The sequence below is a fragment of the Streptomyces sp. NPDC127068 genome (assembly GCF_042724695.1).
Classification (GTDB): domain Bacteria; phylum Actinomycetota; class Actinomycetes; order Streptomycetales; family Streptomycetaceae; genus Streptomyces.
The window spans coordinates 1-57,671 of record NZ_JBHXEN010000016.1 but is presented as its reverse complement, the minus strand read 5'-3'; the positions used below and the strand labels follow the sequence as shown (position 1 = coordinate 57,671).

The 57,671-nt window shown below is 69.3% G+C and carries 40 protein-coding genes and 3 pseudogenes; 16 read left to right on the top strand and 27 right to left on the bottom strand.

Annotation, left to right across the window (positions count from 1 at the left end):
* Positions 1–792 precede the first annotated feature (792 nt).
* The 8 genes from ACFWIA_RS12615 to ACFWIA_RS12580 form a co-directional block, all read right to left on the bottom strand.
* On the bottom strand, positions 793–1,314 hold the full coding sequence (locus tag ACFWIA_RS12615) for a type II toxin-antitoxin system RatA family toxin (RefSeq protein ID WP_387003131.1): 522 nt from the start codon (positions 1,312–1,314) through the stop codon (positions 793–795).
* Complete coding sequence (locus tag ACFWIA_RS12610) at positions 1,301–2,608, bottom strand: aspartate aminotransferase family protein (RefSeq protein WP_387003129.1); 1,308 nt, start codon at positions 2,606–2,608, stop codon at positions 1,301–1,303. The genes ACFWIA_RS12615 and ACFWIA_RS12610 overlap by 14 nt, the downstream gene beginning before the upstream one ends.
* Before the next feature lie 5 nt (positions 2,609–2,613).
* A complete protein-coding gene (locus tag ACFWIA_RS12605) occupies positions 2,614–3,750 on the bottom strand; it encodes an acyl-CoA dehydrogenase (RefSeq protein WP_387003128.1) in 1,137 nt (378 codons plus the stop codon).
* Positions 3,734–5,395, bottom strand: coding sequence for an aldehyde dehydrogenase family protein (locus tag ACFWIA_RS12600; RefSeq protein WP_387003127.1), 1,662 nt, complete (start codon positions 5,393–5,395; stop codon positions 3,734–3,736). Before ACFWIA_RS12600 ends, ACFWIA_RS12605 begins: the two co-directional genes overlap by 17 nt.
* A 127-nt stretch (positions 5,396–5,522) precedes the next feature.
* Positions 5,523–6,431, bottom strand: coding sequence for a diiron oxygenase (locus tag ACFWIA_RS12595; RefSeq protein WP_387003126.1), 909 nt, complete (start codon positions 6,429–6,431; stop codon positions 5,523–5,525).
* Between the two features lie 558 nt (positions 6,432–6,989).
* Entirely contained in the window at positions 6,990–7,946 is a 957-nt protein-coding gene (locus ACFWIA_RS12590; protein ID WP_387003125.1) for an alpha/beta fold hydrolase, read from the bottom strand.
* A 1,006-nt stretch (positions 7,947–8,952) separates the two neighbouring features.
* Positions 8,953–9,819, bottom strand: a complete 867-nt coding sequence (locus ACFWIA_RS12585; RefSeq protein ID WP_387003123.1) for a hypothetical protein — start codon at positions 9,817–9,819, stop codon at positions 8,953–8,955.
* Positions 9,820–11,359: 1,540 nt separating this feature from the next.
* The gene (locus ACFWIA_RS12580; RefSeq protein ID WP_387003122.1) at positions 11,360–12,367 is read right to left on the bottom strand and encodes a 3-oxoacyl-ACP synthase III family protein; all 1,008 of its coding nucleotides are present in this window, start codon (positions 12,365–12,367) and stop codon (positions 11,360–11,362) included.
* A 399-nt stretch (positions 12,368–12,766) separates the two neighbouring features.
* Between ACFWIA_RS12580 and ACFWIA_RS12575 the strand changes: the two genes are divergently transcribed.
* Entirely contained in the window at positions 12,767–13,942 is a 1,176-nt protein-coding gene (locus tag ACFWIA_RS12575; protein ID WP_387003120.1) for an acyl-CoA dehydrogenase family protein, read from the top strand.
* Between the two features lie 1,343 nt (positions 13,943–15,285).
* The gene (locus tag ACFWIA_RS12570) at positions 15,286–16,086 is read left to right on the top strand and encodes a 3-oxoacyl-[acyl-carrier-protein] synthase III C-terminal domain-containing protein (protein WP_387003118.1); all 801 of its coding nucleotides are present in this window, start codon (positions 15,286–15,288) and stop codon (positions 16,084–16,086) included.
* A gap of 192 nt (positions 16,087–16,278) precedes the next feature.
* Here ACFWIA_RS12570 and ACFWIA_RS12565 read toward each other — a convergent pair whose 3' ends face one another.
* The 4 genes and pseudogenes from ACFWIA_RS12565 to ACFWIA_RS12550 all read right to left on the bottom strand — a co-directional run bounded on the left by ACFWIA_RS12565 (position 16,279) and on the right by ACFWIA_RS12550 (position 21,244).
* A complete protein-coding gene (locus ACFWIA_RS12565; protein ID WP_387003116.1) occupies positions 16,279–16,695 on the bottom strand; it encodes a hypothetical protein in 417 nt (138 codons plus the stop codon).
* A 664-nt stretch (positions 16,696–17,359) separates the two neighbouring features.
* A pseudogene (locus ACFWIA_RS12560) lies at positions 17,360–18,538 on the bottom strand (SufS family cysteine desulfurase).
* 220 nt (positions 18,539–18,758) lie between these two features.
* Positions 18,759–20,040: pseudogene (locus ACFWIA_RS12555) on the bottom strand (family 2B encapsulin nanocompartment shell protein).
* A 187-nt stretch (positions 20,041–20,227) separates the two neighbouring features.
* Positions 20,228–21,244 (bottom strand): amidase family protein, encoded by a 1,017-nt coding sequence (locus ACFWIA_RS12550; protein ID WP_387003114.1) that lies wholly within the window; start codon positions 21,242–21,244, stop codon positions 20,228–20,230.
* Positions 21,245–21,676: 432 nt separating this feature from the next.
* Between ACFWIA_RS12550 and ACFWIA_RS12545 the strand changes: the two genes are divergently transcribed.
* Positions 21,677–23,380: a hypothetical protein gene (locus ACFWIA_RS12545; RefSeq protein WP_387003112.1), complete on the top strand. Its 1,704-nt coding sequence runs from the start codon at positions 21,677–21,679 to the stop codon at positions 23,378–23,380.
* Between the two features lie 189 nt (positions 23,381–23,569).
* Here the strand turns inward: ACFWIA_RS12545 and ACFWIA_RS12540 are convergent, their stop codons facing one another.
* Positions 23,570–24,574: a terpene synthase family protein gene (locus ACFWIA_RS12540; protein WP_387003110.1), complete on the bottom strand. Its 1,005-nt coding sequence runs from the start codon at positions 24,572–24,574 to the stop codon at positions 23,570–23,572.
* A gap of 431 nt (positions 24,575–25,005) precedes the next feature.
* On the bottom strand, positions 25,006–25,878 hold the full coding sequence (locus ACFWIA_RS12535) for an IclR family transcriptional regulator (RefSeq protein WP_387003108.1): 873 nt from the start codon (positions 25,876–25,878) through the stop codon (positions 25,006–25,008).
* Between the two features lie 1,253 nt (positions 25,879–27,131).
* Between ACFWIA_RS12535 and ispG the strand changes: the two genes are divergently transcribed.
* The 8 genes and pseudogenes from ispG to ACFWIA_RS12495 all read left to right on the top strand — a co-directional run.
* Entirely contained in the window at positions 27,132–28,316 is a 1,185-nt protein-coding gene (gene ispG / locus ACFWIA_RS12530) for a flavodoxin-dependent (E)-4-hydroxy-3-methylbut-2-enyl-diphosphate synthase (RefSeq protein WP_387003107.1), read from the top strand.
* 102 nt (positions 28,317–28,418) lie between these two features.
* A complete protein-coding gene (locus ACFWIA_RS12525; RefSeq protein ID WP_387003105.1) occupies positions 28,419–29,489 on the top strand; it encodes a polyprenyl synthetase family protein in 1,071 nt (356 codons plus the stop codon).
* A 105-nt stretch (positions 29,490–29,594) separates the two neighbouring features.
* Positions 29,595–30,722: a hypothetical protein gene (locus ACFWIA_RS12520; RefSeq protein ID WP_387003104.1), complete on the top strand. Its 1,128-nt coding sequence runs from the start codon at positions 29,595–29,597 to the stop codon at positions 30,720–30,722.
* Positions 30,723–30,866: 144 nt separating this feature from the next.
* A complete protein-coding gene (locus tag ACFWIA_RS12515) occupies positions 30,867–32,222 on the top strand; it encodes a cytochrome P450 (protein ID WP_387003102.1) in 1,356 nt (451 codons plus the stop codon).
* A gap of 168 nt (positions 32,223–32,390) precedes the next feature.
* On the top strand, positions 32,391–33,731 hold the full coding sequence (locus ACFWIA_RS12510; protein ID WP_387003101.1) for a cytochrome P450: 1,341 nt from the start codon (positions 32,391–32,393) through the stop codon (positions 33,729–33,731).
* Positions 33,728–34,753, top strand: coding sequence for a hypothetical protein (locus tag ACFWIA_RS12505; RefSeq protein ID WP_387003099.1), 1,026 nt, complete (start codon positions 33,728–33,730; stop codon positions 34,751–34,753). Before ACFWIA_RS12510 ends, ACFWIA_RS12505 begins: the two co-directional genes overlap by 4 nt.
* 517 nt (positions 34,754–35,270) lie before the next feature.
* Positions 35,271–36,464 carry a hypothetical protein gene (locus tag ACFWIA_RS12500; protein ID WP_387003097.1) on the top strand — a complete coding sequence of 398 codons (1,194 nt, stop codon included), beginning with the start codon at positions 35,271–35,273 and terminating at the stop codon, positions 36,462–36,464.
* A 457-nt stretch (positions 36,465–36,921) separates the two neighbouring features.
* Positions 36,922–37,103, top strand: a pseudogene (locus ACFWIA_RS12495) (IS5/IS1182 family transposase); the annotation flags it as partial.
* Positions 37,104–37,386: 283 nt separating this feature from the next.
* Here ACFWIA_RS12495 and ACFWIA_RS12490 read toward each other — a convergent pair.
* The 6 genes from ACFWIA_RS12490 to ACFWIA_RS12465 are packed head-to-tail and all read right to left on the bottom strand — an operon-like array spanning position 37,387 to position 44,352.
* Entirely contained in the window at positions 37,387–38,415 is a 1,029-nt protein-coding gene (locus ACFWIA_RS12490) for an amidohydrolase family protein (protein WP_387003095.1), read from the bottom strand.
* 59 nt (positions 38,416–38,474) lie between these two features.
* A complete protein-coding gene (locus ACFWIA_RS12485; RefSeq protein ID WP_387003093.1) occupies positions 38,475–39,404 on the bottom strand; it encodes an o-succinylbenzoate synthase in 930 nt (309 codons plus the stop codon).
* A 31-nt stretch (positions 39,405–39,435) separates the two neighbouring features.
* Positions 39,436–40,323, bottom strand: coding sequence for a 1,4-dihydroxy-2-naphthoyl-CoA synthase (locus tag ACFWIA_RS12480; protein WP_387003091.1), 888 nt, complete (start codon positions 40,321–40,323; stop codon positions 39,436–39,438).
* A complete protein-coding gene (locus ACFWIA_RS12475) occupies positions 40,320–41,504 on the bottom strand; it encodes an AMP-binding protein (protein WP_387003089.1) in 1,185 nt (394 codons plus the stop codon). The genes ACFWIA_RS12480 and ACFWIA_RS12475 overlap by 4 nt, the downstream gene beginning before the upstream one ends.
* Positions 41,501–43,288, bottom strand: coding sequence for a 2-succinyl-5-enolpyruvyl-6-hydroxy-3-cyclohexene-1-carboxylic-acid synthase (menD, locus tag ACFWIA_RS12470; RefSeq protein ID WP_387003087.1), 1,788 nt, complete (start codon positions 43,286–43,288; stop codon positions 41,501–41,503). Before menD ends, ACFWIA_RS12475 begins: the two co-directional genes overlap by 4 nt.
* Positions 43,285–44,352, bottom strand: coding sequence for an isochorismate synthase MenF (locus ACFWIA_RS12465; protein WP_387003085.1), 1,068 nt, complete (start codon positions 44,350–44,352; stop codon positions 43,285–43,287). Before ACFWIA_RS12465 ends, menD begins: the two co-directional genes overlap by 4 nt.
* 971 nt (positions 44,353–45,323) lie before the next feature.
* On the opposite strand from ACFWIA_RS12465, the gene ACFWIA_RS12460 reads away from it, so the two are divergent.
* The 5 genes from ACFWIA_RS12460 to ACFWIA_RS12440 all read left to right on the top strand — a co-directional run bounded on the left by ACFWIA_RS12460 (position 45,324) and on the right by ACFWIA_RS12440 (position 50,396).
* Positions 45,324–45,572 (top strand): acyl carrier protein, encoded by a 249-nt coding sequence (locus tag ACFWIA_RS12460; protein WP_387003083.1) that lies wholly within the window; start codon positions 45,324–45,326, stop codon positions 45,570–45,572.
* Complete coding sequence (locus ACFWIA_RS12455; RefSeq protein WP_387003081.1) at positions 45,569–46,792, top strand: beta-ketoacyl-[acyl-carrier-protein] synthase family protein; 1,224 nt, start codon at positions 45,569–45,571, stop codon at positions 46,790–46,792. Before ACFWIA_RS12460 ends, ACFWIA_RS12455 begins: the two co-directional genes overlap by 4 nt.
* Positions 46,793–46,826: 34 nt before the next feature.
* Positions 46,827–48,125 carry an aminotransferase class I/II-fold pyridoxal phosphate-dependent enzyme gene (locus ACFWIA_RS12450; RefSeq protein WP_387003079.1) on the top strand — a complete coding sequence of 433 codons (1,299 nt, stop codon included), beginning with the start codon at positions 46,827–46,829 and terminating at the stop codon, positions 48,123–48,125.
* A 6-nt stretch (positions 48,126–48,131) separates the two neighbouring features.
* Positions 48,132–48,833, top strand: coding sequence for a hypothetical protein (locus ACFWIA_RS12445; RefSeq protein WP_387003077.1), 702 nt, complete (start codon positions 48,132–48,134; stop codon positions 48,831–48,833).
* A 261-nt stretch (positions 48,834–49,094) separates the two neighbouring features.
* Entirely contained in the window at positions 49,095–50,396 is a 1,302-nt protein-coding gene (locus tag ACFWIA_RS12440) for a cytochrome P450 (RefSeq protein ID WP_387003075.1), read from the top strand.
* A gap of 401 nt (positions 50,397–50,797) precedes the next feature.
* Here ACFWIA_RS12440 and ACFWIA_RS12435 read toward each other — a convergent pair whose 3' ends face one another.
* From ACFWIA_RS12435 to ACFWIA_RS12405, 7 genes are all read right to left on the bottom strand, one after another.
* The gene (locus ACFWIA_RS12435; protein WP_387003073.1) at positions 50,798–52,024 is read right to left on the bottom strand and encodes a beta-ketoacyl-[acyl-carrier-protein] synthase family protein; all 1,227 of its coding nucleotides are present in this window, start codon (positions 52,022–52,024) and stop codon (positions 50,798–50,800) included.
* On the bottom strand, positions 52,021–52,260 hold the full coding sequence (locus ACFWIA_RS12430; RefSeq protein WP_387003071.1) for an acyl carrier protein: 240 nt from the start codon (positions 52,258–52,260) through the stop codon (positions 52,021–52,023). Before ACFWIA_RS12430 ends, ACFWIA_RS12435 begins: the two co-directional genes overlap by 4 nt.
* 62 nt (positions 52,261–52,322) lie before the next feature.
* A complete protein-coding gene (locus tag ACFWIA_RS12425; RefSeq protein WP_387003070.1) occupies positions 52,323–53,369 on the bottom strand; it encodes a type III polyketide synthase in 1,047 nt (348 codons plus the stop codon).
* 70 nt (positions 53,370–53,439) lie between these two features.
* Positions 53,440–54,438: a methyltransferase gene (locus ACFWIA_RS12420; protein WP_387003068.1), complete on the bottom strand. Its 999-nt coding sequence runs from the start codon at positions 54,436–54,438 to the stop codon at positions 53,440–53,442.
* A 605-nt stretch (positions 54,439–55,043) separates the two neighbouring features.
* A complete protein-coding gene (locus ACFWIA_RS12415; protein WP_387003066.1) occupies positions 55,044–56,639 on the bottom strand; it encodes an AMP-binding protein in 1,596 nt (531 codons plus the stop codon).
* An 86-nt stretch (positions 56,640–56,725) separates the two neighbouring features.
* The gene (locus tag ACFWIA_RS12410; RefSeq protein ID WP_387003065.1) at positions 56,726–56,932 is read right to left on the bottom strand and encodes an O-methyltransferase; all 207 of its coding nucleotides are present in this window, start codon (positions 56,930–56,932) and stop codon (positions 56,726–56,728) included.
* On the bottom strand, positions 56,929–57,114 hold the full coding sequence (locus tag ACFWIA_RS12405) for a hypothetical protein (protein ID WP_387003242.1): 186 nt from the start codon (positions 57,112–57,114) through the stop codon (positions 56,929–56,931). The genes ACFWIA_RS12410 and ACFWIA_RS12405 overlap by 4 nt, the downstream gene beginning before the upstream one ends.
* Positions 57,115–57,671 lie beyond the last annotated feature (557 nt).

Sequence of the window (57,671 nt, the reverse complement as noted above, 5' to 3'; positions counted from 1 at the left end):
TGGCGAGTGCCGCGTCGTCAAGCAGCGCTGCGACGGCATGTTTGTCGAGAACTTCACGCTTGATACCCCTTTTGAATCTATCGCCCTGCTTGATGCCCAGGTGTGAGCTCTTCTACCCGGCGTTCGGTCAGCTGGGGCGCACTGTCGCGTATGGCGCGCCGATATGCCGTACGAGCCTTCATCGCCGCAGAGGCCCACGGCGACAGGCTCACGGCCGCACCGCGCTCGCTGCGTACATCGCCGACGAAGCGCTCCCCAGGATGGGCCTCACCGATGAGCCCGCTTCCCGCTCCGCCGTCCTGGCCTGATGTGCCCAACTCGCCCACGCACTGGCCGGACGACCAGGAACGCCGAACATCACGCTCCGGTCAACGCCCGGGGAGACGGCTCCAGCCGCCGTGCGGTCCTGTCCGCTGGCCCTACGCGCCCTCACCCACTCCGTGCTCGACGACGAATGCCTTGCGCGGACCAGCGCCTTGTCGCTGTCAACGAAGGCCATGACCAGAGCTCCGGCAGTAATCGACTGTTCACCAACGATCTGCGGGCCGCCGGGCGGACCCCCTACCGGCAAGCCCGGGTCCTGAGGGCCCCGGGCCGACACCGGGACGCCGCCATCGGCTACGCACACCCGGTCGAGACACACACCGGGTTCGTCGGACGGACGCCGCCGGCGCGCGCGGCATCGCCTGCCACCCCATCCTGTGGCATGTCTCCGGCGACCGTCTCGGCCCCTGTCCCACCGGTACTCCGCGCCGGCACCGCGACACCCTGCTGGTCAACCCGCAGACCCGGTCAACCAGCGGGCGTCGACTGCGAGGGAGCAGTGTCCGCGCACCGCGTGTGGACGACGGCACCGGTGGCCGGATCGTCCAGGACCGTCGCGTCGCCGAGCAGACGGACGACGATGACGCCGACAGCCTCCGTGAGGACCCGTGCCGCGAGCGGCTCCAGGATTCCGGCGAGGCTGGGTATCCCGAAGTCGAACGCCGCCTCGAACGCCACCTCACAGCCGTTGTCACCGGCGGGGTCGACCCGCCACGAACCGTGGAACACCTCGAAGTCCCCTTCCGTCTGTTCGAAGACGATCTGTCGCCGTCCAGCGTCCAGCCTGTCGATCTCGGTCCAGCGCAACGGCCCGTTGCGAAAGTGGATCTCCCATTCGCTGGTGGACTCCGCTTCGTGGTCGCCCGGACGGACACGGACGGAACGGATCTCCTCGACGAGGTCCGGGTAGCGCCCGAAGTCGGTGATCCGCCGGTAGGCGGTGCCGGGGTCAGTACGGTGGGAACGCAGGGCCAGTTCAACGCTTCGCATGGCTGCCTTCCTGGTACGAGGGATGGTGTGCGGCGACTTGCCGGGACGCCTTGTCGAAGCGTTCCAGGAGGAAGTCGACGTCCTGTTCGCTCATCGTGGCGGGTGGGCTGAGCCGTACTACGGAGTCGGAGCCGAGACAGAGGTTCGTCACCACGTCGTTGCCGACGAGCGCGATGAACAGGTCCGCCGCCAAGGCGGGGTCGGTGAACTCGACACCGATGAGCAGTCCTGCCCCGCGGACTTCGTGAGCGTGGTGCGCGAGACGCTCGCGGGCGATCCCGGTGAGCCCGGCGGTAACGAGGGCGCCCAGGTGCGCCGCCCGTGCGACCAGGCCCTCGTCCCGGATGGTCGTGATGGAGCCGCACACGGCGGCCATGGTGATGGGCGCGGCGGAGAAGGTCGACGTGTGCAGGAAGGGGTCACGGTCGAGGGGGGCGTACACCTCGTGGGTGGCGACGGCCGCCGAGACGGGGATCACCGCTCCCCCCAAGGACTTGCCGGTCAACAGGATGTCGGGGCACACCCCCTCGGGGTCGACACCCCACCAGGTGCCGAGACGGCCGAGTCCGGTCTGGATCTCGTCGACGACGAGGAGCGCGCCGTGGTGGGAGCACGTCCGCCGCACGGCGCCGAGGTAGCCGGGCGGGGGTATGACCACACCGGCCTCTCCCTGCACCGGCTCCACGATGACGCACGCCTCGCCCGGCCGCCGGGCCAGGGCGGCGGAGAGGGCGGGCACATCACCATACGGGACGTGGGTGACGTCCGGTAGCAGGGGACGGAACGGGGCCCGGAGGGTCTCCCGTTCCGTGATCGACAGGGCACCCAGGGTCTTGCCGTGGTATCCGCCGGTCATGGCCACCAGATGCCGTCGGCCGTTGAGGCGCGCGAGTTTGATGGCGGTCTCCACGGCCTCGGCGCCCGAACCGCAGAAGTGCACGCGATCGAGCGCGGGCGGCGTCACGGAGGCCAGCAGTGCGGCAGCGCGCGCGGCCACGGGATCGAGGAACACCCTGGAGCCGACGGGGTGACGGTGCAGTTGCCGTTCAACCTCGCGCACGACACCGGGGTGGCGCGCTCCAGTGATGAACACGCCGTAGCCGCCCGCGTTGAGGTACCGGTGACCGTCGCTCGTGGTGATCCACGCTCCCGAGGACTCCACTTCCACCTGGCCTCCGACCATTTCGGCGAGGAGCGCGCGTCCCGAACTCATGGTGCGCCGGTAGGCGGCGGCCACCCACGCGCCGTCGGGCACGGGGGACCCGGCCGTCCGGCTGTTCTCGTCGCCGGCCATGGCGATCAGGCCAGACGCAGTGCGTCGCCGCGGAAGGCGGACACGAGCGCGGCACTGGTGGCCGCCCGGGAAGGGGGGTGGAAGTTGACGCAATGGCAGGCGGAGGCGAGGTAGGCGACCTCCGGGGACCTGATGTAAGCCATCCCGCCTAGTGCCTCCACCGCGTGGCGGGCCGCGTCGCCGATTGCCTCCTGAGCGCCGTAGCGGGCGACCATGGCCCGGGTCAGGGCCGCGTTGTCGTACGTGTCGGTCATGATCAGATGAGCGATGCCATCGACGAGTTGGGCGGCGGTCTCGATCTTGATGCCCAGGTCCGCCACGAGGGAGTGGCCCGCTCGCGGGCTGGCGAACACCTTCTCCACGAGGGCGCTGGCCATGCCCAGGTAGCAGGCGGTGATCAGCATCTCGAACCAGATGAAGCCGATGGTCTGCAAGGCGTCGGTTTCCCCGTCGCGTGGGGGCGATACCGGTACCAGAAGGTGTTCCTCCACGAAGACGTCGGTGAGGCGGACCTCGTCGCTCTGCGCACCGGCGAGGACGGAGCTGTTCCAGAACGGGTGCACGGACAGACCGGGGGTTCCGGCAGGGAGCAGCATCAGCACGTTCTCCTGACGGCCGTCCTCGCCCTCGACCGCGATGCTCGCGGACAGCAGGTCCATGGAGCGGGACATGCTGCAGGGGCGCTTGGAGCCGTTGACGAGGACGCCTCCGTCCACCGGGGTGCCGCTGGCGGTGGGGGCCAGGACGCTCTGGCCCGGGTTGCCTTCGGCGAATCCTGACGCGACCAGCAGGTTCTGCTCGGCGATCCCTTCCAGCAGAGCCCACTCCAGGCCACTGGAGCGCAGGCTCTCGGCGAGGGCGAAGACGGTGGCGACGGAGAAGTGGTGCATGGTGGACGCCACCGCCAGCGACGGAGCCGCGGCTCCGATCGCCCTGGCCGTCCGCACGGCCTCCAGAGCGCTCGCGCCGCGGCCCCCGTGGTGGGCCGGAATAACCAGTCCCGGGCCTCCGGCCGCGCGGAACAGGTCGAGACCGGGGCTCTCGGGCTTCTCCAGTTCGGCCAAGGGCACCTCGGACAGCCGTGACAGCAGGCCGGGCAGATGGGTCTCGCAGACCGCGCGAGCGTCATCGAGGGAGTGCACGGACGTTCTCCTTCTCTTCTGCCATGACGGTGGACGGACGGGTGGCGAGCGGTGTGCCGTGGCCTCCCGCGATAGAGACGCCTTGAAGATGGGTGGTCCGCAGGACGGGGTAGTTGGCTTCGCCGAAGACCCCGCCGGTCAACCCGGTGCCGCCGTGTGTCGGGAGCGGTGCAGCGAAGGCGATATGGGAGTCGTTGACCTTGAGCAGCCCACCGGCGGAGGTATGGGCGAGGAAGCGTGTCGTGACCCCCTCGTCGCGTGTCCACAGGGAGTTGCGCAGCCCGTAGTCGTTGGAGTTCACGAAGGCGAGGCAGGCGTCGAGGAGGGCCGAATCATCGTCCGGCTCGGGAACGACGACCGGCAGCAGCGGGAAGAAGGTCTCCTCCCTAACCGCGCGTACCGTGTGGGCCCGTGCCAGTCCGTCAACGCGCACCACCGTGGGCTGGAGGAACATGCCGTTGTCGTCCCGTGCGCCGTCGAGACCCATGGCGTGACCGCCGGTCACCACGACCGCACCTTTGGCCAGGGCATCGTTGAGGACGTCGTGGAACGCGTCCGGCCGCAGGACCGGGGAGAGCAGGACACCCTCCTGGTGCGGATACCCGGGGAGCAGCCGCTGGGCGCGGTCGGCGATGCGCTCGATCAGGGCGTCTGCCACGTGTGGATGGACGACCGCCTGGTTGGGCACCATGCACAACTGGCCGGATGCGTGGAAGCTCTCCGACAGCGCGTCGGCCGCCGCGTCCAGGTCGGCGTCCTTCCAGACCAGTACCACGTCGTTTCCGGCCAGTTCGAGGATAGGCTTCTTCCCCGCCTCCACACAGCGGCGTTCGACCCGGAGCCCCTGGGGCACGCCTCCGAAGAACATGATGTCGTCGACGAGCGGACTGTCGATCCACGCGTCCAGTACCGGCGAGGGCTGGGCGCACACGACGTTGAGCACCCCGGGGGGCGCGCCCACGTCTGCGAGGACGGGCGCGATGATGTGCCGGAGCGTGTAGGTGACGCAGTAGGGCGCGGTACGGGGCGCGCGGACGACGACCGCGTTGCCCCCGGCAACGCACAGCACGCCCAGGAGCGCGCTGGCCAGCGGGGCGTTGGCGGGCGGCGCGACGCAGACGACGCCGTCGGGCTGCCTGCGCACGATGTTGCGGCGGCCGTCGATGGTGAACTCGCGGTACATCTGATCGCGTAGGAACGCCACCGACTCCGGTCGCAGGGTCTCGCGGATCCCCCCTACCTCCCAACGGGCTAGCTCGCACGGGTGCCCTTCGGAGACCAGAAGCCCCACCAACTCGTCCGCGTGCTCGTCCACGGCCTCGCGCAGCCGCCGCAGGCAAACGTCGAACCGTACACTCAGCGGTGCGGCGCGCCAGCTCTGCGCGGCTGCCGCCGCCGCCCGTGTCGCCTCCTCGATGACGGCCCCGTCCGCGAGTGCTACCCGTCCCACCAGTGTTCCTTCGGGAACGTCGACCGGGGAGAGACGGCCCGACTCCAGGCGTCTCTTGAGGGTGAGACTCGCGAACGCGTCGTCCAACAGGGCTTGGGGATGGAGGGCGTAGATCCACCGGTCGCCCCGGATCTCCTTCCCACCCACGAAGTTGCCCAGCGAGGTGAAGGGATGAACCCGCATCTGTGCTGACAAGGTGACTCCTCGGGACTCGGTGGCCGTGACGCGGAGCGCGGCCCTTGATCGCCCCGTCTTCCGGACGGGGCCGCCGATCGCGAAGCAAGTGGAGCAGTATGGCTTTCCGCGGGGGTGTTCCTGGCGGCTAGGGCACCAGGCGAGCGCGCCGCCAGATCCGGGCGGAATCAGGGTGAATCAGATCGAGCTCCTGGAAGACGGCTATCGCCTTGTGGGACCAGTGGACACGGGCGCGGTGCCACGCCGGGTTGGTCCGCGTCGCGGACCGGGCCGACCGGGCCGGCAGACCGGTGAGCGTGTACACCCGGGGGTGCACGAGTTCGCGGGTGTAGAGGACCGCGCTGATGGCCAATGACCGCCCCAGCAGCCGGCGTGCGGCCCGGGACATCCTGGCGCAGCGGCGTTCCAGCTCTTCGCGGGCGAAACTGATGTGGCGGGCTTCCTCGATGACGTGGATGCGGGCCACCTGGCGGGCCAGTGGCTCGATCGTCTCGTCGTGGAGCATCTCCCGCTGCATGGTGTCGACGAACTCCTCGACGAAGAGAGTCGACGCGAAGAGCGCCGTGGACCCGAGGAAGGGCAGCACCCGTCCGAGGTGGCGTGGCAGGGCCCGGACCCCGGAGTCGGTGTAGCCGAGCTTGCGCATGTGCCGGGCGAACATGATGGAGTGGCGGCACTCGTCGGCCACCTCGGTGAGGGCGAATTGGGCGTGGCTGGACTGCGAACCCTCGTCGTACACCCCGCGCACTAGACCCTGTATGAGGATCAGTTCGGCCCACGTCCCCGCGGCCAGGGTGCTGCACCACTGGTAGGACGCGAATCTGGCGCGTTGGCGCTGGTCCATGCGCTCCCACAAGGGTGTGCCGTACAGGCAGACGCGGTGTTCGGGGAGGGCGAGTCGCTCTGGATCGACGGGTGCGTCCCAGTCGATCTCGACGAGCGGATCGTGCATGTGCTTGGACGCGAGAGTGAGCAGACGCTCCGCCAGTTCCTCGCGTCCGAGCGAGGGCGGATTCCGGGGTGCGGTGTCATCCAACGGTGGTCCTCTCATACCCCGATGCCGCGCGGGGGGCGGAGAGCGGTGCGCGGCGGGGCCGTCTGCGTTGCCACGACACGGTCCATCCGATCGCCAGCCGATCGGACGGGATGCGGCTGGGGCCATACCGGCCGGGACGCAGAGGCCATCACCTCTGGCCGCTGGGCCGGAGCGACCACAGCGTGATCAGTATTCACGGCAATCCGCTTGAGGGCATCCCGGGGCGAACGGAGGGCAAGCGGACCCTGCCACCGCCTGACGCGTCCGTGAACGCGCGCCATCCACGACGGGGACGGGCAGTGCCCGGACCGGGGCGGGCGGCCCCGGAGAACCAGTGGCCCCGTGCCGCGCGTGCGGGCCCGGAACGGTGCCGACGGACTTGGTAGGGAAGGGCCGTGCCATCGTTCGACGTCCGGCCGGTACGCCACCTGAACGGCGCACGATCGAGGCGATCGAGGGGGAGACGAGCTCGGAGTTCCGTCGCCGAAGGAGTCCGTGTTGCCTAGACCCTGGACGCGGCTGCGAGGACTGGCGGCCACCGTCAACACGGCGTGTTCGTCATCGCCGGTCGCCTTGCGGTGGTGTGGCCAGGCGGACCAGCCATGCGTCGATGACGTGTGCCGTGGTCCCCGCGTACTCGTTCATCAGGGAGAAATGATCCCCCTCGGTCCGTCCCCGGTCACAGGCGAGAGGCCACATCGCTCGTACGCCCGCGGAAGGCTCGGCGGCGGCGACGAAGAAGGTCGGAACCGCCAGTGGCCGAGGGGACCAGTCGTTGAAGAGGTCGAGGTGGCGGGACATGGCGGTGAGGGTCGACAGACCGGCGGAGCCGGCCTCCGCGCCGCGATGGGCGAGGCGCAGCAGAACGGCCAGCGCCTGAGGTGTCACCTGGTCGGGCACACCGCTGTCGATCAGTACCACTCCGGTGGGACGCTCTGGGGAAGCGACGAGGCGCCGGGCGGTCTCGTAGGCGAGCCAGCCGCCCCCCGAGTGCCCCAGCAGGACGTAGGGGCGACCTTGCGCGGATCGCCGCACGGCACGGGCCAGGACTGCGACGAGAGCGTCCCGGGAGGCAGGCAGTGACTCACCGGCCCGGTACCCGGGCAAGCGGCAGGCCATCACGTCACGCGGCGCGAGACACGCGCTGAGGCTGGCGTACTGGCTGGGACTTCCCGCGATGACGGGAGAGGGGAGACAGAAGAGGAAGGGCGCTGAGGGGCCTTCCGCCAAGGTGACGCAGTCGACGCCGGCCGACCACGCCCGGCCCGTGTCGTAGGAAGGACGGCGGGCGGCCGCCGTCCGCAGCAGATTCATGGCGTCCGCTACGCGACCATCCGCGCACAGCCGCTGGAACAGGTCGGCGAGTGCGGCGTCGGCGTCCTTCGCGGTCCCCCCGGTCGGCGTGGCAGGTGCCTTCGCATCGGGGGAGTGGGCCCCGACGTCGGGGATCCCGTAGCCGCGGGCCGCCCGCCGCTGCTCTTCCCGGCCGGTACGTCCGCCGGGTCCGGCGGTCATCTGGACCCGCCTGCCGGGCCGTCCTGGGGAGTCGTCTTCCCGGGTCGCCTGCCCACCGCTCTTCCGATGACGAGGGTTTCACACTCGCCACCATGGGCGGGAAAGGCTGTGTCGTCACTCATGAGGGTCTCGCAGAGGTGATGCCTTTGACACGTCAGGTCGAGGGAAGCGTGCGCATGCGCGATGGGGGAATATTGCATGATTCGCGGCAGACCGGGCGACAATGGCCCACACCGGGTATCATCCCTCACCCGGTCCACAACCGTGAACCGCCGAACCCTCGCTCGTTCCACGGTCACCTGGTGGGGCGTGACTGTCAACCGGTCCGCGTCGACGGCGACGTCCGAACACGTGCGAGCTCTGGACCGGACGAGTGCCCAAAGCTGACCAAGACGATGCTCGGTCCGGATGCGCGAGCGGTTCACGAGGGCCCCCGCGAGTGGCCCAGGACAGCGGGAGGGCGACGGCGCATAGCCGCGCCCTGGTCGGGACCGGTCCCGAAGAGCCGCGTTCCGGGGCGGGCCCCATCCGGTGGAGGCCAGCCGATGACCACCCCGGCCACCGTCCCGCCAACTGTTGGACGCCGCCGGACTTGGGAAAACCGCCCGAGCGACGGACGCGGATGGTCGAGGGGTACCCACCGCACGCTGGTTCCAGCAGCGCTCCCGCGACCGACTGGTCTCGGTCCCGGCCACCGGCGCGTGGAACACCTCGCACTCACCACCGGGCAGACCTTCGGCACGGCCCCCGCTTTCGAGCGGAGGCTCGACGACTGCGAGCCCTACACGACCCGGAGGTGGTGCCAGGTCGTGCGCACCGCCTGGCAGTTGACGAGCCGGGCAGGTGAGACATGATCGGTCACCTGTGCAGCCGGTTCGCGGTGTACTGGAGGCCACCTTCGTCCCGCGCTGAGGACCCCGCGCCAGGTGGCACCGCTCCACCGCGGTCCCCGGGAGCTCTCTGGCCAGGGCGGCGCGTGACGCCGAGGGCTCCGCCGCGACGATGCTCACCCGTCGTTCCTTCCTTCCCCGCGAGGAACGACAGCGGTCTCCGCGCCCCGGCCCGTCGTCCACGCGGGCGCGGTTCCAGGATGGGGAGCGACCGCGCGGGCAACCCAGGACGCGGGACCGACGGGTGCCTTGAGGAGCCAGGCAAGCGCCCCGAGCGCGAGGAGCCCTCCGATGGCCCAGCCCGTCAGATGGATCAGGACGCTGGCGCCCATCGCCCATGCCGCGGAGCCCCCGATCGCGGCGCCGACGAGCGCGCCGACGCACTTCCATCCGGCCCGTCCGCCGCCGGGCGCGTGCCAGTGGGCGCAGACGAGGAGGAGCGCCGAGAGGACGACCACACCCATGCCGATCAAGGTCCACGCGACGTCCGAACCCAACCATGCCTTGAGGATGTGCCAGGAGCTCCGGTTCTCCCAGGCGGCCAGTTCGTCCGGGGTGGCGGAGAGGAAGCGGCGGTATCCGGTGCCGTCCCAGCCGTGGATCAGCAGGAAGAAGAGCCCCGCGTAGGAACCCAGAAGGTGGCCGGTCGCCACCCGCTCGCGCCCCTGTTCCAGTGACCACCGCGTCATCCGGAACCCGACCAGCCCCAGGACGGGGGCGACGATCCCGAACGCTGCCACTGCCCAGCCCGGGAGCGCGTCGGTGGCGTGCATGGTCTCCCAGGAGGGGAAGGCCCAGAGCAGCCACAGTCCGGCCGGGACGAGGCAGAGGGAGAAGTACCCCAACACCGCCGCGGCCTCACTACCGGATACCAGGGCCGTGGACCGGGGGCTGTTCCCCACCCGGGTCCGTGAGGCCGCGGCCGAGGCTAGAGCGAACCCCGAGCCGATGCCGTAGGCCCAGAAGCTGTCGACCTGAACCATTGGAGTCCTCCTGGAGGAAAGAGGAAAGGGGCAGCCCGCGGGTCGGATCATCCGGCCCGCTCCGGGGTACCGGCAAGGCGTCATGGTGCGCCGGCCGGGAAGGCCCCGGGTGTCACGCGGTCAGGGGCTTCCCTATGGGTTTCGACACCTGTGGGGGTGGGTTGGGGGTCGTGGAAGGCGTTGCCGTGGAGCGTTGTGAACAGCACGTTGGCTCGGTGTCCGGCGAGGCAGAGGAGGGCCGGGGCGTGGTGCGCTCCCTGGGCGATCTTCTTGTCTCAGTAGGTCCTGGACGTCGGGTCGACCAGGGCGGCGAACGCGGACAGGAAGAGCACCGTGGGCAGAAGCAGCCGGGTGTGAATCGGCAAGCCTCATACGTCTCGCGTCAGGGCATGGCGCCACACTGCCGTCTACCGTCCGGACGACGACACGAGTGCGATGACGGGTCCGAGAACGACTCGTCACGAGGAAGAGGATAGCCAGCGGTGGATGTCACTACGGATCGCTCGGGAGAGTGAAACGCGCTCCATCAGATGTCTTCGCGCCGTCCACCCGATCGCCATACCGCAGCACCATGAGACTGTCCAACAGCCCTCCCCGCCCGGTGACCGGTGCATGCCCGCAGTGGCCGAACACGGCGGCTGCGGAGTGGCCTCCCTCTGGAACTGGCCAAGGCGAAGGAAGACGGCTGGATCGAATCTGGTGGCATCGTCGCCGCGGCCGGCTTGACCAGCGACCCGGGCCTCGGCCTCGCCCTCCTCCGGCGGTGAGCCCGGGAACAGGCCCGGCCGCACCCTCACATAGACCACCGGAGGTTCAGCGGCGCCGCCACATTAGCGACAGCCCGACGGCGGACACCCCTCCGATCGGCACCAGCGACAGCCGCCCCTCGGCAGATCGGTAGAGTGGCAGCGAAACTCCCCGAAGGCTCCACTGCCGTGGGTGATCCGGTGGATGGCGTCAGCGCCGTCGAGGTGGCAGCGACGGTTGCAGGCGGTCACTTTGCCGACGGCGGAGGCCCAGGGCGGGCCGACTTCTAGCGCCACAGAGACGTTGCGCTGTGGGGTGTAGACGATGACCTCCCGGGCTTGGATGCGACAGGTCAGATCCCGCCAGACCGAGTTCACATGAGGAGACGTGTGTCGATCATCCGGTCTCTCGGCGGAGTCTTCATCCGGGTGTTGCCGTTCGGCGATGTGGGCCCTGTACACGACCTCGGGGATCCACTGGTGCCCGGACCTGTCCGGGCCGCCCGAGCCACGGGGCCTCACCCGTCGCCGACGCACTCACTGCGTAGCGAGCACTCCGCGCGAGTGAGTCTCGTGCAGCGGCACGACGGACCGCCGCTCTGCCCCGGTGCGCACCCACACTGGGGAAACCCGGACCACGACGATCAGCTCGGATGATGAGTCGGGCGATCCCCGGCGGAGGAGCGCGACGGCGTGACAGCACCGCGCACTGATGGCTACCGTTCCCCTGGAGGCCGTCGACCATCGGGTGGCTGGAGGGTGTTGGTGGGCCCCCGCGGCTCAGGGGCGGGGGCTCAGATCCACCGTTGGATCGCCCCCGCCCAGTTGATGCCCGCGCCGACCGCGACGGTCAGGACGTTGGCACCGGAGGCGACGCGGCCGTCGTCACGGGCGACCGCCAGCGCCAGGGGGATCGACGCGGCACCGGTGTTGCCGTGCCGGTCCGCCGTGACGACCACGCGTTCACGGGCCACCCCCATCTCGGGAATGATCTCCTGCAGCATCTGGACGTTGGCCTGGTGCGGGACGACGAGGTCGACGCGGTCGAAGGTGATCCCGCTGCCGCGCACGAGGTCGTGGACGACCGCAGGAAAGATCCGGTGGGCGTGTTCCCGTATCTCGCGGCCGTCCAGGTGGGCGTAGAAGTTCTTTCCCGCCTCCACCAGGTCGGCCGGGGTGGCGGGCCTGCCCATGGCGTCGAGGCTGATGTTCGCGAGATCGGCCAGGGAGCCGTCGGACCCCTGCGTGGTGTGTAGCAGACCCCGGCCGGCGGGCGCGGGGCCCAGGACGGCCGCTCCAGCGCCGTCACCGAAGAGGACGCCGGTCGAGCGGACGCCGGGCTTGAGGTAGGGCGAGAAGGAATCGGCCCCCACCACCAAGGCAAGCCCCTGGCCACCGGAACCAGTCAGGACGTCGCGGGCCATCCTCAGCGCGAACAGGAATCCGGCGCAGGCGCCCCCCACGTCGACGGCCCACGCCCGACGCGCTCCCACTTGATGCTGCACGCGGCAGGCCGTTCCGCTCGACATCTCGCCCGAGGTGCTGGTCGACACGGCCAGGAACTCGATGTCCGCCGCGTCCACCTCTGCGTCCCGCAACGCCCGTTCGGCGGCGCGCGCGGCCAAGTGGTGCGTGCTTTCGTCCGGGTCGGCGTAGTGCCGCAGCACTATCCCGGTCCGGTCCTCGATCCACTGTGCCGTCACGCCGTACTGGTCGGCGATCTCCTCATTGGCGACAACGCGTTCCGGCAGATAGACACCGAGCCCGATGATCCCACAGCCCGCTGACGACGTGACTCTCATGATCGCCCCTTTCGCCCGGTGTCCTCGCGGACGTGTGTGGCTCGTCTGGCGCGCATCAGGGGTGGGGCCCGTGCCGGTGCGCTGTTGCCCGTCAGACGGTTGCCCCTCCGCCCCGCGCGGTCGTCGGACGGTGGAGCGACCGGCCCCGGGCCGACGTGGTCCAGTGACGGATCGGGGGCGGAAGCCTTGCCGGGTCGGCCTCGCTGGGCGTGGTCGCCAGTCCGTTCGTGCACGACGTATCCATTTTGATGAGGCGGGACCCGTTCCGCATCTCAGGAGCCCCGGTCGCCGGAAGGAGTGACGGCGCGCCGGGTGTGGCCGGGATCGTCGGAGAGTCCGACGTGGGAAGGTGAGCCCGTCAGGCGAGGCACGGTCATCCACCGGAGGGAAAGCGAGCACATGCACGAGCCACCGACGCCGGGGGACGCCTGCGGCCGGTACACCCTCCCGGACACGCACATCCGGCTGAGGGAGCGCGTCCGGACCCTGGCCGCCACCCGGATCGCGCCGTTCGCTGCCTCCGTCGACGCCGGGGGGCGCTTCCCCCACGAGGCCCTCGATGCCCTCGTCTCGGCGGACCTCCACGCCGTCCATGTGCCCCGGACCTTCGGCGGCCCGGGGGCGGACTCGCTCTCCGTCATCCTGGTAGTCGAGGAGATCGCCCGTGTCTGTGCCGCCTCTGCCCTTCTTCCGGGGGTCAACCGGGTGGGTTCCCTGCCCCTCTTGCTTGCCGGCTCCGAGCGGCTCAAACGACGCTACCTGCCGCAAATCGCCTCGGGAGAGGCGATGATCTCCTTCTGTCTCTCCGAGACGAACGCGGGCTCGGACGCGCTCGCCATGGAGACCACCGCGGTGCGCGCGGGCGACTCGTACGTCCTCGATGGTGTCAAGCGCTGGGTCATCAACGGCGGTGTGTCCGAGTACTACGTGGTGATGGCCGTCACCGCCCCGAGGGAGAGGGGCAGGGGGATCTCGGCCTTCCTGGTGGATCGGAGCGATCCCGGTGTCTCCTTCCGGGAGTTGGCCCCGAAGATGGGGGTGCGGGGAACACCGACCCCCGAGCTCCGCCTGGACGGGGTACGGGTCCCCGCCGACCGGATGATCGGGGCCGAAGGTACCGGTTTCGCGACGGCTATGGCCACCATGGACCACAACCGCGTCACTGCCGCTGCCCAGGCCCTCGGTATCGCGCAGGGCGCCCTCGACCACGTCAAGGACACCCTGCGTGAGCGCCGGCGGTCCGGTGGCCCGGGCGCGGGCCAGGTGGTCCGAATCTGGCTCGCGGACCTGGCCATGAGGATCGAGGCGGCCCGTCAGCTGACCTACGCGGCTGCCGCCAGATCCGCGCGTGCCGCCGCCGATCTCACCTTCTTCGGCGCCGCGGCCAAGTGCCTCGCCTCCGACACGGCCATGAAGGTCACCACCGACGCTGTCCAACTCCTCGGTGACGAGGGCTACAGCGGGACCCATCCCCTGGAGCGCATGATGCGTGACGCGAAGGTGATCCAGATCTACGACGGCACCAATCAGATCCAGCGGATCGTCATGGCGCGGCACGTCCTCGGCCGACGCTGACCGGCTGCCGGGAGCCGGCAGTGGGTTAGCCGGGTAGCCGGGGCCGCCTCCGTCCGGATGGAGGCGGCCCGTCGGCGCGCGCTGACGTCGAAGACTCTGTGGTCGCCCGCCGGACGGAACCGGGCCCGGAGGAAACGCAGCCGCGCCGGTTCGTAGGTGAACTCCATTCCCCGGATGATCCGTTCCCCGCCGGCGTAGCAGCTGACCAGCCGCATGCCGACGCGGAGCACCTCCAGAGCGTACGGCCGAGCCGCGCTCATGGCCGCCACCGGGCGCCCAGCACCCTGCGCGATTCGGTATCGCTCGTGGATGACGGGCGGCGGAACCGTCGCCGCGGGGCGGCCATGCCGACGACGACCAAGGCGCATGGCGCGCGGTGGCACCCGAAGACCAGCGGCAGGCCGTCTCCAGTGTGAAGCGGCCGATGGGCCTGCGGGGCCCGGGCTCCTCGTGGGATCTCCGCCCGGGCCTCCTCGGCGACCGGGCGCGTCGACGATCCACGAGCGGAGAGCACCTCGGCACCCTGGAAGTGTTGAGGCGCGGTCTCACCGAGCGGACTCCGTCGATCGCCCGCTGGAGGGCCTGACCGAGGAACAGCCCCTCCCCGATCACGGCCAGCGCTCCCTCCGGGACGCGCGCCGGCCCGAGTCACCCGCGCACAGTACTCGCGAAAGCGTGGGGAGCGGCGGCGGCCAGGCGCAGGGAATCCGGTGACGTGATATCGCGTCGGACCTCACTCGATCACGTGAATCGCGGCAGACCCAAGACTAGGGGGCTACTCCCTCGGGTACCGGTTTCCCATCGATACCGCGACGACCTCGATCGATGGCGAACAGGGCGGCATCGGCGCGATGCTCGACGGCCTCGGCCCGGGCGGCCGGTCCCGGTCGAAAGCTGGAAAACCCTCATCGGGGAGTTTCACGCCTCGGACAACCGTGAGACATCAGAAAATCGAATCAGGACCGAAAGACCCCACTGCAAGGGAACCGACGTGGGAGGGTCTCGTTCGCGGGACGCGGTCGACCCCGGCACCACCCACGCGCGGCAGGGACTCCGGCCCGAGGAGGACGACCCCGGTCCGCGTCCGCCGAGGAGATCCCCGTATCGCCCCGTCACCCCAGTGGACTTCCGCCCGTGCTCTCCGGTGCCCTGAGGCCCGGGACAGACGGTGAGGTGAGGCCATGACCGGCACCCGCGTACACACCACGGTCCGTTCCGTGGCGGCCTACCACCCCCCACGGCACCGCTGGGCGCGTACCGCCGGGACCGCTGACCAGGGGACCGGTCCCCGCACCGATAGCCGGCTTCGGCACCGCGTACGGGGAAGGGAATCCCTGGAGTCCATGGGGGCGCGGGCCGCGGAACTGGCTGCCGTGAGGGCCGGGCTGGGGACGCGTGGCATCGACTGCGTGGTGGCCGTCACCACGAGCCGCCTCGCTGGCGACGGCCCGCTCGCCGGGCTCATCGCCGAGCGGTTGCCTGGCGGGTGCCGGGGCTCGTTGGACGTCGACGTCGAGTCCGCGGGGTTCTGCGCGGCCCTCGAACTGGCCCGCTATCTCATCATCGGGGGATCCTTTCGAAGGGTCGCCGTCGTTGGGGTGGAACGCGCGCGCGGCGTCGTCGACGGCCGGAGCAGTCGGGTTCCCTTCACCGGGGGCGCCGGAGCCGCCGTGGTGACCGACGCGCCCGAGCCCGGCATCGGCACCGTGGCCTGGGGCGGTGACAGGTCTCGACCACGTCCCTTCGCCCCAGCGCCCGCGACCGGTTCGGCCAGCCCCCTCGTGGACTCCGGTACGCCGCGCGCGCAGGACCCCGAGGCGTACCGCTGGTTGCTGGAGGCCCTGCTAGGCGTGGCCCGTACCGCTCTGAGGCGTGCTGGTGTCACCCCCGCCGACCTCGCCGCCTTCATCCCCCATCAGTCCAACGACCGTGTCCTCTCCGCCCTGGTGACCGCGCTGGGGTTGCCCGCGCACGTCGTCGTCGCTCCGGGTGCCGCGCGTATCGGCAACACCTCGGCCGTGTCCATCCCCATGGCCATGGACACCCTGCTGAAGGAAACTCCCCGCGTGTCAGGAGGACTCGCTCTGCTGCTCGGCTACGGCGCCGGTGTGGAGTACGCCGCACAAGTCATCCGGCTGCCCTGAGCGTGTCGGTCCGAAGACCTGATGGCCCACGAGCAACGGACAGCCGACTGCCGCTGACAGCGCGGCGCGGTCGTGGGTGCCAACCGCGTGGCTCCTCGCCTGGCCACGCGTCACGGCGGCGGGGACGGGACGTTCCCGGTCGGACCGTTCGGAGGGCGGGGCGGAGGGAGGGAAGCGCGCCGCATGCGCTCGTCACGGTTGTTCACCCGGGCCGTTCGGGCTGGCCGCGACGTGATCGGTGGACGGCCCGGACGGGTGCGGGAAGACGGTTTCGGTGCCCTGGGCGGACCGTACGGCGCTCAGACACCGCGGTACTCCGGCGTTGGCGGCGGCGCGCCGCAGTATGCGGACGATGTGGGAGAACGAGATCCCGGCGCCCCCCACCACCACGTCGCGCGGCCCGCCCCCGGCACCGGGTCGGCCGGGCGGCACCGGTGCGATCCGCTCGCCTCCGCCGGGTACCGGCTGGTGACACCGATCGCCGTGGTCGACGGTCCGCGCCCCGGTCGGTGCCGGGTCGCTGGAGAACGAGGCGACGAACGCCTCCACGCTCCCCTTGCCGCCCAGTTCGTACATCGTCTTGAGGCCGCGTTCAGCACCTCGGTCCACGACACCTCCTCAAGGGCCGGCCCGTCGGTCATGAACCGATGGTCGTCAATGTCGGAATGCGTGCACAGGCGCGAGAGCTGGTGGTCTGGGGCACTGCCCCGTGAGCGAGTGCGCTGCCCCGCGCGTGTGCCGCCGTACACGCCGACCGTACGGGCGCGCGGAGTGCAGGGGGCTCAGGAAGAGGGCCGGGGCGGTTCGCCGTGAGGAGCGTGGCCCCGGTCCCTGGGACCGGTCCGTGGTCCGCAGTGCCGGATCCGGTGGAGATCCGCATGGATCTGCCGGTCTTCGCGCGTCGCGGCCTCCGAACGTCGACACCGCGCCGCGGCGGTTGGAGAGGACTGCGGGGTGCCCGGCCGTTTCGCGCCGGCCGTGTCAGATGGCAGGTCTCCGACGGATTCCGCTCGGTGCGTCGTCGTCCGCCGCTGATGGGTTCGAGGCGGATGGGCGTCATCCGCTCCGCCCGATCGCCTTGAAGCGCGCCGATGCCGCTTGTGGTGATCAGGACGGGGCGCCGGGAGCTGGGCGGCCCCGCGCGGGTGAGCGAAGTCGACTTCGGAACGGAGCCGGTCAGGGTTGCCGCCCAGGCACGTCAGCGGTTGGCCGGCTGTCTCGGGGCCGACGCTGGGCAGGGCGACGAGGCTCGGGCCGCCGGGGTTGCGGGCCCTCACCGGCGTGCCTTCGGCCCGAGCTCGCGGTGGGGAGCCGGGTTGGACCGAACGAGAGCGGTGACGGCGCCGATGAGGGCGTCGACGTCGGACCGGGTGCTGTAGAGCGCGAGGGAGGGCCGTACCACGTTGTCGAGACCGAAGTGGCGTAGGGCCGGTTGGGCGCAGTGGTGGCCGGAGCGGACGGCGATGCCCCGCTGGCCGAGCGCGGTGGCGACGGCATCGGGCGTGACGCCGTCCACCAGGAAGGGGACGGCGCCCACCCGGTGCCTCGGGTTCCCCACCAGCCTGACCCCGTCGACGGAGGCGAGCCGTTCGGCGAGAAGGTCGGTGAGGCGCTCCTCGTGGGCCGCCGCCGCCTCGCGGTCCAGCGACCGCAGGTAGTCGACGGCTGCCCGCAGTCCGACGGCACCGGCGATGTGGCCGGTACCCGCCTCGAAGCGCTGCGGCACGGGTGCGTACGAGGTGTGCTCGAAGGAGACGGACTCGATCATGCCACCGCCGGTCTGCCACGGTGCCATGGTGTTGAGCAGTTCCGCGCGGGCGTACAGCGCGCCGATGCCGGTGGGGGCGAACATCTTGTGGCCGGACAGGACGTAGAAGTCCGCGCCGAGCCGCCGTACGTCAACGGGGAACCGGCCCACCGCCTGCGTACCGTCGACCAGCACCAGCGCACCGTGCCTGTGGGCCGCCTCGGCCATGTCCGCCACCGGCAGCACCGTCCCGAAGACGTTGGAGACCTGGGTGAGGGCGACGAGCCGGGTGCGGGGACCCAGGAGGCGCCGATAGGCGTCCTGGTCGAGCTGTCCCAGGGAATCCAGCGGCGCAACGCGCAGGACCGCGCCGCGCTCCCTGGCGAGCACCTACCAGGGGACGATGTTGGAGTGGTGCTCCAGGGCCGTCAGCACGATCTCGTCGCCGGCGCTCAGGGCCGTGCGCCCCCAGCTGTGGGCGACCAGATTGATGCCCTCGGTGGCCCCTCGTACGAAGATGATCTCGCCCGCTTCGGCCGCGCCGAGGAAGCCGGCGACGGAAGCCCGGGCCGACTCGTACTCCTCCGTGGCGGCGACGGCCAGGGGGTGTGCGCCGCGGTGCACATTGGAGTTGCAGGTGGTGTAGAAGCGGCTCACCGAATCGATGACCTGTCGGGGCTTCTGCGTGGTGGCCGCGTTGTCCATCCAGATGAGCCGCTGTCCTGCGGCGCTCCGGCCCAGGATGGGGAAGTCGGTGCGCGCTGCCTCGGGGGAGAACCCCGGGAGCCTCAGCCCCCCGCCCCGGGCTCCGGGGCGGTCCTGCGGTGACCGTGGGAACGATGCAGACGCGAACGGAGCCCAGCGTGAGACGGCGTGTGCGGCGCGAAGCCAGTAGCGTCCGCTGCCGAACGCGGCACCGGGGCCGTCAGTCGCCATGGTAGTGGTCCACCTCGACGTCATTGAGGACCGCGAGGGCGTCATCGACCAGGACCGCGGTGGAGAAGTAGGAGGTGACCAAGTGGGAGGCCACGCCCTGGTGATCGGTGCCCATGGGTGAGACGGTGACGCCGGGTTCCCGCTGGTGGGGAAGGTTCGCCGGTCGCAGACCGATCACCCCCTGCTCCTCCTCCCCGACGCGCATCAGCAGGATGCGGGTCCTCTCGCCGTGCGCGCCCTCCAGCGGGATCTTGTCGGTGGGGAAGAGGGGCACGCCGCGCCAAGTGACGAATGAGCTGCCGAACGCCTCCAGGACCGCGGGCGGCACCCCCCGGCGGGTGCACTCGCGGCCGAAGGCGGCGATGGCCCGGGGATGCGCGAGGAAGAACGCGGGCTTCTTCCAGACCCGGGTGAGCAACTCGTCCAGATCGTCCGGGCCGGGGGGCCCGTTGCGTCGGAGGCACATGGTGCAGCAGTCCGAAGTCCGGGTTGTTGAGCATCTCATGTTCTTGCTGCTCCCGGACGGACTCCACGGTCAGTCGGAGTTGCTGTTCGAGTTGGTCCATGGGGAAGTTGAAGACGTCGCTGACCCGGGAGTGGACCCTCAAGACTGTCTGGGCGACTTGGAGTTCGTACTCGCGGGGGTTCTCCTCGTAGTCGACGAAGGTCGGCGGCAGAGGTGTCTCTCCCTGATGGCCGGCGGCGATGTCCGGACCGCCCCGGTCGCCGGGGTCGGGAGCGGTCGTCTGGAACGCCGCGACGGCACGGCCCAGGGCCGCTTCCCGGGTGATGAGTTCGAGCAGTCGGCCGTGTTCGATGCCGAGCAAGGTACAGGGAGTGAGGGCGATGACGCGGTACGGGACGTCCTCGCCGCGCAACCAGGCGCCGGCGTCGAAGTGATCGCCCGCGGTGAGCAGCCCCGGCGAGGCCGCGCGGCCGAGCGGCTCGTCGCGGCGTTTCTCGGCCTTTCCGTGGGCCAGGACACGGAAGCGGTCCTGCGTACCCGGCTCCAGGATCGTTTGCCCGGCGGCGACGGTCTCCTGGACGAACAGGTCCGCGATCCCGCTGAGGAGATCCACTCCGAGGTCCCGTAGGAAGGGCAGTTCCCGCAGCTCCTCCGGGACGATTCGGGCCTGCTCGCCGACGAAGTAGGTGGTGATGCGGCCGTCACCGACCACCGCGCTCAAACACCGGTTGACACGCAGGAATCCGGACTCCAGATCGGTCCAGGGCAGCAGCCGCAGGAGCCATCGGGGGGTGATCGACGCCATCTGGGGGATGGTCTTGGTGGTGGTGGTCAGCGTTCTGGCGGATGTGACGCTCAGACTCAGCTGATTCGGCTGGCTCAAGGCGGACCCCTTCCACGGATGACGGACGGGACACGGGCCCCGGATTCTCATGCCTCTCGATGGGAGGCTAGTAAGGCGGATTCCTTTACCCCGTGGGAATTCGCTCCGGTCAGCTGATCGGTTGATCTTTCGTGCGCGTGTCCGGAGAATGTCGCGGCGTCAAGGCCGTTTCGGGCAGCGGGACTTCGCAACCCCGCAGTACCTCGCTGGCCGAGGGTGCGCCGGGGTGCTCCGCGAGGTAGCCGCCGAGGGCGGAGCAAGTCTCGTACGCGGGCACCAGAGTCGCGCTGCGCAGGACGTCGGACCAGACGACATCGGACCACGACTCCTCCACCAGGTACCAGCCCGCGGCCCGCAGCCGCTCGCAGGCGACCCGGCAGACCCGTTCGACCTGCGGATCGAGATCCGCCCACAAGGGGGCGGGCAGCACGGCGCGGAGCGGGTGCGGGACGCGGGCGCCGAAGGGGCGAGGGGGTGCTCCCGCGAGGACCCCGTCGAGCAGCCGCACACCGGGGACGCTGCGGGCCATGACACCGACCGTGTACCGGGTGAGGGAGACGCGCACCACCCCTGCGGTCGGATAGCGGCCTGTTGTGGGGCGGTACCCGATGATTCCGCAGAGCGCCGCCGGGATGCGTACCGAGCCCCCGGTGTCGGTACCCAGCCCTGCGGGCACGAGGTGAGCGGCCACGGCTGAGGCGGTCCCCGAACTGCTGCCGCCCGCCAGATGGTCCGGTGAGTGGGGATCGAGCGCCGCGGGTCCCAGCGCGTGCTGCCCGGTCGTTCCGTAGGCGAGTTCGTGTAGCGCGGTCTTCCCCGCCAGCACGCCGCCGGTCCGCGCACAGCGCTCCCAGACGTGGCTGGACCGGCGCGGAACGTGCCCCAGCAGAGCCGGGGTGCCGGCCGTGGTGGGTGCTCCGGCCACGTCGATGTTGTCCTTCACCGCCAGGAGGGCGCCGGACAGCACCCCGTCGCGCCCCGTGTGCGCGGCGGGAGCGTGGAGCACTTCTTGGCGGCTGCGCGCGGTGGGACGGGCGGCCCGTGGGCGGGGCCTCCTCCTCACCGTGAGCCGGTCGGCACCCAGTGACGACAGGACGACGCGGTGCGCGGACGGGGAGTCGGCCATCGGGGGCTCCCGGGCGCCAATGCGTGTGGTGGCCGCTGTCAGGACCCGCCGTGAACAGGGCCAGACCTGGGTCGACGCGTACGCGGCAACCGGGTCGGTGCCCCCAAGCCAGTTGGCCCCCGGGAATCCACGGTGTCGACCTCGACGCCTTCCGGGAACGGTCCGCTGCACCGGAAGCTGCCTTCGGCCTGGCCGGTTCCCCCCGGGGAGCAGGACGACCAGACGCAGTGGGCCGGGTCCACATCGTCGTGGCCTGCGAGGGGCGGAGCGTACGCCTTCACCCCTTCGGTTGATCAGCCGCGGAAGCGGTTCCGCGGTGGTCGCGCGCTTGACAGGGTGCTGTCGCGGGCAAGGTGCCCGGGCGCTCCGGAGGAGGCAGACCGCGGGCGTCGCTGGCCGGAGGGTGGTGGCGAGTTGCTGCACGGCGAAACGATGACGGAACTGGCGTCGGTGTCGGTGCGGGTGCACCGGCCGGGGGCCCGTGGGGTCCGGCCGATCCTCGACCCGATGCCCCTGTCGTTCCTGTGGGTACCCTCCGCGGTGCGGGGTTCCCCCCTGGACCACCACCAGAACGACGTGCGCGGTGCCTTGGAGACCGGTGGGCGGAGCGGCGGCACGGGTTGGAGGTACGAGCCCGAGGCGCACCTGGCTGCGGCGCTGGTCGACCCGGCGGCGCTGGGGGAGCGGTTCGCCCCGTGGACGAGGGCCTGCGCACAGATGACACGGACCGGCCGCGAACTGCTCGACGAGATCCAGGCTGTGCGGGAGGGCCGGACGACCGGCACCCGGGTTGCGCGTCGCCCCGTGACCGTCGGCCGCGACCGGACCGGCGAGATCTGGGCCCGGGCCCAGGAAGGCGCCAACGCCGGACGGTCGACCAAGTCGAAGTTCGGCACCTGCGCCGCCTCCGCGTGGCGCGCGGTCGCCGACGCCTTCGGCCTGTCCGGCGCGGCGGCCTACCCGAACATCGCTGTGGGGTGTTGGTGGATGGCGCTGCTCAGCGGCGACTACCGGGACTGGCGACAGGGCTACGTCGCGATGCTCGACTACGCCTTCTACTTCGAGTACAACATCGACCGCACCGGTGGCGACCGCACCGCGCGGGAACTGGAGATGCTCTGGGACATGCCGGATCTCCGCAGCGACCTCCAAACCCGCCGCCTCCACATGGCCTGCGAGATGGCCTACTTCGACACCAAGCGCCGCAACGAAGCGCGCCAGTCGAGCACCCCGACCACGGGCCGCTCCGCATGGGTCTACGCCGACCGCGACAGCTGGCGGGACTCCAAAGCCGTTGATAGCGGCATCTTCGGCCACTACCTCTGCTTCGACGACGGCATCCCCGGCCGTGACGACATGATGGTCACGGGCCTGGTCAACGACTGGACCGACCTCGGGCCGGACCTGCGGCACGAGGAGAGCGGGCAGAGCGTGTTGGCCCTCACCCGGGGGTCGATCGTCCAGGAGGACCTGCTCGACTGCTACGAGCGCACCGTGTGGATGATGAACGCCCAGCTGAAGCCTACCGGCTACGTCAGGGACGGCCGCTACAGCGCCGCCGCGCTCACCGCCGCCACCTGCGTCTGGCAGATGTGCAACCATCGGCAGGACCTCTGGCGGTACTTCGCCCTCGCCCCCGACCTCTGCGAGGCCGCCGCCGACCGTGACCTGTACGCGGCCGGCCAACTGGCCGACTGCTACACCCCCTCGCTCGATCCGGTGGCGCCTCCTGCCACCGGTCGCGTCACGGTGCCGCGTCGGGCGCTGAGCTACGAGGTCTACGTGGCGGGCGTGTGCCACCGCGGTGAGACCGACGTGCACGAGGCGCTGGCGGACGGCGTCGACGAGGGGATCCTGCCGAAGGCGATGGTCGAGTACGGCCTGGTCGTTCCGCTCCTGCTCCGCGACGGCCGCATCTCCACCGACGCGTTTCTGCGGCACATGGATGTCGCGTACTGCGGCCACTTCGCGGAGGTCGTCCGCAGCGGCCATCTGTCCGCCTTCTCCCCCGACTACTGCGCGGCCGTCGTGGCACTGGTCTGGGAGCAGTGGTGGCGCGGCATCTGGTTCGCCATCGGTGTGGGCAGCCTGATCGAGGCCCAACCCGACCTGGTGGCCGCGGACCGGAGCCACTGAACCACCCGCCCGCTCAAGGAGGAACCGTTGCCGTCAGGGGTAGGCGGTGTGCTGCGGGCGTCGAGGGCGCCGGGGGTGGTGGACAGGATGCGCGCGGGGCGGTCGCGCGTTGCGAGCCGCCCCTTTGCCTGAACGGAGGCGATTTCCACCCCCGAAGCACACGTCGTGCGATGTGCCCGATTCATGGTGTCACCACAGCGAGATCCGCACATGGATCATGCGACCCTCTCGGGTCAGGTGCTTGGTTCGATAGCGCGGGGCGTCGTGGTGCCAGGCCCCCAGGCCGGTCGCCATGTGCTGGACACACTCCAGCCACCAGGAGACACCTAGCTCGGCCCGCTCCTTGCGAAGCCGCCGCTCCACCTGGGTGAACCGCTCGACGAGGCGGTCGTGCCACACGAGGATGCTCTGAATGCTCTGCGTCTCTGTCAGGCCCCGTTCCCGGGCCAGTACATAGACGAGATTCGGATAGCGGTGCTCACGGTCCTTCGTGAGGCAGTACAGATCGTTGTCGATGAGACCTGCCGTACTGATGATGCGGTAGATCTCCATGATGTCGGGGTCAGCGAACACCTCGGGAGGGAGTTCACGACCCTGGGTGTACTCGATCATGTCCGTCGCGGTACACATGCCCAGCGTGTGCAGCCGGACGGCCACATAGGCGTCCAGGCTCGCTTCCATGCCCGAGGTCTTGAACAATGCCGCCTCGTCAGCGATCGAGTACTGCCAGGCTTCGAAGCGGGCTCCGAAACGGCGCCGCCATGATGGGCTCATCGACGTGGCCATCTCTTCGCCTAGCTCCGCCCAGTGCCACAAGGGGCCACTCGGCACCGGCCCCTGCCAGAATCCGGTGAGCGCTCGCGACACCAGCCTGGGATCGTGGCCCTGCGTTCCGATGCCCTCGATGCTGTCCTCATACAGAAACCACATGCCGAGGAACTTCGCGTGGAACTCCAGCCTGGTCGTGGATCTGGCCGTGGGGTTGCTGCGGGCCACGGCATCGCCCAGGTGGCAGGCGGCGATGTTGCGTCGGTTCTCGGGCTGGTATAGGAGACCACGGTGTTCCAGCCACGCGAATGCGCTGCTCTCCAGCCGCTCGGCCAGTCCGTCGGATGGAACCTTTGTCCAGGTTCGCGGATAGAGGATTTCGGCGGGGAACGGAAGGGAACCATCCGGTGTCGAGGGCTCGCTCATGGGCAACTCCTCTGTCGCCTGCGTCTCGGCGCTAGCGGTGGCCGGGGTGGGAGTCGCTCCAGCATCAGACGCGGATACGCCCTGACGCAAAGGCCCGTACGGATACTCACCCTGTTCGCGCGGGTTGGGCCTGGTGTCGAGTGCGCTGCGCCACGCGGAAGAGGAAGGCTCCGAGCACCGAGGCGTGGTGCGGGTGTCCGCCGGTACGGGTGGCGCGGAACGTGATGGTCGGCGGCGCGTGCCGTCGGGGCGACCGAGGTCAGGCGCCCAGTGTGCCGGGCGGAGTGACGTCACGTCCGGACCGTTCGTGTAGGTGGCATCGGGCAGGGGCCATCAGTTCACACACGGCAAGCTGAGCGGTTTGCGGCGTCTTATGAGGGCCAACCACCTGCGAGCGGTTGTACTGCCAGGCTAGGGTCCTTCCGACCACCTCAGCCGAACGTCCGCCGTGGATCGCGTTTCGCGGTGGTGGCGTCGGCCGCCGCTCCTGTGACACATCTCGGAGAGGGCGGATCCGGGCGGTGTGGCGAGCGGAGGAGGATCTCCCTGGCCTGGTGTACGCCTCCCCGCAGTACGGCGATCCTCTGAACCCAGTCGGCGTCGACATGGGCGCTGATACTCAGCACGGACAGAGGCCAGGCGCCCGGTCTCCCGACGGGGGCGGCTGCGGTCGCGATGCCCAGGTGCTCGTCCCGCTCCAAAACGTAGCCTCGCTCCCGAATCCCCGTGATCACGGCGGAGAGCGTCAGTAGCCCCTGGGGCAAGGTGGAACTGCTGGAGGCACGATTGGCGCTTGGGAAGAGTTGGCCCTCTCGACGGGGGGCATACGCGAGAAGAGCCTTCCCCGGAGTGGTCGCGTGGAGAGGGGCGGGCCGCTCGAACCGGCGAGCCAGATGGCTGTACTGCTGGCTGTACATGAGTTCCAGGAACCGCGTTCGTGTCCCGCTGGTCACAGCGAGACCGACGAGCTGGCGGGTCTCCTCGTGCAGCCGCAGGAGCAGCGGCTTGAGCAGGTGTCGTAGTAGTTGATATCGCTCGTCGTCGAGGCGCGCGGCGAGCTGATACAGGGCTACCCCGAGCCGGTACTGTTCACCGTCCCTCTCCAACAACTGAACGTGCTGGAGATTGTTGAGCAGCCGGTGCACCGTGCTCTTGGCCAGACCAGTGAATTCGACGATGTCCGCGAGCGACGACACGCCGCCGCCCGCCTGGACCGCTCGGAGGATGTTCACCATGCGGATGGCGAGGCGGGACTCCGCGGCGGGCTTCGGTGACGGAGACTCTTCTGCGGGGATTGAGGTCATGGGGTTTCCTTCCTCGGAGCGTTCGCAGGTTCGGAACGGAGTTTCCTCCAGACCGACGAGCGTGGAAGGCGCGAGTCGGCCGCTGGGCCGCGGCGTCTGACAGGTGCGGATCGTGCCGGTGCGCGAGCGTGGCTCGACGTGGCTGTCTCCGTCGCGCTAGAGCATGCGCCCGGTTCTTGAACGCCTCGCCTTGCTTCTCGCACAGCGAGCTGGTGTCCCTCGTTCCACCGTCTGGGGGAGAGGCATCCGACGAGCCGTAGCCGGTGCTCGGTTACGGATGTGTCTGGAGCGCTCGGTGTCATGAGGGCCAGACTTCTATGACCTGTGTTTCCCTCTTCCTCGGTTCGCCATTCGGCGGATGCGTGAATTTCAGCCAATATGTGCGATGTTCACGCCATGAGTGCGGGGTGAGGGTGGGCTTGCCGGGCTGATGTCACGCAGGGATGCCCGTCGCGCTCGCCCCGGCTCGCACGGCGCCCGGGCACTGGTCGAGCGGAAGCTGTCGGAGGCCACACATCTCCGTCGACCGCGGGCCTCGCGTAACGGCTTAACGGCCGATCTCCGCTGCGGCTCGGCCGGAGGGCTGGCTTGGGGATCTCGCCGCACGGACGGAGGCGGTCACAGGCCGGTTTCCCCGGGGTCCGTTCCAGAGAGCGGAACGGGATCTGGATACCGTCCAGGCGACGTCCTACGGTGAACATGGCGTATGGGATGAGGAGGTTGCCTCATGCTCGATGATTCCCCAATACGGCCGTCGGTTCCAAGGGGCTCCCTCGGCCGAGCCGGAGGACAGCTCCCCACTCCCGCGGCCTCTTGCCGCAGACGTGCGACGGTTTCCGTCGCGCCCCAGAGCGCCCTGCCAGACGACGACGCGCCGAGAGACTTCAGGGGAAGGGCAAGAGGAATGACTTCTGCGGGCATTCTCCCCCTGGCGGCGTACCCGCCCCGAGGGCTGCGGACGAACGCATGGCAGGGGCATTTCTGCGCCGCGTCTGCGGGACAGCCCGGCACCTGGCCCAGCAACGCCTTCGACGTGGCCATGCACCCCCATACCAGGGATCCGTTCTTCGACGGCGTGGAACGCAGGGGTCCTGCGCTCGGCGAGACGTCGGCGACCAGGGGCGTGCACGCGACCGCCGTGCCCTGTCCACAGCCGCGTCGAAGCCGGCGTCGGCGATCGCGCGCACGGGAAGAACCCCCCGACCCGTCGCATCCGTACCAGGCATCACCACCACTACGACGAGGAGCCGGTCATGACAGCCGTTGGCCTCGGCATCGCCGGACACCAACAACCCTCCCCCCACGATCCCCCCGACGCCCCCCCGGCGACAACAGGCGCCTTCACGCTTCCCCGCCGCGCCACCCGTCGACTGATGGTCGGTGCCGTTCCGGTAGGGGGCGGCGCGCCCATCAGTGTGCAGACGATGACCACGACCCGTACCGAGGACGTGGACGCCACGTTGCAGCAGATCGCGTCGACGGTCGCGGCGGGCTGCGACATCATCCGTGTCGCGTGTCCCAACCAGGAGGCCGCGGACGCGCTCCCGGCGATCGTGGCGAAGTCGCCGATCCCGGTGATCGCCGATATCCACTTCCAGCCCCGCTATGTGTACGCGGCCATCGACGCGGGCTGTGCGGGAGTACGGGTCAACCCGGGGAACATCAAGAAGTTCGACGACCAGATAGGTTCGATCACCCAGGCCGCCTCGGCCGCCAGGGTGCCGCTCAGGATCGGAGTGAACGCCGGCTCCCTGGACCCCCGCATGATCGCCAAGCACGAGGGCGTCACCGCCGGGGCTCTGGTGGACTCCGCCCTGTGGGAAGCCTCCCTGTTCGAGGAGCACGGCTTCACGGACCTGAAGATCGCGGTCAAGCATCACGACCCGCTCGTCGTGATCGACGCCTACCGTCGACTCGCGAACGCCCGCGACTACCCGCTGCATCTGGGTGTCACCGAGGCCGGCACCCCACTCCAAGGTGCCATCAAGTCCGCGACCGCTTTCGCGATCCTGCTCTCCGAGGGCATCGGAGACACCATCCGCGTGTCGACCTCCGCGCCTCCGGCCGAGCAGGTGAAGGCCGGATGCCACATCCTCCAGTCGCTCGGTCTGAGGCCGCGCAAGCTGGAGATCGTCTCCTGCCCCGGCTGTGGACGCTTGCAGGTCGACATCCACCGGTTGGCGGCGAAGGTGGAGGCCGCGTTCGACGGTTTCCCCCACCCTCTGCGGGTCGCGGTCATGGGCTGCGTCGTCAACGGCCCCGGCGAAGCACGCGACGCCGACCTCGGTGTTTCCTGCGGCAATGGCAAAGGCCAGATCTTCGCCAAGGGAGACGTCATCACCACCGTCCCCGAAGCGAGGATCGTCGAGACCCTGCTGGAACAGGCCCTCGCCCTCACCGAGGACGCCACATCCCGAGCACCGGACACCGTGACCTGATCCGCCGGCTACCTGCGCCCGAGCCGCCCCGCGCCTGGTGCCCACCCATCGGCCGGTGCGCACGGGCGGCACCTCTTCTTCCCCGCCGGAAGCGAGTCCGCCATGGCCCACACGTCCACCGCACCGGTTCCCCTCGACCTCTCCGCCCTGCGCGTCCGGATCGAGGCCAAACTCACCGGCTTCCTCGACCAGCGGCATCCCCCCGAAATCGCCGCCAGTGTGCTGAAGGAGTTCGTCGCCGCGGGAGGCAAACGGCTGCGTCCTCTGTTGTGCGTGCTGGGACGGCACTGCGCGGGCGCTCTCGGTCCCGTCCCGCAGGCGGTGATCGACACCGCCGCGGCACTGGAACTCTTCCACGCCAGCGCGCTGATTCACGACGACATCATGGACAACTCCGACACCCGCCGCCAACGCCCCACCGTCCACCGTCAGTTGACAGCACACGCTCGTCCCGGAAGCCCCGCCGACGCGGCCCGTCGACTGGGGGAGGGACACGCCATCCTCGTCGGCGACCTCGCCCAGGTGTGGGCGGACGAGATCCTGCACACCGCCGACCTCACGAACGCTCAGTTCCAGCAAGTCCTGACCGTGTGGGACACGATGCGCGCCGAGGTGATCCACGGACAACTCCTGGACCTCGCCTCCAGCGGACGCCCCACCGACGACGTGCATCGAGCCCTGTCCATCGTGCGACTCAAAACCGCCACGTACACCATCGAACGTCCCCTGCATCTCGGCGCCGTGCTGACGGGTGCCTCCCCCGGACTGCTCACCGAACTATCGAGACTGGCGCTACCGTTGGGGGAGGCCTACCAGCTCCGTGACGACCTGCTGGGGGTGTTCGGTGATCCGCGGGTTACCGGGAAGTCCCGCCTTGACGACTTGCGGGAGGGCAAGCACACCGTCCTGGTCGCCATCGCTCTGCAGGAAGCTGTCCCCCGGCACGCCGCGGTCCTGCACCGCCTCCTGGGAGAACCGGGCCTCACCGAGGCCGACGCCGAACGCATCCGCCACATCCTCACGATCACCGGGGCCCGTCGGCACGTCGAGGAGATGATCGAAGGGCGCCGGCGCGAAGTCCTCGAACTGTTGAGGAACACCGAGCTCATCCATCCGGCCGCCATCGCCCATCTGCGAGATCTGACCGAGTCCGCGACCCGGCGCACCGCCTGAGAACCGTCCAACGCGGCGCGGACCCTCTCCTGAGCAGTCCACCTGCGCCGGACGGTCCGAAGCAGCCGAGCAGGCTCCCGTTCCGCCACGGTTGGAAGGAAACGCATGGGTACCGATCAGTCCATCACGCTGGACATCCCCCCGCTCTACTGTCCCATTCCCTCCGCCATCCACCCGAACCACGCCGAACTGCGACGCGGCACGATGCGATGGCTCGACCGCTACGGATTCTGCTCCGACGCAACCGTCGAGGCACGCGTACGGGCCATCAACGGCGCTGAGTTCGTCGCCCGCCTGACACCCGGTGGAGATTTGGAACGGATGCAGATCTTCTCCGACTGGGCGCATCTCTCCCTCTTGTTCGACGATCTGTACGACTCGCTGCCGAGGCCATCGGCGGGCGCAGCCCTGGCCCGCTTCGCGAAGACGGCGGTCAAGGTGATGCGAACCTTCGAGGCGCCCGACGCCAACCTCCTGGATCCTCACGACCCCTTCACCGCGCCGCTGCGCGACCTGGCGGGACGTACCCATCGTCTGGCCAGCCCCGTGCAGATGAGGAGGATGATCGAAGCACAACGGATCTGGCTCTCCTGCGTCTGCTGGGAGATCGCGCACCAGACCGAGGGCGGGAGCCCTCCCGACCTGAACGACTACACCACCCTGAGGATGGGCACGGTGGGTGCCGTCGCCAGCTCGTCCTGGATCGAAATCCTCAACGGGTCCGACGACATTCCCTGCCATGAGTTCGACTCCTACCGGACAAGGGCAATCGCGGAGATCGCTGGGACGATCGTGGGAATGGACCAGGACCTCTATTCCTGGGGCAAGGACCTGTGGCACCGACAACACGACGGCACCGTCGCCGTGAACTTCGTCAGCGTCATCGCCCACGACCGGGCCTGCTCCGACCGCGAGGCGATGATCCACCTGGTTCGCATGCGTGATCGGCTCATGAGCCTCTTCCTCGAACTGCGCGACCTGGCCCTGGCCTCCGCAGGCCCCGAACTCACCCGATACCTCACCGATCTCGGCCACTACATACGCGGCACACTCGACTGGGGGCTGGGCGCCGAGCGCTACCGGACCCCCGACGGAGCATCGCCCCACAGCGTCCGCATCTCCCACACCTGGTCGAGCAGCCCGTCCGACGCCTCCCCCGACCCCATTCCCGGCATCCCCTCGATCGCCTGGTGGTGGCGCACCCGAGACACCCCCACCACACCGTCCCCCTAACGCTCTCGCCGAGGCACCCGCGCACCGGCAGCGGTGCCCTCGAGCCCACCCCAACGCACCACCGCAGTACACGATCCCCTCGTCCGGGACTGCACTGGTCCGGGCAGGTCCGCCGGCCGGTACCTCTCCCCTTGGAGCGACCCCATGCCGCCCCTCCGCCGCACCGCAGCAGCAACCACGAGCCCGGTTCCGAGGGCCCCTCACGCCCTCCCGGTGATCGGCCACGGCCTCCCCTTCCTGCGGGATCCCCTGAAGTTCCTCACCGGCCTGCCCCACCACGGTGACCTCGTGAGGGTCCGGCTGGGACCGGTCCCCGCCGTCGTGGTCTGCGCCCCGGACCTGGTCCACGACGTCCTGGTCGACGACGCCCTCTTCGACAAGGGAGGCCCCTTCTACGACAGGATCAGGGACACCGTCGGCAACGGCGTGGCCACCTGCCCCCACCGTGACCACCGCCGGCAACGCCGACTCGCCCAACCCGCCTTCCACCCCACCCGTATGCCGCGCTACGCCGCCACGATGGTGAGCCACATCGAGGAGACGCTCGACACCTGGCACGACGGCGAGGACATCGACGTCCTGGCTGCCATGCAGGAGATCAGCACCAAGGTCACCTGCGCGACGATGTTCTCCGCCATGGCTCCCACGGACCTGAACCAGATCAGCGATGACATCACCACCTGGTTCGCTGGCACCTACAAGCGGATCTTCCTTCCTTCGGCGTTCAACCGACTCCCGACCCGTGACAACCAGCGCTACGAACACGCCCGCAACCGCCTGCGCCACACCACCGAGACCCTGATCGCCGAACGCCGCGCGGACCCCACCGACCGAGGCGACCTGCTGTCCATCATCCTCGCCCACTACCCGGACGACCCGACCGCCGGCCACAGTACGGAACTAGTCGACCAAGTGGTCACCGTCCTCACCGGGGGCGTCGACACCACCGCCAACGTCCTGGCCTGGGCCCTGCACTCCGTCGCCCACGACTTCGACCTCCAGCGACGCCTGCGTACTGAGGCGAACGAGGTCCTGGGAGCGGGCCCGGCGACCCACGAGGACATACCCCGGTTGGAGTTGACCGCACGCGTGGTCACCGAAACCCTCCGGCTCTACCCCCCCGGCTGGATCCTCACTCGGATCACCGCTCGCGATACCCGTATCGGACGCCACCCCGTCTCCGCAGGAACCACCCTGCTCATCAGCCCCTACCTCATCCACCGTCGCTCCGACCTCTACCCCCGCCCCCACCGCTTCGACCCCGACCGCTGGCGCAGCGACCGGACCCCCCCTGCCCGCCACGCCTATCTTCCCTTCGGAGGAGGGGCCCGAAAGTGCATGGGCGACACCTTCGCCACGATGCAATCCATCCTCACCCTCGCCACCTTGGTCAGCCGCTGGCGACTCCATCCTCGTCCCGGCCCCCCACCACGCGCTGCGGCGGCCATCTCCCTACGACCCAGCGGACTGTCCCTGCGCATCGCACGAACGGCGAAGTAGCACCATCGACAACAAGTAACACCGTCCAGTTCCAGCGACGTCGACCGCGACCCGTGGCGGAGTAGCAGGACGTCCCGCATCCGGCACGATCTCCTCGTCAGCGCACTCGCGCGGTGAACACGCGCCCCGGCGCCGCACCCGTTCCGTCCCTCTTTCAGAGGAGTTGCATTGACCAGCGCCGCCCGCATCGTCAGCGCCCCGGGATCGCTGCCCATCCTGGGACACGCCCCGCGCCTTCTTCGCGCCCCTCTGCCCTTTCTGGCCTCCCTACCCGAAGCCGGTGACCTGGTACGGATGAGGTTCGGCCCCGTCACCGCGCTCCTCGTCTGCGACCCGGCGCTGACCCGCCAAGTCCTCCTGGACGACCGCGCTTTCGACAAGGGCGGCCCGCTGTTCGTGCGGCTGCGGGAGACGTTCGGGGAGGACATCGTCACCTGCCCGCACGCCCAGCACCGCAGGCTGCGCCGTCTTCTCCAACCCGCCTTTCACGCGGACCGCTTCCCCGCCTACACGCATGACATGCGAGAACAGATCGACACGGTCGTCAGTTCCTGGAAGGACGGCCAAGTCATCGACGTCCTCGACGAGATGCAGCGGATCACCGCACGGACCGCGGTGGTGACCATGTTCGGAGGCGCGCTGACTGATCCGGCGGTCCAGAACACGCTCGAAGATCTCACTGTCATCATGCGCACCGTCTACCGGCGCATGTTGACACCCCACCTCTTCGATCGCGTCCCGACCCGTGCCAACCGCCGATACGAACAGGCCCGCGCCCGGCTCAGGAGTACCGCCGCCGCCGTGATCACCGCCTACAACGCTGACACGCCCGACAGCGGCGACCTGCTGTCCAAGCTCCTCTCCACGCGCGATGACGCCGAAGAGGGGCTGACCGACGACGAAATCAACGGTCAGGTGATGTCCTTCTTCTTCGGCGCCACCGAAACCACCGCGGCCACCGTCGCCTGGGCGCTCCATCTGCTCTCTACCCACCCTGCGGCCGAAGCCCGTCTCCACGAGGAGGTCGACCGCCTCGTCACGGCCGACCCCGCTGGGCCGCCACATCTGACACAGACCGAGCGTGTTATCACCGAAACGTTGCGCCTGTACCCGCCCGGATGGCTCCTCACCCGGATCACCACCACCGACACCCGGTTGGGCGGTCACGCCGTTCCCGCCCGCACGACGATCCTCCTCAGCCCCTACGTCATCCATCATCGACCCGACCTCTACCCCCAGCCTGAGCGCTTCGACCCGCAACGTTGGGCCGACCCCACGCTGACGCCCGTCCTGCGGGCGGGCTTCGTCCCCTTCGGAGGTGGAGCCCGCAAGTGCCTCGGCGACCACTTCGCCGTCACGCAGGCCACCCTGGCCCTGGCGGCGATCGCCGCTCGATGGCGCATGACCGCTGTCTCCGGCAGGCGTGTCCGTCCCACACTCGGCATCGTGCTCAACCCCCAAGGACTACGGCTGCGCGTCGCCGCCCGACGGGACGGAACGGCCACATGAGCACACCGCACGAGACGCCCACACGGATCACCACCCCGTTCCCTGCCCGCGTCAGCCCGGATCGGGACGCCGCACGGCAGCGCAACCTGAGCTGGGCTCGCCGCCACGGCCTGGTCGACGACGCAGCCGATGAAACCCGCTATGTCTCCTGGGACATCGCTGACCTCATGGCCCGATGGCTCCCCGCCGCCACCGGTCCGGACCTGGACCTTGGCGTCGACGCCCTCTCGTTCGCAGCCGTCCTCGACGACCAGTTCGACGGACCGCTCCACGATCGACCCCCCGCCGCGCGCGCCGCGCGCGACGAACTCGCCGGTATCCTCGACACACCCGAGCTCAACACAGCCACAAGCCCGCTGGGACAGGCGTTCCGTGACCTGTGGCAGCGCCAGGCCAACGGCAGATCGCCCGCATGGCAGCGGCGCGCGGCAACCCACTGGCGCTGGTTCTTCGAAGCCTTCGAGCAGGAGAGCGTCAACCGGCGCTGCCACACGACGCCTAGCCTGTCGGATTACCTGATCCTGCGCCGCAGATCTGGACTCGTCTACGGCATGCTCGATCTCGTCGAGGCCGCTTACGGATTCGAGACCACGCCGGAAGACCGCCGCGCACCAGCGGTGAGGCGACTGCTCACCCTGTGCGCGGACGTCATCGACACCGTGAACGACATCCACTCCCTCGCCAAGGAGGAGTCACGCGGTGACGTGCACAACGTGATCCTGATCATCCAGCACGAGAGCGGACTTACCCGCCAGGAGGCCATCGACAGGGCACGAATCATGGTGAAGCTCTGGTGCCGACGCTTCATCCGCATCGAAAGCCAAATCACCAACCTTCCGCTGGCCTCCTATTCCGCGCGTTTGCGACTCATCGCCGCCATGCGCGATGCCATGGGCGGATTCCCCCACTGGAGCGCCTCCAGCGCCCGCTACACCGACCTGATCCCCGCGAATCTCCCTGCCTACCGTCAGGTCCTCACCGCCGTCGCGCGGCGGGAACCCGGTGGTCCCGCACCTCGGTGAACTCGCCCCGGCGACCATGACCGGCACCAAGAGGCTTTCTCTCCATCGCCGAGGGCGAAGCCCGTCCCGCGCCAACGGCCACTGAACGTCGTCCAGTCACTCTGGCGCGCTCGGACGGATCCGTCCGTGGAAACCCGGCCACATCCTGTGTTCTTCGGGTATCCAAGAAGAACGCTCCTGAAAGGAACGAAGCTATCGGCGTCAACATCCCTCGCGTTCTTCACCTGTTCCGGTGATTTCTGCACCTCGATGGCCGCGTCTTTCACGAAGCCTCGGCAAACTCGCGATCGTGGCCGTTTCGACCGAAGTGAACCGTCCGATTCTCCTGACGAAGTGGTCGATCCCGCGCGGGGTGGTGTCCGGTCGTCTCGGTAGAACATGCCTGTCCCCGCCCGGACGGATGCCGAAACCCCTGACATCCGTCCGCGTGACGGTGCGTTCCTTGATCGGCCCAGAAGACGGCCTCTGTCCCCACTCATCGCGAATCCGCCCCTCCACACACCGGGAGAGCGTGTAAGTGACCGCCCCCACCGGCCGCGCGTCTGCTTCCTGGAAGGCCCCGGAACCGCAGGAACTGCCTGAGTGGCGCGCCCGCATGCTCGAAGACATCAACAGCGAGGGCTCGGTCCACGCGCTCAGCCGTGCCATCGACGCCGGGCACACCGCGGTGTTCCCCGTCGTGTCCGACGCGCACGCCTCGCCCTCCATGGCCGCTGCTCGGTTGTTGGCGTGTGCGGAGGAGAGCCGCCTGCGGGAGGCCCGCCTGTACTACGCGACTGCCGACATGACCTCACTCACGCTAGCGGCGGCCTCCACCTCGCCTATGGAGCCAGTGAGGGAGGCTCGGCTGCCCTCGCCCTACGGATTCATGGTCTTCGCCGAGCCCATCGGCGGCTACGTGCAGAACATCGCCGACGTGCTGGAGGGTTTCACCGTCCGCGCCAGCTCCGACATGATCCTCACCATGCCCGTCGTCGCGGTGAGCTGGGGACCTTGGGCGCCTGACGAGGTCGACGCCGTGCACTGGTCCAAACAGAGCACCTGCGGTCGGCGTGAGCCGATCACCGGAAACCTCAGAGGCGTGTGGATCACCTTCTACACGGCGGCTGGCAGCGCTTTCGACGCCCTGCTGCCGGACACGGTGATCGCCACGCTACCCAACGGCAGGCATGTGACGGCCGCCGATCTTCAGCGCGCTCCCCGGCCCGTCCCCTTGACATGGGACGGGGAAACGACCTTGGCGTACGGACAGACGCTCCATGGCCTCCAGCAGCGGACCACCGATGAGTTGTCCCGGACCGTCTACACCGCCTGGCAGTTGATTCAGCAGACCGCGAGGACCAGAGCCCCGCTCATCAAGGTGGACGCCCTAGTCCGCGACCGTGCTGGCCGCAAACGGGACCGGCGCGACGGTATCAACGGTCCTTCCGGTGTACGCGTGGTTGACGTCCACGCCGCCTACCGGCCGCGCCCCGAGGCGCCCGGGCAAGGTGGTCAGACGGCCGCCAGCGGCGATTCCCCCCGGTGGTCCCGCCGTTGGCCCGTACGTCCCTATCGGCGTAACACCTGCCTCAATCCCCGCGCCCATGCGGACAACCAGTGCGAACACGAGGAGAGCATCGTCCCGGCCCACGTCAAGGGCCCCGCCCATCTACCGTTGAGGGCCGAGGGCACGGTCTACCTCTGGAATCGTCAGCGAGACGACGGGTGACCCACTCGGGTCATCCAGGTTGATCCGACGGCAGAAGGAAGACACCATCCCCAGCCAGACGATCACGTGCTGGTCGCGCCTGAGGAAGACCGCTTCCGACCTTCAGGGAATGGTGAGTTCGGGCACGGTCGAGGGCACGCCAACCGGATCATTCTGTGGGACCAGAATGGTCAAGCTTGCTGTGCTTTGCTCTGGCGGACGTCGAGTTGTCGGGGCGTTGGCCCGGAGTGCGTGGAGGTGTCGGTGAGTCCGTCGAGGAGGCGGTTGAGCGCGCGTTACCGTCGGTGACGGCTGCTTGTTCATCCTCGGTGAGTGGGATCGAGACGCCAGCCTCTGCAAGTTGTCGTTGGCGTCCAGGAGTTGGGCTCTCGTGGAGTCCCTGGGGGTGGAGAAGTCGCAGCGTGCGCAGCCCATGCGGTGCTGGCACTGCTCGAAGACGGTGTAGCGGACGTTGACTACCCGATTGGTGATGGTGGCGGCCCGGCCGGTGGCCGGGCGTCATCGCGGACACGCACGCCTGGCGGGCCTCCGGCCTGGCCGAGTACTGCCAGGGCGTTGACCGTACTGGGCGACGGTGCCTACCTCCAGCACGGTGACGGCCTCCACCACGCCGTCCAGGCCGTTGCCCACATGCACGACCCTCGCCCTCACATCATGACCAGAGGGCCACCCTCGCCGGCCCTGATCTGCCCGAACACGGCCTTGTGTAAGGCATTTTGAGTAACACCAGCTACTGATGCACGGTCAGTGTGTCCTTGCGGTGTGGTGGGGCGAGGAGAAGACGACTGGACCGGGGCCCACGTGATCGGGAACGCCCAGGCGCGTGCAGCCGGCCCCATCGTCGTCGGCGCCGGTCTCCCGCGGGTGCCGGTATGGACGGGACAGGAGGGCGTCCAACGGATGTACGTGAACCTTCCGGCGGTCAGGCCGGTTCCTCCAGCCGGAAGAGGCTTCGGGCGTTTCCGCTGACGATCTTGCGGCGGTCCGATTCGCTGATGGGTGCCCGCTCGATCCATTCGGCCGCGGGCCCGTTCCGCGCGTAGGGATAGTCGACGGCGAACATGATGCGATCCGCGCCCACGGAGAGAATCGCGCTGGTCAGGGCGTGATCGGAGAAGCTACCGCTGGTGGTGATCCAGATGTTGTCGGCGAAGTACTCCGGCAGACTCTTCTCGATCTTCTTGTCGAACGGGTTGAGGTCGAACATCTTCTGGGTGCGCCAGAGAAGCGCGGGAAGCCCCTCTCCCATGTGCCCGAGAATCAGCTTCGCCGACGGGAAGCGGTCGAAGTGGCCGCCGAGCAGGAGACGGACCGTGTGCGTCGCGGTCTCGATGCCGAAGCCCCAGGTGGCGCCCTTGAGCTCCGGGCGGTCCTGATGGGCGGCGAACCCGCTGGGGAGCAGAGGGCGCGGGTGGAGGTAGAGAGGGACGTCGAGTGCGCACAATTCATCCCAGAAGGGGTAGTACGCCGGGCTGTCCAGGTATCGGCCGTGGTCGAGATCGCCGTCGTTGGTGTAACCGTTGACCAGCACGCCCACGAAGCCGAGTTCGGTGACGGCACGGCGCAACTCCCTCACCGCGTTGTCGGGCTCCTGCAAGGCCACCGCGGCGAACGCCGAGTACCGGTCGGGACGATGGGCCACCCGCGCGGCCAGGAAGTCGTTCTGCCGGCGGGCCTCCACGGTCGCCTCAAAGGGGTTGGTGATGATCTGTACTCCGGGTGCCGTCAGCGAAAGGACCTGGCGCTGGATACCCGCCGCGTCCATCGCGCCCAGCCTGACCTCGTCGAACTCGCACAGCCTCTCGTACACGGGCCGGTAGTAGCGCGGCGTGACGCCGCCACCTTCCGCCGATCTCCGCAGGTCCGACTCGCTGGAGAGGATCCTCGCGACGTCCTCCGGGTGCGCGTACGCCTCCTCAAGGGCGATCTTCGGTGGAAGCTGGACACTCATGGGTTCCCTCCCGGGAGGTGAGCCGCCCGGCCCGTCGCGCCGGCGCGAGCACCGGAGGCTCAACGGGGCCGGGCTTCGGTCATACGGCGATACCAGGCAGCGGTGACAGCAGGGTCAAGGGGGCGTGAGCGTCGCAGAAGGTCCTCGTCAGGTACGGGGCGGCGCAGCCGGATCTCGCCGTCGACGGGGACCAGCGAGTCGGCGACGACGTCGCCTTCCAGCAGGGACAGGGTGGCCAGCCCACAGGCGTAGGGCAGCTCGGGCAGTGCCGCGGCGAGTGCCAGGCCGGCGCTCAGGCCGATCGACGTCTCCAGCGCGGAGGAGACGACCACAGGCAGGCCGCACGCATCCGCCACCCTCAGAGCGGCTCGCACACCGCCCAGGGGCTGCACCTTCAGCACCACGATGTCGGCCGCGTCCGCCAAGCGCACGCGCAGGGGGTCCTCCGCGCGTCGGACGGATTCGTCGGCGGCGATCGGCACATCGGTCCGTCGACGCACCGCCGCCAGTTCCGCCAGCGTGGCGCACGGCTGCTCGACGTACTGGAGATCGAACTGATTCAGCGCCTTGATCATACGCAGGGCGGTGTCGACGTCCCAGGCTCCGTTGGCGTCGACCCTCAGCAGGCCGTGGGTGCCCAGTGCCGCCCGTACCGCCCTCACCCTCGCGATGTCGGCGGCTTCGTGCTGCACCCGCTCGGCGACCTTGACCTTGGCCGTGCGGCAGCCGGACGCCGCGGTCATCGCATAGGCGGTCGCCGGGTCGACCGCGGGGATCGTCGCGTTCACCGGAACAGTGTTCCGGAGGGGGGAAGGCCATCCGCGATGGGCGGACTCCTCAGCCGCGGCCAGCCAGCGGGCGGAATCGAACGGGCCGTACTGGGGGAACGGAGAGAACTCGCCCCAACCCGCCTCGCCCCGGAAGAGGATCCCCTCCCTGCGGATGAGGCCGCGGAAGCGCGTACGCGTCGGGATGGAGTAGACCCACATCGACATCACCTGGCCGTCCGGGGCGAGCCGGTCAGGAACGCCACGGGAAGGGCGACCAGTCAGGGGCGCGCTTCTCCAAGAAGGCCCGGCGGCCCTCGGTCGCCTCGGAGGTGCCGTAGGCGAGGCGAGTCGCTTCACCGGCGAACACCTGCTGGCCGATCAGACCGTCGTCGACGAGGTTGAAGGCGTACTTCAGCATCCGCTGCGCCGTCGGGCTCTTGCCGTTGATCCTTCTCGCCCAGTCCAGGGCCGTGCGTTCCAGTTCGGCGTGCGGCACCACGGCGTTGACCATGCCCATGCGGTGCGCGTCCTCGGCTGTGTAGGTCTCGCCCAGGAAGAAGATCTCCCGCGCCGTCTTCTGGCCGACCTGGCGGGCGAGATAGGCCGAACCGAACGCGCCGTCGAAGCTCGCCACATCCGCGTCGGTCTGCTTGAACCTCGCGTGCTCGCGTGACGCGATGGTCAGATCCGACACCACGTGCAGACTATGTCCTCCACCGACGGCCCATCCGGGCACCACGCAGATGACCACCTTTCCCATGAAGCGGATCAGCCGCTGCGCCTCCAGGACGTGCAGGCGCCCCCCGGTGGTCGGAGTGACAGTCCCGCCGGTGTACTCGTAGCCGTGCTTGCCCCGGACGCGCTGGTCGCCGCCGGAGCAGAAGGCCCAGCCGCCGTCCTTGGCGGATGGGCCGTTGCCGGTCAGCAGGACGCAGCCGATGTCCTCCCACAACCGCGCGTGGTCGAGGGCCTGGCAGAGTTCGTCGACGGTGTGAGGCCGGAAGGCGTTGCGTACCTCCGGTCGGTGGAAGGCGATCCGCACCGTTCCCTGGTCCACCGCGTGGTGGTAGGTGACGTCGGTGAGGTCGAAGCCCTCGACCTCTCGCCAGAGGTGTGGGTCGAAGAGCTCTGATATCACGATGGTCGCTCCTTTCGGGGTGGCCTGGCCGACGAGGTCCGCAGGCTGACACGGTCGGGTTTGCCCGAGGCGAGCCGGGGTAGGGCCTGACGCAGTTCGAGTTCGCGCGGTGCGGCGTAGGCGGGTAGACGGTCCCGGAGCCAGCTCCGGAGTTCGGTGAGGGTGGGAGGCGTGCGCCGTGGCACCACTACGGCGGTAACGCGCTCACCCCACTCGGCGTCCGGCCGGCCGACGACGACGACTTCCGCCACACAGGGGTGACCAGAGAGGACGTCGGCGACGTGACCGGCTGCGACTTTGTGGCCGCCGGTGTTGATGATGTCGTCCACCCGGCCCAGTACGTGCAGCCGCCCTCCGGACATCACCCCGAGGTCGTGGGTCACGAACCAGTCGCCGCGCCATGCCGCCGCGGAGAGCTCGGGGTCGCCGTGATACCGGTGGAAGAGCACGGGGCCGGAGAGTTGGACGAGCCCGTCGTCGCCGATCCGTACGCGGACGTCGACCGGTGGCTCGCCGTCGTAGACGCATCCCCCGCAGGTTTCGGTCATGCCGTAGGTGGTGACGATTCGTGCGCCATGGGTCCGGGCCCTCGCACGGAGCCTTCCCGGTAGTGCCGCGCCGCCGACCAGGACGGCGCGGAATCGTGCCACGTTCACCCCGGCGTCCAGCAGGCGGAGCAACTGGGTGGGAACCACGGCGAGCAGGTTGGCGTCGCTGGCGGCGACGGCCGTGGTGTCGAAGCGTGGCAGGATCACCGGGTCGGTGCCCGCCAGGAGCGATCGGGTCAGTACTTGGAGTCCCGCGATCCGGTCGGTGGGCAGGCAGCACAGCCAGCGGTCCTGAGGCCGCGCCCCCACCCGGTCGAGGGTCGTGCTGGCCGAGCGCAGCAAGGCGTCGGCCGTGAGTTCCACCAGTTTGGGCCGGCCGGTGGATCCCGAGGTGGCCATCACGACGGCCACGCCTGGGTCCACGGTGCCGCCCGGACTGTGGGTGCGGGCTCCGAACGGGGTCTCCACGGTGGTGGGACGCAGGTCCGTGAGTACTGTCCGGAGTGACAGGGCCGGGAGCGTGGGGGACAGCGGGCAGATCGCCGGGCCGGTGCCGTCCAAAGCGCGGGCCAGCGCCTGTCGGAGCCGCTGCCTTGGTGGCAGGACGAGGGCGTGGAGTGGCCGGCCTGTCATGAGTTGCCCTCAGGGGTCGTGTGCACCGGGGCGGCGGCCGAATGTGTGGTCACCGTGGCTGGCGGACTGGTGGTTACGGGTTCGTCGGTGGTTTCCAGGGCTTGGTGGACATGGCGGCGGAGCTGATGGTGGAAGTCGGCGTTCGCCGCCCGGTCCGTCCGTACCTCGATGATGCGGGGGCCGGGTGTCGCCAGAAGACTGGTGAGTTCCCCGGGGGTGCGGGCGGTCGCGTGGGGCCAGGCGGTGGCCGAGGCGAGGTCGGAGATGCGAGCGTCGTGGGGCGTACCGAAGAGGGCCTCGAATCCGGTGGCCTCTTTCGTGGCGTCGACCAGGGAGAAGATGCCGCCTCCGTTGTTGTTGATCACGACGATGACCAGTTCGGGGAGGGTTTGGAGGGGGCCGAGCATCAGTCCGGTCACATCGTGTAGGAAGGAGAGATCGCCGAGCACCGCGTAGGCGCGGCCGGCGGGGTCCGCCCGTCGTGCCAATGCCATGCCGATCGCCGTGGAGACGGCGCCGTCGATGCCGCTGAGACCCCGGTTGGCCATGATGGACAATCCGGTCCGGGGCGACATGGTCCGGTCGGCGTCCCTCAGCGGCATGCTGGATCCGATCAGGCACCGGGAACCGTCGGGGAGGTGGCGCAGGACGTCACGGACGACGCGTGGTTCGCTGAGGCCGGACCGGTCGAGCAGATCGTCGAGGGCGCCGCGAGCGATGCGGTCCGCGCCCTGCCACGCCTTCAGCCAGTCGGGCGACGCGCGTCCGCTGGGACGGGGGAGGGAGCGGAGTCGGCGCGACGCGGAACGTGTGGGATCCGCCCACTGCGGACATGGGTCCACGACGGTGTGTGTCGCGCCAGAACCGAGGAGGGCGAGGATTTCGCGGGACAGCCCGGGTCTGCCCACGGTGAGCACCGCTTCCGGCTTGAGTCCTCGCCGTGTCGCCGGGTGGGTGAGCAGGTCGAGATGGGTGGAGATCGCGTTGGCTCCGAACCGGACGTTGCTGTGCGGCTCGGCCAGCAAGGGCCAGCCGGCAGCCTCGGCCAGTTCGACGACGGCGGCCGGATCCGGGACTTGGTCGCCCGCGACCACGATGCCCCGGCGCCCGGTGTCGAACACGACGGGACGCGCCCGGCCGGCTTTCGGACCGGGCCGGGTCCACGGCCGTCCGTGCGGTCGTCCCGCCAGCTCCGCCGGGAGGGCGGAAGGGGGGGTGAAGGCGAGCGGATCACGTAGCGCGATGTTCAGGTGCACCGGCCCCGAGGCGGTGGACTCCACCGCGCGACAGACCAGTGTCCTCCAGTACGCGTTGCTGTCCTCGCGCAACTCCGGAGCGCCGACTTCCGCGAAGAAGGTGACCGCGTCGCCGTACAACTTGATCTGGTCGGTGCTCTGGTTGGCTCCCGTGGCGCGCAGTTCGGGAGGGCGGTCGGCGCTCAGCACGATGAGCGGCAACCGGGAGTGGTGGGCTTCGAGCACGGCCGGATGGAGATTGGCGGCGGCCGTGCCCGAGGTGCAGACGACCGGTACCGGCCGACCGCCGCTCTTGGCCAGGCCGAGGGCGAGGAAGCCCGCGGAGCGCTCGTCGAAGCGCACGTGATGGCGGAGACCAGCCTGGGTGAAGGCGGCTTGGGCCAGCGGCCCCGAGCGGGCCCCGGGCGCGATGACCACCTCGTTGACTGCGCACCTGGACAACTCGTCCATGAACACCGTGGCCAAGGCGCTGGACGGGGTGATCACCGCGGGCCGCGGATCGCCGGCGCGTCGGGTTCGGGAGGTCATGGGACATCGCCCAACGCGGTGAGCATGGGGCGCATCTTGAGGCTGGACTCGTGGTACTCGGCCTTCTCGTCGGAGCCGCTGACGAGCCCGCATCCGGCGTAGACGGTGGCGGTGTGCTGGGTGAGCAGCGTGGACCGGATGGCCACCGTCATCTCGCCGGAGCCGTCGGCCGCTGTCCAGCCGACCGTCCCCGCGTACCAGCTCCGGTCGAACGGCTCGTGGCGGTCGAGCCAGGCGAGGGCCGGGCCACGGGGAAAGCCGGCGACGGCCGGGGTCGGGTGCAGCCGGTCGACCAGGGTCAGCAGGTCGACCCGGTGGCCATTGTGCAGCGTGCCTCGCACCTTCGTCTGGAGGTGCTGGACATCGGCGAGCTTGAGCACCGGTTCGTCCGTGCCGACTTCCACTCCGGTGCAGACCCGGCGAAGTTCGCGCTCGACGAACTCCGCCACGACCGCGTGCTCCCGTCTGTTCTTCGGATCGGACAGCAGGAAATCCGCCAGTGCCTTGTCCTGGAGCGCGTCTACGCCACGGGGAGCGGACCCCGCGAGCCCGTGACTGAACACCTCGTCCCCCTTCTTCCGCACCAGGCACTCGGGGCTCGAACCGAGGAACCACTGGTGGAGGAGGCCGACACCGAACACCGCTCCGCCGGGCTGCCGACCGAGCAGGGCGCCCAGCGCGGACGCGGCGGAGAATCCGCCGTCGGACCGCAGGAGGACCTGCCTGGCCAGCACCACTTTGCTGAAGGTTCCGGCGTCGATCTCCCTGAGCGCTTCCCCCACGAGTCGTCGCCACTGCTCCCGGGTGGGGCGGGCGTGCTGGATCGTCGGGGAAGTCGGCGGCGCGCCCGCGGAACCGGTCCGCGCGGGTGCGTTCAGCAGCCGCAGGGCGTGGTCGACCCTGCGATCGGCCAGCTTCGTCCAACCGCCCGCCGGACGCACAAGGAGATTGAGGGTGAGGACGAGGCCGTCCGATCCGTCCCAGGCCACCTGCACGGCGGGCACCCACATCAGTCCGTCGGGGAGTCCTCCCCCGGGACGGAAGGAGAATCCTCCCACCAGCACCGGCCCGGAGGCTGATGCTGACGGACCGTCCGTGACGACGGAACGGAGACACCGGAGCCACGACTGATTCACGTCGCGGACACGGCTCTTCCCGGTGCCGTGGAAGTCGACCGCTGATCCGCTCGCCACCAGTGAGCGCCCGCTCCAGCGAGAAGTCCACACAAAGGCCCGGCTGTGGTCCTCAACCTGGGGGACCAGGGCAGCGAACGGGTACCGCCAGGGAGCCCGCAGGGAAACACTCCAACTGACCAGGACGTGATGGCCCCGGCGTTGCGCCTCTTCGGCGCCTCGACGGCAGAGGGCCGCGAAGCGGCGCGGGGCGGGGATCACGCGGCTCCTCCCTGGTGCGGAGCGACCTCATCGGGCCGTGACCGACAGCGGGAGGGGCCCCGCTCAGCGAGCCGCTCGGAGTCTTCTCTCACCTGCGCCACCACCCGCCTGCTGGAGTGCGTCGAGGGGACAGGCCCGCATCCGCGCTCGTGGATCTCCGCTAGCGGCACGCCGGATCGGTGTGGTCACTTGCGGCGCGTGGCTGCCTTCGGCCCTCACTGATCCCCACTATCCCCGCCCGGCGCGCGATGACAAGGCACGTTCACCTGGTGCGAAGGAGTGACGGACGGCGCTGTGAAGCTCGTGTGGAGGGTGCGGTGCGTTTGTGCGGTCTGGGCGCCGGTTGTACTCCATAATCTCCGGCTTCGCGCTACGCAAGCGGTCTTCGCGCCAACGCGCGGGCCCATTGCTCCTTGTGTGCGCCGAGGGAAGCGTGTGCACAATCAACTCACGGTTGACAGCCCTCATGTTGTACCAAGGGCGTGCGCAACGTTGGTGCCTTCTGGGGCGCCGCTCCGCCGGCCGGGCGGTCCGCTCGGTGAACGAGAGCGTCTTCCGGTTCAGAGGTCCTTCCCTGACCGGGGCAAAAGGCTTCCACCTGCACGGAGCGGCGCATGCCGAGCGCGGCGAAGGGATGCGCGATGAAGGAACCCGATGTCCGCGAACGACTGCGTGAACTCCTCGTCCAAGTCTTCCACGTGAGTCCGCAGAGCGTGGACGACGCCGCGACGCTGGAGGAGTTGGGGCTCGATTCCCTGACGCAGGTGGAGTTGTTCGACCGGCTGCGGGAAGATTTCGCGGTCGACATCCCGGACGACGAGACGGTGGCCGCGACAACCGTGGGCGACGTCGTGGCACTCGTGACTGAGAAGACCGCGAGCATGCCATGAGCGTGTCGGAGGTCCACGTCATCGGACTGGGCCTGGTCAGCGGCGCCGGGATCGGAGTGGACGAGAACTGGCGGCGCGTCGTCGGGGCCGAGGCGACGGCGGCGCGTGATTCCGCGCTGGTCGGATGCCCGGTGGACTTCGGCTGCCGCGTGCCGGGCTTTGAGCCCGCGAAGCTGCTCGGACCACAGCGTGCGGAGACGACGGGCCGGTTCGCACAGTTGGCGCTCGTCGCGGCACGGGAAGCGTTGGCACATGCCCGGTTGCGCCCGGAACAGACGGACACGGCTCGTTTCGGGGTGGTGCTGGGCACGGTGGCCGGTGGCACGGGGGCCATGGAGGACGGGCAGTCATGGCTGTTGCGCGCGGGTCCGGGCGGGGTCCCCGTACGGACCATGACGACGGGCCTCGTCAGCTCCGCCGCGGGCGAGGTGGCCATCCAATTCGGGTTGCGCGGCATGGCGCTCACCATCGCCACCGCGTGCGCCTCCGGGACCGCAGCGATCGGGACGGCGCGCGACCTGATCCGCTCGGGACGGCTCGACGTGGCCTTGGCCGGTGGGGCGGACTCCCCGCTGACCCCCCTGTACTCGGCCGCCTTCGACCGGCTGCGTGCCCTCTCCCGTCGCACAGACGACCCGGTGACCGCCTCGCGCCCCTTCGACATGGAACGGGACGGATTCGTGCTGGGCGAGGGGGCCGGGATGCTGGTGCTGGAGAGCGAGAGCCACGCGCGGGACCGCGCGGCCCCCGGACTGGCCCGCATCGCGGGATACGCGTCCACCACGGACGGATACCACGCGGTGCGGCCCGACCCGCAAGGGACCGGGGCCCGGCGCGCGATGGTGGAAGCGTTGGCCGACGCGGACCTCGCCGCGCGCGAGGTCGGTCATGTCAACGCCCACGGCACCTCCACCCGCCGCAACGACGAGGTGGAGGCCGCGGCCATCGCCGCGGTCTTCGGTACGGACGTCGCGGTGAGCTCCACCAAGGGCGTCATCGGGCACACCTTCGGTGCGGCCGGCGCGATCGAGGCGGCCTGTGCCGTACTGGCGTTGCGGCACGCGCTCGTCCCGGCGACGGCCAACCTCGTCGTCCCGGATCCGTCGACCGACATCGACCTGGTCATCGGCAGCGCCCGCTCCCAACGACTGGAAGCGGTACTCAGCAACTCATTCGGTTTCGGGGGCTACAACGCCTCCCTGGTCTTCACCCGGCTCTGACCCGAGATACCAGCGACTTGAAGGAATGTGCGCCATGCCGAGGAAAGGCGACGATCAACAATCACTGGGCCACTTCGCCAGGCTCACCGGGCGCCATGTCCTCAGCCGGTTCGAACCGTTCGAGCAGTGGCGCCGTGCGCATGCCGAGCAAGGCCACTGGGGCTATCACCAGGAGATGCTCACCGCCCCCGGCGCGCGTCCCGCACGGGTGCGCGACGAGTACCAGCGGGAGTACGCCGGCATCAACCTGCTCAGCCAGGACTACCTCGGATTGAGCGGACACCCCGCGCTGCGCCAGGCCATCACGGAGGCACTGGAGACCTATGGGCCGCACAGCGCGGGCTCCCCGGCCGCGGGAGGAAACACCCCCTTGGCGGGAGAGCTGTGCGAGGAGACTGCCCGACTGACCGCCATGAGGCACGTGGTGCTCTTTCCCAGCGGCTGGGCCGCCGGGTTCGGCGCGGTACAGGCACTGGTCGGACGGCACGACCACATCGTGGTGGACGAACTGGCCCACTCCTGCCTGCACCAGGGAGCCGCCGCGAGCCCCACATCCCGAATCACGCGGACCCCCCACCTGGACAACGCCGCGGTGCGCGCGACGCTGAAGAACATCCGGGCACACGACTCGGCGAACGGCGTCCTCGTCATCACCGAGAGCCTGTTCTCGATGGACTCCGACACCCCGGACCTCCGCGGACTGCAACGGATCTGCCGCGAGTACGCCGCGACGCTCTTGGTCGACCAGTCCCATGACGCCGGAGTGCTGGGCCCCCGGGGGCATGGGTTGGCCGGCGCGCAGGGAATGCTGGGGCAGCTCGATCTGGTTGTGGGCTCCTTCAGCAAGGCGTTCGTCAGCAACTGCGGCTATGTCGCCACCGCTTCACCCACCGTCGCCCAGTACCTGCGGTACTTCGCCAGCACCCACCTCTTCTCCTCGGCGCCCTCACCACTCCAGATCGCGGCGGCTCTCGCCGCGGTACGCGTCGCCACTTCGGCCGAAGGGGAGCAGAAGCGGGAGGCGATGCTGGCCAACGCCCACCGGTTGCGCAGTGGATTGTCCGCGAGCGGTCGCTGCGCCGTGCTGGGCTCGGCTTCACCGATCGTGCCCCTACGGGTGGATTCGCTCGCTGTGGCACGCACGGCCCTAGGGATCGCCGAGCGCGAAGGTGTCCTGCTCCACCTGGTGGAGTTCCCCATCGTGCCGCGTTACCAGGCCCGCTACCGGCTGTCCCTCAACAGCCTTCACACCCGAGCGGACATGGACCATGCCGCGCGGGTCATCACCGGGGCCATCGACGAGGCGGCCCGCGTCCACGGACACGAAGGATAGGCAAAGATGACAAAAGCGTTTAAAGGAAGAGGAAGTGGCGAACTGATCGTGGCGGAGGGGGACCTGAGGAATCCCGGCCTCATCGCCGACAGGATCGTTGACGCCATTCGTCACGTCGTCATGGACAGCTCGTTCGTGGGTCACGGCCGCGCCGGAACCCTGACCGACGAACAACTCGTGAAGATCCTGACAGTGGAGAACTCCACTGTCGACAACGTCACCACCCCGCTGTACATCGCGGCGTCCCGCTTCTCCCGCACCACGGCCGGGGACTTCCTCGCCGACGTCGTTCGCGGGGTGCGCGTCGACAAGGCGAACTGCCTCCTAGCGTCCCAGTCGATCGGGGCACCACCAGAGGGACACCCGGGTCTCCAGCAGCCACCCGAGGCGTACGCCTATGCCGGGTACATCTCCTGGCTGTGCCTGCACGGTGGCCGAACTTCCCTCGCGCTCCTCGTCTACGTCGACTTCGTCCTGGCCCATGAGGCATGCGTGGCGATCGTGCCGCAGCTTGAGCGGCGGGCGGGGCTCCCCAGGGAAGTCATCGACTACTTCAGCATGTACGTACCCAGGCCGACCGGTGTACTCGACGCGGCCGTCACCGTGATGAAGGAAGGCATGGCCGCGGGCGAGGACCTCCAGGAGGCCGTCGACGCCGTCGCGATGATGGGGCACTACCTCGGCGCGTTCTGGGCCGTCGCCGCCTGACACCGACCGATCGGCCATGCGGAGGCCGGCCGCAAACCGCCCTGTCGGCTTCCCCGCCCTTCCCGGCCGTCGCCTCCTCCGCTGTCCTCCAGCAGGCCGCCGGGCTCCGGGCACAGCACGGCCGCACCCCTCGAACAAATGACCTGAGAACGGTGTCAGCAGGCCCACCGGCCATGGTCACTCTGGGCAGGAGAGAGCCGCATGACGCATACACGAAATGATGAGGGAACGCCGTTTTCCCTCGGGTCCGCGCCAGGAAGGGTGCCTTTCGCGGGACACGCCTGGCACCTGACCCGACGACCGTTGCGGTTTCTGCGCGCGCAGCGCGCGTACGGTGACCTCGTCGCCATCCGCATCGGGCAGAGCAAGGGCTTCGTGGTCAACCACCCGGAACTGATCCATCGCGTCCTCACGACACAACGGCGCGACTTCGTCAAAGGTGGTCCGGTCTACGACGCGCTGCGTGTCGTCCAGGGAAACGGCCTGGCCCTGTCCGAAGGGCAGCTCCACCTCAGGCAACGCCGGCTGATCCAGCCCGTGTTCCACCCCTCACGCCTTCCTTTCTACGTCTCCACCATGCGAGACGCCGCGGTTGAGGCCACCCGGGAGTGGGCGGACGGCGCCCGTGTGCCCATCGCCCGGCAGGTGTGGCACATGACGTCGGTGGTCATGGCGCGTTGCCTGTACGCTGGCCGGCTGCCGGATCGGGTCCTCGACGATGTCGTGAGCTGCCTCCCGGTCCTCATCACCACCCTGGGACGACGGGCCACACTGCCCCTGCCCTGGTTGCACACACTGCCCACACCGGGCAACCGGCGCTTCGACAGAGCCGCGGAAACCCTGCACCGGCTCACCGATGAGTTGATCGCCGACTGTCGTTCGGCTGGCACCCGTGGCGAGGACGTCCTGTCCAAGCTCCTGAACGCCCGCGACGAGACCACCGGCCAGCCGATGCCGGACCAACAGGTGCACGATGAGGCCATCACCTTCCTCACCGCGGCGACCGAGACCACCGCATCGGCCCTGACCTCCATCTTGTGCGTCCTGGGCAACGAACCGGAGATCGACCGCAAGGTCTACGCGGAACTAAGCGGCCTCCTCGGACACCGCCCGATCACATCCCCGGACCTGGAACGCCTTCCCTACCTGCGAGCCGTCATCACCGAGTCCCTGCGCGTGTACCCGCCCATCTGGATCACCACGCGCCTCACCGCACGGGACACCACCTTGGGCGGGCATCCGATTCCCGCCGGCAGCACGGTCTACATCAGCCCCTACGCCAATCACCATGACCCCGCGCTCTTCCCTGCCCCCGATGCCTTCTGGCCGGAAAGATGGCTGCATGATGCAGCGACACCGCCGTCGTGCGCCAGCATCCCCTTCGGCGCAGGCACCCGGAAGTGCGTCGGGGACGAGTTCGCCGTGACCGAGATGGTGGCGATCCTCGCCACCATCCTCCGCCAGTGGCGCCTCACGCCGGTGCACGGGGTCCCGCTCGTCCCCGTCGTCCACTTCACCCTCAGCACCGGTCGGCAGCCGATGACCGTCTTCCGCCGGACCTGACACCATCACCGCGCGTCGGGCCATCGGTGCTTCGCCGCGCCGGGCCGCCGCGACACCGGTCCTCGGAACTGCGGCCAACCGTGGGGGCTCCCACGCCGACCGAGGACTGGGAAGCCGGTCGACGTGGGAGCCTGGAAGGGGTGCGTTCCCGGAAGGCCAGCGGCACTTGACGGCGCACCCGCAACGGACAGACCTCGCCGCATACGATCGAAGCTACGGAAAGCCCGCCCTATCGCAGTGTCGCAGCGGAAGACGGGGCGCCACCCTGCGGGAGCGGAAAATTACTCCCATCGGGTACAGCGGCGTGATTCAGCCCTCTGGCTCGACGTGATCGAGGAGAGCGACCCACACGGTGGTGTCCGTGGCCGATGACGAGGGAATGGTGGTCTTCGGCCGCGCTTTCAGGGCGGGGCGATCAGGAGAACGGCGTTCTGTCCGCCGTAGCCCGCCGCGTTCTTCAGCGCGCAGCGCACAGTCGCGGGGCGGGCGCTTCCGGTCACCACGTCGAGCGGGACCTCCGGGTCTTGCTGGCGGAGGTTCGCGGTGGGCGGGATGAGGGAGTTGGCGATCGTCAGGATGGCGACGGCGACTTCGACGGCGCTTGCCGCTCCGAGGGAGTGCCCCAGAGTGCCTTTGAGCGCGGTGACGGAGGGCTGGTGCGGGAAGAGGCGGCTGATCACACGGGCTTCGACGATGTCACCGAGAGGAGTGCTTGTCGCGTGAGCGCTGATGTGGTCCACGTCCGAGCAGTCGGCGTCGGCGTCGGCAAGTGCCTTGCGGATGGCCCGTTCCAGGCCCGCTCCTTGTGGGTGAGGGGCGGAGATGTGGTGCGCGTCCGCGGAAGCGCCGTAGCCGACGATCCGGGCGAGGGGGCGATGGTCGCGGGCGCGGGCACCGTCGGCGCGTTCGAGGACGAGCATCGCGGCTCCTTCGCTCAGGACGAAGCCGTCCCGTTCCGTATCGAACGGACGTGAGGCGAGGGACGGTTCCTGATTGCGCGTGGACAGGGCGTTCATACGGGCGAACGCGGCGGCGCATTGACGGCTGACGGCAGCCTCGGCCCCTCCCGCCAGGACGATGTCACAGACACCCAGCCGGAGCAGGTCCCTCGCCGTGCCGATGGCGGTGGCTCCCGAGGCGCACGCGGAGTTGACCGTGAAGCTGGGCCCGTGGGCGCCGAAGGCCAGGGAGAGGTGTCCGGCGAGCATGTTGGGCAGGAACATCGGAATGGTCATGGCTGACACGCCACTGGAACCGTTGTGGGACATCCGTGCGCTCTGGGCCTCGTACGAGGGGGTGCCGCCCATACTGGTGCCCGACACCACTCCAACGCGCGCATCGTCCCAGGCGCGTGGGTCGAGCCCGGCCGACGCGACGGCTTCGCGTGCGGCGATGATTCCGAGATGCGTGAATCTGTCGGTCCGACGGGCGGTTTGCGCGCCGAGCAGGGCCGACGCGTCGAATTCCGGGGTCCGGCAGGAGAACTGGGCTGACTGTCCGGCCAGGCTGGCGTCGGCTCTGGCGGTCGGTTCCCCCCGGCACAGCGTGTCCCAGCTCGTGGCGGCGTCAAGGCCCCCCGGACCGATGATGCCGAGACCACTGACGACGACATCGGTTCGGTCGCTCATGGGGCGGTCCCGGCCAGCGCGGTGGACAGGAAGTCCTCGAGGGTCATGGTGGGACGCAAGGTGGTATCCGTGATGGGTGCACCACGCTGCTCGCCGAGGATGTCGACGAGTTCCACCACTCCCAGGGAGTCCACCCCGAGGTCCTCCAGGGTTGACTGCGGGGTGATGCGGTCAGCGGGGACATCGAAGTCGGAGGTGAGGATCTGCCGGATGCCTGCGTAGTCGGTGGCGCGCATATCGGTTCCCTCGGGGGTCGTGGAGGCTGGCGGTGGGATGAGTGCCGTCGATCGGATGAGGGTCAGAAGCGAATGAGGGCGGATTCCATGCTCAGTCCAGGGCCGAACGCCATCAGTACGCCGTACTCGCCCGGTTCGGGCGTCGAGTGCCGCATGATCTGGTCCAGGATGAGCAGGATCGTCGCCGAGGAGCAGTTTCCGTACTCTCGAAGGACCCGACGCGACGGAGTGAGTTGCTCTTCGTCCAGATGGAGCCTCCTGCCGATGAACTCGATGATCTTCGGGCCTCCCGGGTGGATACCCCAGTGTCGTATGTCTTGTGGGCGTAGTCCCGCGGGGGCGAGGAGCCGCTCGACGAAGGGCCCGATGGCCTGGGAGAGGTGCAGAGGCACGGCGGGCGAGAGGCTGAGGTGGAACACGGGATCCTGGACCCGCCACGTCATGGCGTCGGACAATTGGCAGTGCGTCTCGGTGTGGGTACGCAGAACCGTGGGCCCAGTGCCTTTGTCCGGGGCCGCCAGCAGTACGGCGACCACCGCGTCTCCGAAAAGGGCGTGGACGATCAATTGCTCCTTGTCGATCACGGGACGGCTGCGGGTGAGGTGCAGTGAGCAGAACTCCACGCAGACCACGAGAGCCTGGTCCTCGGGGCGCGCGTCGAGCGCGTCGAGCGCCACCTTCAGGGCGTTGAAGGCCGCGTTGCAGCCCATGTGACCGACGAAGGTGCGGCGAAGGTCGCGGCGGAACCCGAACGTCCTGGCCCACAAGACGTCGGGCGAGGGAGCCGTGTATCCGGTGCAACTGGCCAGGACGAGCGACCCGATACGAGCGGGGTCGGAGTCGGCCAGCAGAGCTCCCAGGGCGCGCCCCCCGAGGTCGAGGGCGTACCCTTCCCAGGCCCGCATCCGCTCGCCCAAGGTCGGTACACCGTCGCTCCGAGGGTCCCACGCCATGTGGCGTCGACGGACCTGGGTGGAGGCGAAGACGCCTTCGGCGTCGGGAACACGGTGGAAGGCGCGGGCGTAGTGGCCCTCGAAGGCGTCGTCCTGGGAGACGATCCCCGGGGGAAATTCGGCGCGGATTCCTCTGATTCGTCCGCCAGTTGCCACTGGTTCGCCCCTCTCCGCTGAGGTCCGGGCAGTCCTTTGGTCGATCGTCCGGAGGTGGTGGAGCAACGCGTCACGGCTTGCGACCGGTGACCACACCGTTGGCGCCGGCCGCGTCGACCAGCGGCCGGACCCGCACATCGGTGAACCCGCAATCGAGAAGCCAGCCGACGTACTCGGCGCTGGAGTAGTTCTGGCCACCGACCGTCTCCAGCAGCATGTTGACACTCATGAGGGCCGCCGCGCGGGGGCCGGTCCGGTCGTCGTTGACCAGCAACTCGCTGATCAAAACGGTCCCCCCACTGGGCAGCGCGTCGAAGCACTTGGCCAGCAGCGCGCGGTCCGTCGCCTCACCCCAGTCGTGCATGACCATGCTGAGGAGGATGACGTCATGTCCCGGAGGCAGCGGCTCTTCCGCCAGGAAGTCGCCGGCCACGACATCTACGACGTCCCGCAGCCCGGCCTCGGCGATGTTCCTGGACGCGATGTCACACGCCGGCGCCAGATCGTAGACCGTCGCGGTCAACTCCGGATAGCGAGCACACAGCTGAACGGGATAGGCGGCTGACCCCCCACCGACGTCCAGGAGACGGTGCCTGCCCGAGAAGTCGAAGACGTCCGCCAGGGCGGCCGCGGTCGAGGAAGAGACGGAATGCATTGCGGCCCAGAACAACTCGGTGGTGGTGGGGTCGAGATTGTCGAATGGCGAACCCTGCCGTGCGGGGTCCCAGACGACTGGACTGCTGGAACGAAGGGCTTGCGTGAGATAGTGGCACGCCAGGTACTCGCGATGGTCGCAGAAGCTGACGAAGGCCCCGAAGTAGTAGGGCTTGCCTTCGACCAGGTATTCTTCCGCCGTGGCCGAGTTTCGGTAGCCTCCGTGGTGTTTCTCCAACAGACCCAGCGAGGCGCAGGCCACTCCCAGGATGTCCGCACTGCGTTCAGGTAGTCCCAGCTCAAGCGCCAGCTGGTCTGTGGCCATTTCTCGTTCGCCTGACAGAACCGTGAACAAGCGTAGTTCCACGGCCGACGCGAGTACTTTGAACGCCCAGAACCCACCCGCCAGTTCCATCAATGGGACAGGTGAGCACGTTGTGGAAGATGACGAGTCCATGGAAACCCCGCATTGCTCAGTCTGCCCCGGGGATCTGGGAGACGGCCGGGAGGTCGTCGGCCAGGAGCGGGGCGAAGCGTTCGTACTTACTCCGGAACGGGAGCGCGGAATCCTCCGCCATAGAGAGTCGACAGCGGAACGAGTTCACCGGATCACTGTCTCGTCCTTCGCCCAGGAGGGAATCGGAGCGGTCTTCTGCGCGGTCGCGCGGACGTTGTCCGGCCCGGTGAGCACTCTGTCCGTCTCGCCGCGGGGAGACGGATCCATCACGAGAATACCCCCGCGTTTCCGGCCGCGCTCGCTCGTGGCGGAGGAACGGCGACTGCCCGGAACCGGGCACCGCGCTACTGGCTGCCAGCGTCGTCGCGAGAGGAGCAGACCCGACTTCAAACCCTGACGATGGCGCCAACCACGACGACGGACTGAGTGGATCCAGCGGCTAGCGGTTCCGTCAGCCCACCACCGTGGCGGCACTGGTTGTCACCACGCCGAGGATGACAGCCGCGCCCATGCGTCCAGCCCCCACACACGTCGCCGCCAGGGAAGTGCCGGTGCACCCTGCGTCATGGACGAGTACTGCCGGAGACGAGGGCATGGCGTAGGAGCTTGCCCGAGGCGTTGCGCGGAAGGCTAGCCACGGCCTCGATCAGCCTGATCCGGCGCTGCGGCGGCACGTGTTCGGCGACGTGGTCCATCAGCTCGCCCAGTGCGATCCGCTCCGCCAGCACGACGAACGCTTTGGGAAGTTCACCGCAGGTGGGATCAGGGACACCGACCACGGCGGCGTCGGCGACGGCAGGGTGGGCGAGGAGGATCGCCTCCAGCTCGGCGGGGGCTACCTGGTGCCCTTTGTACTTGATGAGTTCCTTGAGACGGCCTGTGATGGAGCAGTACCCGTCCCCGTCCACCCGGGCCAGGTCTCCGGTACGCAGCCAGCCGTCCGCCGCGGTGTGCGGGGCCGTGGTGTGTCCGCGGACGAGTTGACCGGGACTGATCTGCGGGCCCCGCACCCACAACTCGCCCTCCCCACCGGGCGGCAGGATGGCCCCGGTGTCCGGATCGACGACCCGGACCTCTGTGCCCGGAAGCGGGAGTCCGACTGACCCGTCCGGCGCGGTCGCTCCGTCGGGGACCAGATGGGTGCAGCCCGCCTCGGTCATACCGAATCCCTGGAGCACGGGAGCGCCGAGCCGCAGACCGCACGCCGCTGCCGTCGCCGGTGGCAGTGGCGCTCCGCCTGAGAAGATGACACGCAAGGCGCTGAGGTCGTACTCCTCGACGGCGGGTTCCCGGACGAGACGAGCGATGATGTCCGGGACCAGATAGACGACGGTGACACGGTGTTCCTGCGCGGTACGCAGGAATGCCGTGAAGTCGAACGGGGACGCCGTCGCGATGAGGGTGCCGCCGGCCAGCAGGGTGTGGTTCAGGGCCATCTGCATGCCGTAGATGTGCCGCCATGGGGTGACGGTCATGACGACGTCGTTCCCGGTCAGCTGGTGCCGGGCATGAATTTGGTCCAGGTTGCGGGCCAGGTTGTGATGGGTGAGGACCACGTGTCGGGGCTGCCCCTGGGTGCCGCTGGAAGAGGCGAGGACGGCTGTCGCCGCCGGGGTGGCTTCGGGGAACGGTGTTCGGCCCGGTGCTGGCGCTTCGCCGAGTACATGCTCCCAGGTGATCCAGGTACGTCCGGTGCTGTCCGTTCCCTCACCGGCACTCCCGTCCTCATCCGCAGTCCGGGAGAGGGTGGCGGAGCCGGGGTCATCGACGAGTACCGTGTGCCGGACCGTCCGAGCGCCCGACAGGCCCGCGAGTTGCCGCCAGTGATCCCGGTCGGTCACCAGCCAGGTCGCCTCGGATACGGAGACCGCACGCTCCCATTCGGAAGCTGGTGCCAGCGGGTCCAGCGGCTGCACGGTTCCGCCTGCCAGTAGGACACCGTGGTAGGCGACGGCGAACGGAACTCCGTTGCCCAGGACGAGAGCCACGACCTCCCCCGGGCTTAGTCCGCGATGGAGCAAGGTCGCAGCGACGTGCCGCACTGCCGCGGTCAGCTCGCCGTAGCCGATGCGTTCGCCGGTACGGCAGTCGATGAGAGCCGTTCGGTCTGCGGGAGCATCCGGTGCGATGCCGAGGCGGAATCCTGGCTGGTTCGTCATACGAGGTACTCCGAGCTGCGGGCGACGAAAGCCGTGGGGCGTTTTCGCAGACGATGGGCCAGTCCGTCGGCGATGGGCAACAGTACCTACTCGACCCGTTCGTTGGCCCGTGCCCGCTCGTTGAACATCCGGATGGCGTATGTGTTTCCGGTACACCGCGGATTGGCCACAACCCCTCCGTGCAACACGTTGGTGGCCAGCAGCATGCCGCCAGGGCGTACCCGCGGCACGAGCAGGTTCCAGTAGTCTTCGTGGCCATCCTTGTCGGCATCGAGGAATACGATGTCGATCACCGGTTCCCAAGGGGGTCCGCAGGGCGCGCTGACGGCCGGTCCGACTCAGATCCGTACGCGTCCGACGCCTCGCAGGTGATCACCGTGACCTTCGGTGACAGTCCGAGGGTGAACGCGAGGGTGGAGGACCCGGTGGAGGTCCCGACCTCCACGACGAGCCTGGCCCCGGTGACCCGCGTCAGCAGCGCAAGGAAGCCACTCCGCTCATGGGGGACCCTCGCATCTCCGAGACACCGCCCAGGGCCCGGTCCGGTCGATCAACTGCTGTCGCACAGGAGTGGCGGCTGTGTCGGAGCGATCAGGCGGCGGGGGCTGGCGGGGGACGGAGGCGAGGGGCATCGTAGGCATGGCGGTCGGCCGGACTCGGGTGCCAGTCCTTTGACGGTGCCGCGCAGCAAGCCTTCTGCCCGGAACCGGAGGGTGTCGACCGATCCGCTGTCCGGGCCGCTGGGCTGGCCCCCCGCACCCGGATCGTGGAGAAGCGAGGGGCCGTCCGGGACGAGCCTTCCGACGACGGCCAGATGAACCTGGTGGTTGTGCCGGGCGGCCTCGGCCAGCGTTGCGGTGACCGTGGGGAATGCAGGGCGCTGACACGCCGCACCAGTTCGGGGACCAGCTTGTAGTCGGGTGCCCACGCGCTGCTGAGAGGTCGTTTCCTCCCGTTCTTTCATCCTGTTATGCGAGCTTGATCCGGTGATGTCGGGTCGCGCCAGGAGATGGTGCTCTCGCTGGTCAGGCG

Excerpts from the sequence above, each read along its gene's own strand:
- ACFWIA_RS12445 (WP_387003077.1), top strand. The coding sequence starts at position 48,132 with ATGACAAAAGCGTTTAAAGGAAGAGGAAGTGGCGAACTGATCGTGGCG.
- ACFWIA_RS12420 (WP_387003068.1), bottom strand. The coding sequence starts at position 54,438 with ATGGAACTGGCGGGTGGGTTCTGGGCGTTCAAAGTACTCGCGTCGGCC.
- ACFWIA_RS12570 (WP_387003118.1), top strand. The coding sequence starts at position 15,286 with ATGGGGGCGCGGGCCGCGGAACTGGCTGCCGTGAGGGCCGGGCTGGGG.
- ispG (WP_387003107.1), top strand. The coding sequence starts at position 27,132 with ATGACAGCCGTTGGCCTCGGCATCGCCGGACACCAACAACCCTCCCCC.
- ACFWIA_RS12610 (WP_387003129.1), bottom strand. The coding sequence starts at position 2,608 with ATGGCCGGCGACGAGAACAGCCGGACGGCCGGGTCCCCCGTGCCCGAC.
- ACFWIA_RS12550 (WP_387003114.1), bottom strand. The coding sequence starts at position 21,244 with ATGGCCGACTCCCCGTCCGCGCACCGCGTCGTCCTGTCGTCACTGGGT.
- ACFWIA_RS12540 (WP_387003110.1), bottom strand. The coding sequence starts at position 24,574 with ATGAGCGAGCCCTCGACACCGGATGGTTCCCTTCCGTTCCCCGCCGAA.
- ACFWIA_RS12450 (WP_387003079.1), top strand. The coding sequence starts at position 46,827 with ATGCCGAGGAAAGGCGACGATCAACAATCACTGGGCCACTTCGCCAGG.
- ACFWIA_RS12455 (WP_387003081.1), top strand. The coding sequence starts at position 45,569 with ATGAGCGTGTCGGAGGTCCACGTCATCGGACTGGGCCTGGTCAGCGGC.
- ACFWIA_RS12415 (WP_387003066.1), bottom strand. The coding sequence starts at position 56,639 with ATGACGAACCAGCCAGGATTCCGCCTCGGCATCGCACCGGATGCTCCC.
- ACFWIA_RS12460 (WP_387003083.1), top strand. The coding sequence starts at position 45,324 with ATGAAGGAACCCGATGTCCGCGAACGACTGCGTGAACTCCTCGTCCAA.
- ACFWIA_RS12490 (WP_387003095.1), bottom strand. The coding sequence starts at position 38,415 with ATGAGTGTCCAGCTTCCACCGAAGATCGCCCTTGAGGAGGCGTACGCG.
- ACFWIA_RS12580 (WP_387003122.1), bottom strand. The coding sequence starts at position 12,367 with ATGAGAGTCACGTCGTCAGCGGGCTGTGGGATCATCGGGCTCGGTGTC.
- ACFWIA_RS12475 (WP_387003089.1), bottom strand. The coding sequence starts at position 41,504 with ATGACAGGCCGGCCACTCCACGCCCTCGTCCTGCCACCAAGGCAGCGG.
- ACFWIA_RS12585 (WP_387003123.1), bottom strand. The coding sequence starts at position 9,819 with ATGGTTCAGGTCGACAGCTTCTGGGCCTACGGCATCGGCTCGGGGTTC.
- ACFWIA_RS12535 (WP_387003108.1), bottom strand. The coding sequence starts at position 25,878 with ATGACCTCAATCCCCGCAGAAGAGTCTCCGTCACCGAAGCCCGCCGCG.
- ACFWIA_RS12615 (WP_387003131.1), bottom strand. The coding sequence starts at position 1,314 with ATGCGAAGCGTTGAACTGGCCCTGCGTTCCCACCGTACTGACCCCGGC.
- ACFWIA_RS12485 (WP_387003093.1), bottom strand. The coding sequence starts at position 39,404 with ATGTGGGTCTACTCCATCCCGACGCGTACGCGCTTCCGCGGCCTCATC.
- ACFWIA_RS12435 (WP_387003073.1), bottom strand. The coding sequence starts at position 52,024 with ATGAGCGACCGAACCGATGTCGTCGTCAGTGGTCTCGGCATCATCGGT.
- ACFWIA_RS12545 (WP_387003112.1), top strand. The coding sequence starts at position 21,677 with ATGACGGAACTGGCGTCGGTGTCGGTGCGGGTGCACCGGCCGGGGGCC.
- ACFWIA_RS12515 (WP_387003102.1), top strand. The coding sequence starts at position 30,867 with ATGCCGCCCCTCCGCCGCACCGCAGCAGCAACCACGAGCCCGGTTCCG.
- ACFWIA_RS12525 (WP_387003105.1), top strand. The coding sequence starts at position 28,419 with ATGGCCCACACGTCCACCGCACCGGTTCCCCTCGACCTCTCCGCCCTG.
- ACFWIA_RS12520 (WP_387003104.1), top strand. The coding sequence starts at position 29,595 with ATGGGTACCGATCAGTCCATCACGCTGGACATCCCCCCGCTCTACTGT.
- ACFWIA_RS12505 (WP_387003099.1), top strand. The coding sequence starts at position 33,728 with ATGAGCACACCGCACGAGACGCCCACACGGATCACCACCCCGTTCCCT.
- ACFWIA_RS12430 (WP_387003071.1), bottom strand. The coding sequence starts at position 52,260 with ATGCGCGCCACCGACTACGCAGGCATCCGGCAGATCCTCACCTCCGAC.
- ACFWIA_RS12575 (WP_387003120.1), top strand. The coding sequence starts at position 12,767 with ATGCACGAGCCACCGACGCCGGGGGACGCCTGCGGCCGGTACACCCTC.
- ACFWIA_RS12590 (WP_387003125.1), bottom strand. The coding sequence starts at position 7,946 with ATGACCGCCGGACCCGGCGGACGTACCGGCCGGGAAGAGCAGCGGCGG.
- menD (WP_387003087.1), bottom strand. The coding sequence starts at position 43,288 with ATGACCTCCCGAACCCGACGCGCCGGCGATCCGCGGCCCGCGGTGATC.